The following is a 56,364-nucleotide window of genomic DNA, read 5'->3' on the forward strand; positions in this document are numbered from 1 at the left end:
CGCGCAGACGCGACGCGCGCGCCGCGAACACGGTGCCGCGCTCGGGCATGCGAAGTCGGGGAATTGCGGTGTGATCGATCGATTCGATCTCACCGGCTTCGAGAATACGTTGGACCACGTGTCCACCTCTGAAACGAAAGAGCCGCCGCCTCATCAGAAGGCGGCGGCCCGGCTTTGAAGCCTTGAACGGAATGTCCGGCGCGTGCGCCGGAGCACGCCTTATTTGCCGATGCTCATTTGCCGATGCTCATTTGCCGATGCTCATTTGCCGATGATTTCCTTGAACCAGCGCGGATGATGCTTGCGCGCCCAGCCGTAGGTCACGGTGCCGCGCGTCATCGCGCCGATCGAGCCTTTCACCCAGAGCGCCGCATAAATATGCACGACGATCCCGACCATCAGCACGAACGCCGTGAACGCATGAACGACCGCCGCCAGACGAATGATCTCGATTGGAAAATAGAACGAGAAATACTTCCGCCAGATCACGATTCCGCTTGCCAGCAAGAGGATCAAACAGGCGACCATCGTAAAGAATAGCAGCTTCTGTCCGGCGTTGTACTTGCCGATCTCGGGCAGCTTGTCTTCGCGATTGGCAAGCACATCGTCGATCTGTTTCATCCACTGGATGTCGCTCTTATCCAGATAATTGTGGTGCCAGAAACGCAGCGCCAGAATCAGGAACGAGAGAAACATCACGCAGCCGATGAACGGATGCAGGATGCGTGTCCACTGCCCGCCGCCGAGCACGAAGTACAGGAACGACATCGCCGGATGAAACATGGCGAGCCCGGACAACGCGAGCAGCACGAAGCTGATCGCGGTGATCCAGTGGTTGCTACGCTCGTTCGGGGTGTAGCGCTCGATCAGCGCATTGCCCTTCACGTCGCGGCGCAGGCCGGCTTCGTTGCCGGCCTCGTTACCTTCGTTAGCGTGCTTCATCGGAACGCTCCTTCGCGCGACGCGCTTCACTGGCCTCGTGTTGGGCTTCGAGTTCCTCTTCCTCCGTCACCTCGTTCGGACCGACACGCGTGTAATGGAAGAAGCCCGCGACCGCCGCCACCGCGATACCGGCAAGCGCCAGCGGCTTGGCGAGACCCTTCCACAGCGCGACCATCGGACTGATACGCGGATTCTTGGGCAGGCCGTGATAGAGCGTCGGCTTGTCGGCGTGATGCAGAACGTACATGACGTGCGTGCCGCCGACACCCGCCGGATCGTACAGACCGGCGTTCTCGAAACCGCGTTCCTTCAGGTCTTCGATCCGGTCCGACGCCTGCTGCTTCATGTCCTCTTTCGTGCCGAACATAATGGCGCCGGTCGGGCAGGTCTTGACGCAGGCCGGTTCCTGTCCGACCGCGACGCGATCCGAGCAGAGCGTGCACTTGTACGCGCGATTGTCCTGCTTCGAGATGCGCGGCACGTTGAACGGGCAACCCGTCACGCAGTAGCCGCAGCCGATGCAGTTTTCCTCGTGAAAATCGACGATGCCGTTCGTGTACTGCACGATCGCGCCCGGCGACGGACATGCCTTCAGACAGCCCGGGTCCTCGCAATGCATGCAGCCGTCCTTGCGGATCAGCCACTCCAGGTCGCCTTCGGTGTTCTCGTATTCCGAGAAGCGCATGACCGTCCAAGAATGCTCGGACAGGTCGCGCGGATTGTCGTACACGCCGGTGGTGTGGCCGACCTCGTCGCGCAGGTCGTTCCACTCCATGCAGGCCGTCTGGCAAGCCTTGCAGCCGATGCACTTCGAGACGTCGATCAGCTTCGCGACGGTTCCCGTCACAGGTTCGCGAACCTGCGGCGGCGGCGTGGTGGTCGCCGAAACGCGTTTGATATCCAGTGATTGCAGTGCCATCTCTTATCCCCTATGCCTTCTCGACCTTGACCAGGAACGACTTGAATTCCGGTGTCTGCGAATTCCCGTCGCCCACGGAAGGCGTCAGCGTATTGACGAGATAGCCGGGCTGCGTGAGCCCCTTGAAACCCCAATGCAATGGAAGTCCCACCGTCTGAACCTTCTTCCCTTCGATCATCAGCGGTTTGATCCGCTTCGTGACCACCGCCACCGCGACGATATGTCCGCGATTGGACGACACTTTGATCCGGTCGCCCGCCACCACGCCCACTTCCTTCGCCAGATCTTCGCCGATCTCCACGAACTGCTGCGGCTGCACGATCGCGTTCAAGCGCGCGTGCTTGGTCCAGTAGTGGAAATGCTCGGTGAGACGATACGTGGTTGCCGTATGCGGGAAATTCTCGTGCGTGCCGAAAGCCGCCCGGTCGTCCGGGAACACGCGTGCCGCCGGATTGCTGATGGCCTGCTTGTTGTTCGGATGCATCGGGTTATAGCCGAGCGGATTCTCGAACGGCTCGTAATGCTCGGGGAACGGGCCTTCCGCCATGCTGTCGCGGGCGAAGAAACGCGCCACGCCTTCCGGATTCATGATGAACGGATTCATGCCGTTTTCCGGTGGCTCGTCCACCTTGAAGTCGGGAATATCCGCACCTGTCCATGCCTTTCCGTTCCACGCGATCAGCTTGCGGGTCGGATCGAATGGCTTCCCGGCGACATCGCACGATGCACGGTTGTACAGAATGCGGCGGTTCGCCGGCCACGCCCACGCCCAGTTCAGCGTCTGGCCGATTCCGGTCGGGTCCGAGTTGTCGCGGCGGCCCATCTGGTTGCCGGCCTGCGTCCACGATCCACAGAAAATCCAGCAGCCCGATGCCGTCGATCCATCGTCGCGAAGTTGCGCGAAGCTCGCCAGTTGCTCGCCCTTCTTCGCGAGCACCTTGGTTTTGTCGGTCGGATCGGTGACATCGGCGAGCGCACGGCCGTTGAACTCCATCGCGAGTTCTTCGGGCGTCGGGCTTTCCGGGTCCGCATACGGCCAGCTCATCTTGACGATCGGGTCCGGGTAGACGCCGCCCTTTTCCTTGTACGCCTGACGAATGCGCAGCCAGAGCCCCGACATGATTTCGAGGTCGCTCTTCGCTTCCCCAGGCGGCTGCGCGCCTTGCCAGTGCCATTGCAGTACGCGGCTCGAACTCACGAGCGAGCCGCGCTCTTCCGCGAAACACGTGGTGGGCAGGCGGAACACTTCGGTCTGGATCTTCGAGGGATCGACGTCGTTGAACTCGCCGTGGTTCTTCCAGAACTCCGACGTTTCGGTCGCAAGCGGATCCATGATGACGAGCCACTTCAGCTTCGACAGCCCGAGGCCGATCTTCGACTTGTTCGGCGCGGCCGCGAGCGGGTTGAAACCCTGCGCGATGTAGCCGTTCATCTTGCCCTGCGCCATCAGCTCGAACACCTGGAGCATGTCGTAGGACTTGTCGAGTTTCGGCAGGAAATCAAAGCCGAAGTTGTTCTCGGCGGTGACGTTGTCGCCCCACCACGACTTCATGAAGCTCACATGGAACGCGCGATAGTTCTTCCAGTAGCTCAACTGGTTCGGCCGCAGCGGTTGCGTCGCGCGCTTCGTGATGTACGCCTCGTAGTCCTGCTCGGCCTGCATCGGCAATGTCATGTAGCCAGGCAGCAGGTTCGACATCAGCCCGAGGTCGGTGAGACCCTGGATGTTCGAGTGCCCGCGCAGCGCGTTCATGCCGCCGCCGGCGATACCGATATTGCCCAGCAGCAACTGCACCATCGCGCCGGTGCGGATGATCTGCGCGCCAACGGAATGGTGCGTCCAGCCGAGCGCGTACAGCACCGTGCCGGCGCGGCCGGGAACGGCGGTGGACGCGAGCATCTCGCACACCTTCAGGAATTTATCCTTCGGCGTGCCGCAGATTTTCTCGACCTGCTCGGGCGTATAGCGCGAGTAGTGCTGCTTCATCAGGTTGTAGACGCAGCGCGGATGCTGCAGCGTCGGGTCGACCTTGGCGAAACCGTCGTCGCCGCGTTCGTAATCCCACGACGATTTGTCGTAGCTGTGCTTCTCCGCGTTGTAGCCTGCATAAAGCCCGTCATTGAACGCGAAGTCTTCGCGGACGATGAACGAGAAGTCCGTGTAGTTACGCACGTACTCGTGCTGCACCTTGTCGTGGGTCAACAGATAGTTGATCACCCCGCCGAGGAACACGATGTCGGAGCCGGTCCGAATAGGCGCGTAATAGTCGGCCACGGAGGCCGTGCGCGTGAAACGCGGGTCCACGACGATCAGCCGCGCCTTGCGGTGCGCCTTCGCCTCGGTCACCCACTTGAATCCGCACGGGTGTGCTTCTGCGGCATTGCCGCCCATCACCAGAATAACGTCCGCGTTCTTGATGTCGACCCAATGGTTCGTCATCGCTCCACGGCCAAACGTCGGGGCAAGACCTGCCACCGTCGGGCCGTGTCAGACACGTGCTTGGTTATCGAATGCGAGCATGCCAAGACTACGGACAGTCTTGTGCGTCAAATAGCCGACTTCGTTGCTGCCCGCGGACGCCGCGAGCATGCCCGTGGTCAGCCAGCGGTTGACCTTCTTGCCGTCTTCCGTCGTCTCGACGAAATTGGCGTCGCGGTCTTCCTTCATCAGCTTGGCGATACGGTCGAGCGCGTCTTCCCACGAGATGCGCTTCCACTCGTCCGATCCGGCCGCGCGGTATTCCGGAAACTTCAGGCGGCTCGGGCTGTGGATGAAGTCGATCAGCGATGCACCCTTCGGGCACAACGTGCCGCGATTGACCGGATGATCGGGGTCGCCTTCGATATGGATGATGCTCGACTTCGCGTTCTTGGCGTTGTCGCCGAGACCGTACATCAGGATCCCGCAGCCTACCGAGCAGTAGGGGCAGGTATTGCGTGTTTCTGTAGTGCGCGACAGTTTGTACTGACGGACTTCAGCGAGCGCGGGGGCCGGCGAGAAGCCCATCAGGGCCAGACTCGATCCGGCGAGCGAACTCGCGGAGACCTTCAGGAACTGTCGCCGGGACATCTGCAACATGGGTCGCCTCGGCTGTAATGACATTGTGGGGTAACGCAATTATAAGGTTTTCGCCTGATTTTGCCCGGCGGCGGGCTTCTTCGGCGTACCGGTGGTTATCGGCGGCAAGGGGAGAATTCTTAAATATTTACATCATTCGTCACTTCCGGTGTGGGTCTGCCGTCAGTGGAACGGATCGTGCTCAATGACAGCAGGCTTTCATATCCCGCCCAATCACCAAGACGCAGAGGTCCGCGATGAGCACCCTTTCCACGCAAAAAATCCAGTCGGCAGTCAAGAAGGACGCCTCTTGGGTGGTCGGTGCGCTTAAGCAGTTCGGCCAGGACCGCTGCGCCGCGATGGCCGCGAGCATCGCCTTCTACTCGGCGTTTTCGCTCGCGCCAACGCTGGTCATGGTGATCGCGGTCGCCGGCTGGTTCTTCGGCGCGGAGGCCGCGCGCGGCCAGTTGTTCCATCAGGTCAACGGCATGCTCGGCGATCAGGCCGCGGCAAGCGTCCAGAGCATCGTGGAGAACGCGCACCGCAGCGGCGGCACGGGCATCGCGGCGATCATCTCGTTCGTTTTGCTCGCAGTCGGTGCATCGGCGACGTTTTCATCGCTGAATACGGCGTTGAATCTGGTCTGGCCGCTCACCGGCGATCAAAAATCCAGCGTCATGGCCATCGTCAGGGTCCGGCTGATCTCGTTCGGACTGGTGCTCGGCGTGGCGTTCCTGCTGATCGTCTCGCTCGTGCTCGACACGGCCATCCAGGCTGTCGGAACGTGGCTGTGGGGCAACTCGCCCTTCGTGGTGATCGGCGATCTGGTGCAACTGGGGGCCGGTCTGGTGATTCTCTCCGTGGCATTCGGCGCCTTGCTCAAATTTCTCCCCGACGCCACCGTGCAGTGGCGCGACGCGCTGGTCGGCGGGCTGGTCGCAGCCATTCTGTTTTCAGCGGGCAAGAAATTATTCGCGTTCTATCTGACGCACGCGGGCACGGCGAATTCGTTCGGCGCGGCCGGATCGCTTGCAGTGTTATTGATGTGGCTCTATTTCTCCGCCGCCGTTCTCCTGCTCGGCGCGGAATTTTCGGCGGCGCGCGCCCGGCTCCACGATCCGCGCGGCGCGTGGGGCGTGCAGAACGGCGGCAACGTGCCGCCGGGAAGCCGGGCGAAGATCGGCTCGATGCTCGCGTCGTCGACACTCGATTCCGTCGCGGCCAAAGCGCAGCGCACCGCCGATTCACCCGCGCTCTCCAAGCCGCGCGGGCCTTATGTGCCGCCGGGCGCGCGATCGTCGATCGGCGCGCGGGCCGAGCGCACGCAGCAATTGACCCAGAAGGCGCGCAAGAAGGTTTGGGCGCTGAACACGGCGCTTGCGCTGTCGGCGCGGGTCGCGCGGGCTGAGACGACGGCGACGCGGGCGACGGCGGTAGCGATGATCGGCGCGGGCCGCAAGGCATCGCAGGCCAACGAGATGGTGCACGAGCATCCGTGGCGCGCCGTGATGCTCGCGGCGGGCGCTGGACTCGCGCTCGCGCTGCTGCGCGGCCGCGATGCGCCTCGTGCCGCCAACGTTCAGCCCGCGAAGAACGAAACGGACGTCTGACCGGCGGCCACTCGGTCGGCAAAACAACACGCGCGGTGCCGATTGCATCTAAATTTGGAGGTAATCGGCAAGACAGGCATAGCTTTCGTTTCGCTTCACCAAGCATTTATGAGACGGCGCGGAACTTTTTTTGACCTGCTATGTCAGCCGGTTTGTTGCTATGAAACGACGCCAAACCCTTTACAGACGGGGCTTCATCGAAACTGTCTTTTTTTCGAGACACATTATTTTTTTCATTTCAGTAGTTCTGAGGCGCTGCGTTATTCTCTGCGCCGGCAACAACGATTTTAATCATTCGCGTGGAGAATTCGATGAAACGACTCGCACTGACGTCCCTCTCGCTGGCCTTGTTGGGCGCAGCTGGTGCAGCACAAGCACAATCCAGCGTGACCCTCTACGGCGTGATCGACGCCGGTTTCGGTTATGTCAGCAACGCTAACGCCGCTGGCGAACACCTCGTCGGCATGATCAACGGCAACCTGTCCGGCGACCGTTGGGGCCTGAAGGGTCAAGAAGACCTGGGCGGCGGTCTGAAGGCAATCTTCCAGTTGGAAAACGGCTTTGACGTCGGCACTGGCGCACTCGGCCAGGGCGGTCGCGAATTCGGCCGTCAGGCATTCGTCGGTTTGACCGGCGACGCTTGGGGTACGGTCACGGTCGGTCGTCAATACGACCCGCTGGTTGACATGGTCCAGGGCATCACGGGCGACAACTACTTCGGCTCGATCTTCGCGACGCCGGGCGACATCGACAACTACGACAACAGCCTCCGTGTTTCGAACGCTGTGAAGTACGTTTCGCCGAACTACGCTGGCTTCCAGTTCGAAGGCCTGTACGCGTTCAGCGGCCTGGCGGGCGCAACGGGTCAGGGTCAGACGTGGTCGGGTGCGGCAACGTACAACAACGGCCCGTTGGCTCTTGCTGCTGGTTACTTCTACGCGAACAACCCGACGAACGGCCGTCCGGTCGTGAACGCGACGACGGGCGATGTCGGCGGCTGGAACAGCACGACGTCGGACACGCTGTTCAACAGCCCGGTGAACCGCGGCTACCAATCGGCTCACGCGATCGGTATCGCTCGCGCGGCAGGTCAGTACGCATTCGGCCCGGTCACGGTCGGCGCGTCGTACAGCAACGCACAGTACAAGCATGACGGCAACACGTCGGTTGGCGGCGAGCACTTCAACGTCGGCACTGGCTTCGTGAACTTCCAGGCTACCCCGGCTCTGCTGGTTGGCGCTGGCTACACGTACATGAAGGCAGCAGGCGACACGTCGGCAACGTACCACCAAGCCAGCTTGGGCGCCGACTACTCGCTGTCGAAGCGCACGGACCTGTACGCACTTGCTGGTTACCAGCACGCAAGCGGCGACCAGCGTAACGCAGACGGTTCGGTGTCGAGCGCGCAAGCTTCGATCGGCTCGTACGGCTATGACAGCGGCAGCAGCCACCAGGAAATCGTGATCGTCGGTATCCGTCACAAGTTCTAAAGTCCGCTACGGCGCGCGGTTTAAAGCGCGCTGTTGCAGACGGGTGAAAAAAACCCGCCATCGGCTCAGCCGATGGCGGGTTTTTTATTTCGTACCGCTCAAATTCTGCGCTCAATGCTGCGTGCCGTTGCCCTCGTCGTTCTGCGCAAGCGTCTGCGCGGGCGCTTCGTCCGGTTCCGGGGCGATCGCGGCGGGCATGTCGCAGACATCGTTGCGCGGCACGGTCGGAACGAACTCGCGCTGACGCAGCGGGACATCGGCGGGATCGGTCCAGCCCGGGTTCGGAATCTCGCTGAAAATCTGACGCAGACGCTCGCCCCAGGTGCGATGGATCATCTGGTAGTACGCGTTGTCGTTGTCGATCGACGCGAAACGCGTGACGCGCAGCGAATCCTTCTCGTAGACGAGGAGGTCGAGCGGCAGTCCCACCGACAAATTCGAGCGCAGCGTCGAATCCATCGAGATCAGCGCGCACTTCGCGACTTCATCGAGCGGCGTGGCGGGTGTGATGACGCGATCGATGATCGGCTTGCCGTACTTCGATTCGCCGATCTGAAAATAAGGGCTCACGCGCGTCGATTCGACGAAGTTGCCCGCCGAATAGATCATGAACATGCGCGGCCCCTGCCCGCGGATCTGACCGCCGAGGATGAAGCTGCAGTTGAAGTCCACGCTGAATTCGGCGAGCGATTGCGCATCGCGGCGATGCACTTCACGCACCGCCTCGCCGACGATTCGCGCGGCTTCGGCCATGTTCGGGGCGTTGTAGAGCGAGGGCTTGTCGCTCTCGGCGGGTGCGGCCAGCAGTTGCATCACAGCCTGCGTCAGCGCGAGGTTGCCGGCGGCGAGCATCACGATGACGCGGTCGCCCGGCTCCTCGAAAACCGCCATCTTGCGCGCGGCGCTGACATGGTCCACACCGGCGTTGGTGCGCGTGTCGGACAGGAAAACCAGTCCTTCGTCCACACACATTCCCACGCAATAAGTCATTCTTCGATTCCAGAAAAAAAAGGCCAAGTCACCATTGTAGCGGCGCGGATCAGCGCGGATTTAAGTGCCGAATCGCGCGCGCCACATCTCACCCCTTCTTTTACGGCAATTTTTTGTCGCGGCTTGAGCAATGCGATGCGCATCCTCGGGCAAAAGACGCGTCATTGCTCGACTTGTGCGTTTACCGAAACTTCCACGCTCAGAATTTCTTCCTTTCCGCCCACTCGCGACCCGCGCACGGGCGCGGCCGCTTCGTAGTCGCGCCCAACTGCCAGCCGGCAGTATTTGCCGCTCGCGAACGCCGTGTGCGTGACATCCACCGATACCCAGCCGTGGTTTATCCAGACATCGACCCACGCGTGGCTCGCCGCGTGCGGGACGTCGCCCGGATCGACGTAGCCGCTCACGTAGCGCGCCGGAATACCGCGCGTGCGGCAGCAGGCGAGCAGCAAATGCGCGTGGTCCTGACAGACGCCATTGCCGAACGCGAGCGCCTCGGCGGCCGTGCTCGTCACCTCGGTCACGCCGGGCAGATAGTTCACGCGCGACTCGATATGCTCCGCCAGCGCGATCAGCGAGGCCGGCGAATCGAGCACCGGCACGCTGTGGGCGAGTTCGCGCACAGCGGGATCGGCTTCGGTCAGGGTCGTGGCGCACGTGTAGTGTTCGAGCGGAATGCGGCCGGCGTCGGCGTCCAGGCGGCCATCTGCAAGCTCAGTCGTTTCGATCTGGCCCGAGACGGACAGATGAATCGTGTCGTGCGGTTTTGTCAGCACCAGCGTGTGCAGCGTGTTGCCGTACGCGTCGCGCGTGACGTCGAGCTTGCCCGGCGTGGCGACATGCCAGCGCCGCACGAGTTGCGTCTCGCCGTTCGAGGGCGTGAGGCGCAGCTGCTGGATCGTGTACTGCACCGGCGACGCGTAGCGGTAAGTCGTGTCGTGGCGGATGGTCAGCAGCATGATGCGTCCTTGTCGGTTTTGCCACGGTTCTTGCCACGGTTTTGCCACGGTTCTTGCCACGGTTTTTGCCACAATCGGCGTCAGGAGGTCGGCAACATCAGATAGGTTTGCATGACGCGTCCGCCGAGTTCGTCGACGCGCTTCAGGAATTGCGTCAGATACGCGTGCACGCCGGTTTCGAGAATTTGCCGGATATCCGCGTACAGCACGTCCGCGCGCAGTTTCCCGGCGAACCGCTCGCACTCGTTCGACCCGCTCGTGCGCAGTTGCACCAGCGTCTCGCAGACGCCGTCCAGCGACGCGAGCAGCGAACGCGGCATCTGCGCGTTCAGAATCAGCAACTCGACGACGCGCGACGGCGTCACCACATCGCGATACACCTTGCGGTAGATTTCGAGCGCGGAAACCGAACTCAGGATCGAGGTCCAATAGTAGAAATCTTCGAGCTGGCGCGCGGCTTCGCGCGAATTCGGCTCCGCGTCGGCGAAACGAACGTCGAGAATGCGCGCCGTGTTGTCCGCGCGCTCCAGATACGTGCCGAGTTGCATGAAGTAGAACGCGTCGTCCTTGAGCGCCGTGCCGACCATCACGCCGCGGCACAGATTCGAGCGGTATTTGACCCATTCGAACAGCGTGTCCGGGCTGGATTCGAGTTCGCCCTTCGCCAGCCGCTCGTTGAAATCGAGCCAAGTGTAGTTGATCGTCTCCCAGCCTTCGGTCGTCAATGTGCCGCGCACGGCGCGCGCGTTTTCGCGGGTCGCCTGCAGGCACGCGATGATGCTCGACGAGTTGTCTGCGTCGGCGACCAGAAAATGCATCACGTCCTCATGCGATTCCGAGCCGGGATGCCGCTCGGCGAAACTCGCCTCCAGTTCCGAGATACGCAGGACAGAACGCTGCGCGCGGGCCGACTGCTCGGGCGTCTGCGGCAGCAGCAGGCCTTTCAGGTTGATGTCCAGCATGCGCGCGGTGTTTTCAGCGCGCTCCATGTAGCGGGCCATCCAGAACAGATGATCGGCGGTACGACTCAGCATGATGGCGTTCCGTTTCCGTTTGAAAGCGCGCGGGCGTCGCGTCCGGCGCGCCCGGGTTGCATGACCCGCGATCGACCCGCTAATCGACCATCCAGGTGTCCTTGGTGCCGCCGCCCTGCGACGAATTCACCACCAGCGAGCCTTCTTTCAGCGCGACGCGCGTGAGTCCGCCCGCCGCCATCGTGACTTCGCGGCCGGACAGCACGAACGGCCGCAAATCGATATGGCGCGGCGCGATGCCTGCTTCCACGAAAGTCGGACACGCGGACAGCGCGAGCGTCGGCTGGGCGATGTAGCCGTGCGGCCGCGCGATCAGCCGCTCGCGGAACGACTCGATTTCCTCATGCGTGGACGCCGGGCCGACCAGCATCCCGTAGCCGCCCGCGCCATGCACTTCCTTCACCACGAGTTCCGACAGATTCGCGAGCGTGTAGGCGAGGTCGTCGGCACGGCGGCACTGGAAGGTCGGCACGTTGTTCAGGATCGGCTTTTCGCCGAGATAAAACTCGATCATGTCCGGCACGAACGGATAGATCGATTTGTCGTCGGCGATACCGGTGCCCATCGCGTTCGCCAGCGCCACGCGGCCGGCGCGGTAGGAGGTGAGCAGACCCGGCACGCCGAGCGCCGAATCGGCACGAAACGCGAGCGGATCGAGAAAGTCGTCGTCGAGACGCCGGTAGATCACGTCCACGCGCTTCGGCCCCTGCGTCGTGCGCATGAACACGTAGTTTTCATCGACGAACAAATCCTTGCCCTCCACCAGTTCGACGCCCATCTGCTGCGCGAGGAACGAGTGCTCGAAGTACGCGGAGTTGTACATGCCGGGCGTGAGCACGACCACCACCGGGTCGTCCACGCCTTCCGGCGCGATCGAGCGCAGCGTTTCGAGCAGCAGATCGGGATAGTGCGCGACGGGCGCGACGCGGTTCTGCACGAACAGATCGGGGAAGAGCCGCATCATCATCTTGCGGTTTTCCAGCATGTACGAGACGCCCGACGGCACGCGCAGATTGTCTTCGAGCACGTAGAACTCGCCTTCGTCGCCGGCGCGCACGACATCCACGCCCGCGACGTGCGCGTAGACGTCGAGCGGCACGCGCACGCCCTGCATTTCCGGCCGGTATTGCGCGTTCGTGTAGACCTGTTCGGCGGGAATGCGGCCCGCGCGCACGATATCGTGGTCGTGATAAATGTCGTGGATGAACAGGTTGAGCGCCCGCACGCGCTGCCGCAGACCGGCTTCGAGCTTGCGCCATTCATCGCCGGGGATGATGCGCGGAATCATGTCGAAGGGAATCAGCCGCTCGGTGCCGGAAAGGTCGCCGTTCACGGCAAACGTAATGCCGACGCGGCGGAACAGGAGGTCGGCCTCGGCCCGTTTGCGCGCGATGGTTTCCTCGCTCTGCGCCGAGAGCCAGCGGGAAAAGCGTGCGTAATGCGGCCGCACGGATTCGGCGTGACGCATTTCATCGTAGATCTGCATCGTGTGCGTCCTTTTTGAGCGCGGCACGGTGCCGCTCGCGCAATGGCTGTTCGACGCGTTCGTTTTCGATCAGTCTTTACGATAAAGCAAAGGATGTGCCATTTTTCGTCATGCGGTAAGCAGCGCCAAACGAGGACGAGGCGCTCCTCAGCGCCTCAACGAAGTGCATCGTGCGAGCGCGAAGGCCGCGCGATGTCGCCGCCTGGAGATGTGCCGCGCCAGTTTGGTGCGCTGACCCATTCTGGCGACGACCTTTGCGCCGCAACGGGTCCGAATACCGTCTGATAGTACGCCCGCGCGGTGTATATCGGGAGCGCCGAATGGAAGCGCAAGGCGGCTTTGCATCGGATTCAGCGCGTCGATTTTCATGCCGCGCTGGTTCCCGCAGCAATGCACCGCGCCAGCGACACCGCGCCTGGCCGACAACCGGAGCCTCAAGCCAGCCCCCCATTCGCGCGCAGAATCTGCCCATTGACCCACCCCGCGTCCGCGCCAACCAGCATCGCAACCACGCGCGCGATATCGTCCGGTTGCCCGAGCCGTTGCAACGGCGGCATGTTGGCGAAGGTCTTGATCTGTTCCTCGGTCTTGCCGTCGAGAAAGAGCGAAGTCGCGACCGGACCCGGCGCCACTGCGTTCACCGTGATGCCGCGCCCGCGCAATTCCTTCGCGAAAACGTGCGTGAACGCTTCGACGGACGCTTTCGTCGCGTTGTAGATCGCGTAGCCCGGCATGTTCAGCGCGAGCGTCGTGCTGGAGAAATTGACGATCCGCCCGCCGTCGTTCATCCGCGTCGCCGCTTCGCGCAGCGTGTTGAAGGTACCGCGCACGTTGATGCCGAAGGTCTGATCGTAGAGTGCGTCGCTCGTGTCCGCGAGCGGCAGCGTCTTCAAAACGCCCGCGTTGTTCACGAGCACATCGACGCGGCCGAGTTGCGTTTCGGTTGCATCGAATAGCGCGCGCACGTCGTCGGCGTTCGCGACGTCGGCCTTCACCGCGATGGCCGCCGCGCCGCCCGCCTTGAGTTGCGCGACAAGCGCGTCCGCTTCCTTCGAACTCGACGCGTAGTTGACGACGACCGCGAATCCATCGGCGGCGAGCCGTTGCGCGATCGCCGCGCCGATTCCGCGCGACGCACCCGTGACGATGGCGACTTTGGCGTTGTTCATGTTTCATGTCCTCGAAAGTTAGCTGATGACATGAATCATCGATCATTCCAAACCGAAGATCATTACCCTAGAATCGCCATCATCGTTCCATTCACTTTAACAATCTCACCGGACGGCGCGTATGGACCGGTTTCAGGAAATGCAGGTATTCGTGCGAATCGCGGAACGGCGCAGTTTCACGCAAGCCGCCGACGACCTTCAAATGCCGCGCGCCACCGTCACGAATCTGCTCAAACGCATGGAGATAAGGCTCGGCGCGCGGCTGGTCGAGCGCACGACGCGCAGCGTCCGGCTCACGCACGACGGCGAGGCGTATTACCGCCGCTGCGTGCGGCTGATCGCGGATATGGAGGAAGCGGAGGGATCGTTTCGCCACGCCGCGCCGAAAGGACTGCTGCGCGTGAATCTGCAAGGCACGCTCGCGCGGCATTTCGTGGTGCCCGCGCTGCCGGATTTTCTGCGGCGGTTTCCGGAGATCGAAGTGCATATCGGCGAAGACGACCGGCTCGTCGATCTCGTGCGCGAAGGCGTCGATTGCGTGCTGCGAGCCGGCACGCTGCAGGATTCGTCGATGATCGGGCGGCGCGTCGCGCTGATGGAACAGGTGACGGTGGCGAGTCCCGCGTATCTCGCGGCGCATGGCGAGCCGCGCGATCTCGAAACGCTTAGCAAGCATCGCGCGGTGAACTACGTGTCGAGCGGCAGCGGGCGCGCGTTGCCGCTCGACTTCATGGTGGATGGCGTGGAAACCGCGCTATATCTCGGCGGCGACATCTCCGTGACCGGCGCGGAGTTGTACACGGGCGCGGCGGTCGCGGGCCTGGGAATCGTGCAGGTGCCGCGTTATCGCGTGCGTGAAGAAATCGCCGATGGCCGTCTGCAAGTCCTGTTGCCCGACTTTCCCCCGCCGCCGATGCCGGTTTCGGTGCTGTATCCGCAGAACCGGCAGTTGTCGTCGCGGGTGCGGGTGTTCGCGCAGTGGCTGCGCGAGATTTTCGCGGCGGCGCCTCTATAAGGCTTAGCAGGCTTTCATGCCGCCGCGGTGAACCTCAAGTCCGAATCCGCTCCATGTTCGGCATCCAGACGCGCAGCAGCGAGTACAGGCGGTCGAGATCGATAGGCTTCGCCAGATAATCGGTACAGCCCGCTTTCAGGCACTGCTCCTGATCGTCCTTCATCGCCTTCGCCGTGATCGCGATAATCGGCAGCTTCGTAAAACGCGCATCCGTGCGGATCCGGCGCGTCGCCTCCAGCCCGTCCATGCCGGGCATCATCACGTCCATCAGCACGAGGTCGATATCGTCCACGTCGTCGAGTTTCGCGATCGCCTCGAAACCGTTGCGCGCGATTTCCACCACGACGCCCTTGTGTTCCAGCGCGCTGCTGAGCGAAAAGATATTGCGGATGTCGTCGTCCACGAGCAGGATGCGCCGCCCTTCGAACGCGCGGTCGCGGCTGCGCGCGGTATCGAGCATGCGCTGACGTTCGCTCGACAAATCCGACTCCACCTTGTGCAGGAACAGCGTCACTTCATCGAGCAGACGTTCCGGCGAACGCGCGCCCTTGATGATGATCGAGCGCGAATACTTCAGCAGTTCGCTTTCCTCGTCGTGCGTGAGATTGCGCCCGGTATACACGATCACCGGCGGAAACGAGCACATGTTCTCGCCCGACATGCGCTTGAGCAACTCGCCGCCCTGCATGTCGGGCAGCTTCAGGTCGATGATCATGCAGTCGAAAATGGTCGTGCGCAGATGGCCGAGCGCTTCTTCGCCGAACTCCACGGCGGTGATTTCGATATCGTCGTCGCCGATCAGGTGCACGATGCTCTCGCGCTGACGCGCGTCGTCTTCCACGAGCAGCACGCGCTTCACCTTCTGCGTGAACTTGTCCTCCAGCTTGTGGAAGACGCGGCGAAGCTCGTCGTGCGTCGTCGGCTTGACCGCGTAACCGATTGCGCCGAGATGCAGCGCCGTCTCGCTCCGTTCGTCCGCCGACACCACATGCACCGGAATGTGCCGCGTTTCGCGGCCTTCCTTCAACTGCTGAAGCACGATCAGGCCCGAGCGGTCCGGCAGGCGAATGTCGAGCAGGATCGCGTCCGGCAGATGGCGTGCCGCGAGCAGCAGCCCTTCCGACGCCGTCTGCGCGACGAGACAGCGGTACTGCATCTCGTGTGCGAGGTCATAGAGAATGCGCGCGAAGTCCGGCTCGTCCTCGATCACGAGCACCGTGCGGCGCGGCGCACCCGATTCGACGCGTTCGTTGCGGTCGTCGTCGAATGCGGGCATTTCCGGCAATCCTGACGACTCGGGCGACGCGACCGGCGGCGGCAAGCCGACGCGCGCGACACCGGCGGGCAGCGGCTGCGAAGCGAGCGGCTCTGCGTCGGCGGGCAGCGCGTTATCCGGATGATGCGGCATCGTCAGCGTGAACGTGCTGCCCTGTCCCGGCATGCTGTTCACTTCGAGCGTGCCGCCGAGCAGGCGGGCGAGATCGCGCGAGATCGACAGGCCGAGGCCCGTGCCGCCGTAGCGCCGGCTGGTCGTGCCATCGGCCTGATGGAATGCCTCGAAGATCGCCTCTTGCTGTTCCGGCGCAATGCCGATGCCCGAATCGCTCACCGCGAAACGCACGCCGCCGCCCGGCGCGTGGCCAAGCCGCAGCGCGACCGTGCCTTGATCGGTGAACTTGATTGCGTTCGAAAGCAGGTTCTTGAGAATCTGTTCGAGACGGCGCCAGTCGGTGTGGATCGCGGGCGTCGCGTCCGCCGCGATGGTCACATCGAAGCCGAGCGCCTTCTGCTGCGCGAGCTGCTCGAACGTGCGCTTGAGCGACTCGACGAGCCGATGCAGCGGAACGTCTTCGTGGACGAGTTCGAGCTTGCCTGCCTCGACCTTCGAGATGTCGAGAATATCGTTGATCAGATTCAGCAGGTCGTTGCCGGCCGAATAAATGGTCTGCGCGTATTTGATCTGCTCGGTGCTGAGGTTGCCCGTCGAATTCTCCGACAACAGCTTGGCGAGAATCAGCGAACTGTTCAGTGGCGTGCGCAATTCGTGCGACATGTTCGCGAGGAACTCGGACTTGTAGCGGCTCGCGCGCTGGAGATCGGCGGCGCGCTGTTCGAGTTCGCCACGCGCTTCCATCAGCGCGTCGTTACGCTGATCGAGCGTCGCGGCCTGATGCGTCAACTGCTCGTTGATCGTTTCGAGTTCGGCTTTCTGGCTGCCGAGCGACAGTTGCGATTCCTCGAGCGCCGCCGTCTGCTCTTCGAGTTCCTCGTTCGCGGTGCGCAGTTCTTCCTGCTGCACCTGCATTTCCTCGTTCAGTTGCTGCGTTTCCGCGAGCATGTCCTGCAGGCGTTCGCGATACAGCGCCGCCTCGACCGATGCGCCGAGATTGCCCGCGATCAGCGTAAGAAATTCGAGGTCGCGCGGCGCAACCTCGCGCATCAAGCCAACTTCGATCACGCCGTTCACCACGCCTTCATTCTCGATCGGCGCCATTACCACGTTGCGTGGCGAACCGTCGCCGAGACCCGACGCCACTTTCAGATAATTAGCGGGAACGTCGCTCAACTGGATCACGCGGCGCGACGCCGCGGTCTGGCCCACGAGCGTTTCCGCGCCCTGAAACGACTGCTGCGCCATTTCGCTTTCACGGCTAAAACCGTAGGACGCCACGCGCCGCAGCGTGCCGCTTTCGTCGCGAACGTAGAGCGCCGCCACCGGCACGTCGATATAGCCGGCGATGAAATCGAGCATCGCGTGGCCGAGCACCGGTAACGCGAGTTGTCCCGTTGCGCGCTCGGCGAGCCGGGTCTGGCCGGTGCGCAGCCACGCCTGGCCGTGCAGGATCTCGGTTTGTTGCGCCTGCGTTTCGAGCGCGTCGTCGTAGGTCTTCGAGAGATTCGTCAGTTCGCGACGACCGAGAAACGCAAGCAGCGCGCTGAGTGACAGGCTGAGCGTCAGGAAAATCGCGACCGCCGCCGTGGTCAGCGTGCGGGCGAAGTCGGCACGCTGCTGGCGTAAGCGCAATTCGATGTCCATGAAAGCGTCGAAAACCCGGCGCGTTTCGTCGAATTCGAGCTTGCCCTGCCCGCTTTTGATAATCGACTCGTAGTCGCCCTGCGCGCGTTTGAGGTTGATCGTCGTGTCTGCGAACCGGTCCCATTGACGCTGCAACGCCCGAATCTGCTCAAGGCGTTCCACTTGCGGCGGGTTGTCGCTGACCAGCTTCATCAGCGAAGTAATCTGGCCGTCGAAGCGCGCGCGTCCCAATTGATACGGCGCGAGAAAGTCCTCGTCGCCGGTGATCAGAAAACCGCGCATGCCCGTTTCACGATCGACGGCCAGTTTCGCGAGATCGTTCGCGTCGCCGATCACCCGCTCCGAATGCTCGACCCAGCTCATCGCGCTCAGCAGATACAGAATCAACGCGACGAAAACGGCGGCGGTCGCCAGTCCGACGCCGAGCGGCAGCGCGACATTGCGGCGAAGGATGCGGCGGAAACTGCTTTGATCGACGGCGGATGGCGCGGGCATTGTTCTCTCTCTCTCTTGTTTGAATGCATGCGGTGGCGAGCGGCTTTTAAAGAGCAACGCGGTCCGCCTGCGGCCCGTCGTGCGGGCGAGGAATGATACAACTTCGCCACAAAAAACGCCGCAGCGATTGCCTGATTTCAAGGCACGGTGTGGGCGCGACGCGTCAAAACGCGCTCCGCCGCGCCGATAAAAAAAAGCCAGTCCCTCGATGGAACTGGCTTTTTTCCGGCGGCGTACCGGTGAAACCGACGCGCCGCGCGTCAATGCAGGACGTACCTTGCGACTTAAGCTGCCGCGTCTTTCAGCTTCTTCAGCGGACGCGCCTTGATACGCACGCTAGCCGGCTTGGCCGGGAACCAGCGCTCTTCGCCCGAGAACGGGTCCTTGCCGAAGCGGCGCTTCTTCGCCGGGACGGTTTGAGCCGAAATCTTCAACAGGCCCGACAGCGTGAATTCGCCCGCGCCCTTCTTGTGGACGGCGCCGAGGATCGTGTCTTCGAGTGCCGACAACACGGCCTTCACAGCTTTCAGGTCGACCGTTGCGCGATCCGACAGATGGGCCGCGAGCGACGCCTTCGTGAACGTGTCCTTGATCGGCGACAGCACGCCCGCTGCCTTCGCTGCGACCTTCTTCGCGGCGGCAGGTTGCTTCGCGGCTACTTTCTTCGCGACGACCTTCTTTGCTGCGACCTTCTTCGCGGGTGCGACGGCAGCCTTGGTGGCTACTTTCGTGGCGGTCTTGGGAGCAGCTTTCGGTGCGGCCTTCGATGCGGCTTTCGGTGCAGCTTTCTTAGCGGCGGTTTTTGCGGAAGTCGGCATGTTTCTCCTACCTGTTGTGGTCAGTTTTTTTTGAATACCCGCGCAAATGCTCGTGTATCAACGCCGGATTCTACAAGCGCCACAACGCTTCGTGCGAGTCTTTTGCATTTTTATACCGCTTTTACAGGGGTTTTCTGGATGCCGATGTGCAAAACACCTGTCTCGAAGGCACATTTGGATAAAAGCGCATCTCAACCACGCGCTGCATGAGCGATGTGCGCGATGAGCGGATAGTGATCCGACGCGACACGCGCGAGCGCGCTGCGATGCGCTTCGACCTTCACGAGACGCTCGCCCGGATGCACCCAGATACGGTCGAGCGCGAAGAGCGGATAACGCGTCGGAAAGGTGCGCGGCGAACGCGCGCGATAGAAATGATCGACGAGACGGCGCAGCGTGCGGCCATAGACGAACCACTCGTTCAGATCGCCGAGCAGGATCACCGGCATGGCGGGTGTATCGAAACGGCGCAGCACCTGATCGACTTGCGCGCGGCGTTCGCTCGACGCAAGACCCAGATGGGTCGCGACCACGCGCCAGACTTCGCCGCCGCAATCGATGTCGGCATCCAGCGCGCCGCGCGGCTCGCGGCTTCGGAACGACAGGTCGAGCGTGCGTACCGCGCGCACCGGAAAGCGCGTCAGCACGGCGTTGCCGTAACGGCGTTCGGCGGTATCGAGCGTCGGCCCTTCGACCGCGTTCAAGCCTGTCATTCGCTGCAAGGTTTCGAGCACGTTCGGCGCGCCGCTGCCGCCGAGCGGCACTTCCTGAAGCGCAAAAATATCGGCGTCGATTTCCGCGAGCACGTTCGCGATCCGTTCCGGCGCGAGCTTGCCGTCCGTTCCCACTGCGCCGTGTACGTTGTAGGTCGCGATCTTCAGCGGCTCGCTCGTCCGCTCGTTCATCCGCTCGTTCATCCGCTCACCTCGTCGGTCGGGCGCGAACTCGGGGCGGATTCGTGCCGCGATCCGGCGACTTCGTTCGTCTCTCGATAACTCGCGGCGCGCACGGCTTCATCGCGTGCCTGCGCTTTTTCTTCCTCGGTGGCGGTACCTTCGGCGTTCGCGTCGCCGCGTCCGAGAAAGCGCTGCAGCAACAGCGAAACGCACACCAGCGCCACGCCGATGCCGATCAGAATCGCGAACGATCCCGCCGTCGGATGCCGCAGCGACGCCACCAGCTGATGCGCGAACGCGACGGTCAGCAAGATGCCCGGCCCCATGCCGATCAGCGTGCCGAGCATGAAGTCGCGCATCCGGATATGCGAGGCGCCCGCGACGAGATTGACGATGGTGAACGGCGCGACCGGCAAGATCCGCAGGATCACGACCGCGACGATCCCGCGCTTCGCCACTCGCTCCGATAGCTTGTTGACGCGCGCGCCCGCCATGCGGCGCACGACATCGCGGCCGAGCCAATTGCCGAGCAGATACGTCACCGCCGCCGCCGCCATCGTGCCGGCGAGCGCGTAGACGCTGCCCCAGCCGCCGCCGAACGCGAGGCCCGTGGTCGCGATCAGAAGCGTGATCGGGATCGAGATGAGCGCTGCCGCGACGTAACACAGCACGATCCAGAGCGGCGCGAACGGCAACGCTTCGATGCGGCGCGTGGCGTGCGTGAGCGCCGCGAGATTGAGATAGTCGCCGAGCGGCGTCCAGTGCCAGGCCGCCGCGAAACCGACGATCAGAAACGCGAGCACGCCCAAAAGCGCGAATCGTCCGATCAGCGGTTTCGCCTTTTCCGCCGGCACGAAACGCCCGACGAGTTCATCCGGTGCGACCGGCGTTTCCGGGTCGATGAGGGCTTCCGCCGGAATCAGGCGGTCGAGATCGGGCGACACGGCGGGCTGCAGGTCGATCAGCGTCCGATGCGCCGCCGCATCTTTTTGCAACGCGGCGATAGCGTGGTTCATGCCGCCGCGATCGCTCGCGTCGGCGACCGTCGCGGGATCACAGCCGAGATGTTCGCCGAGCAGCGTGTTGCGCATGCGCCTCAGCGCCTCGCGAATACGAGCGTCGCCAGCCGCTTGAATGGCGATATTGCATTCGGTGTCGAGCACCATCGACCGGTTGTTGAGATTCGCCGATCCGACCAGCAGCAGTTCGTCATCGACGATCATCAGCTTGCTGTGGACGTTCACGCAGCCATCGGCGAGACCCGGCACGCTCGGCGACATGATGCGGTAGCGCCCGTGCCGGTCCGCCGCCGACAGCAGCGCGTGCAGCCGCGCGCGCAGCACGCCCATCGTCACTTCCTGCAGCCAGCCGCTCTGGTTTTGCGGCACGACGATCGCCACATCCGGGCCGTCCGGTTTCGCAAGCGTCTCGCGAAGCGCCGAACCGATCGAACCGGCGGTCAGATACTGGTTCTCGATATAGATGCTGCGCTTCGCGCGCGCAATCGCATCCAGGTATTGCGCGCGGATTTGCTGCACTGCGGGGCGGCCATCGAACGCGGGTTCGGTGAGTGAAATCGCGATATCGACATTCTCGATATCGACCGCGCGCGAAGGCGGCCACGGATCGCGCTCCGTAACGGCGCGGTGCGAGCGAATCGCGAAACGCCGGCCGCACGCGCGCTGCCAGCGCTCGCGCGCAAGCAGGCCGATTTCGCGCGCGGCATCGCCGTCGAACAGAGTATGGACGTCGTGAAAAGGCTGGTACGGCGTGTCGTTCGCATCGCGGCGCAGTGGATTTTTCGCGGCGTGCTCGGGCGTGTCCCAGCGCGAGCGCGTGAGATCGAGTCCACCGACGAACGCGATTTTGTCGTCGATCACCACGATTTTTTGATGATGCGACCCGCCGAGCGGATGCTTGTCGTCCATCTGAAACGCGATCCGCCGATGCGTGCGCCAGCCCATCTTGTACACCGGCAGCCATTCGCGCTCGAACGCGTACAGCATCGCGAAATCCCACGCGAGAATATAAATGCGCAACCGTGGGCGCGACGCCGCGACTTCGTGCAGGAAGTCGCCGAGCGCCTCGGCATATCCGTCGTCGTTGCCTTCCGGCGTCAGCTTCATGCGGCTGTCGATATCCCAGCCGAGAATGAACACCGTGCGTTCCGCGCGCGTGATCGCATCGCGCAGCACGCGAAAATAATCCGAACCGTCGATCAAGAGACTGAACCGTTTCGCGTGCCGGACGCTCGCGCAATTGCGGCCGGGATCGAAGAATGATTCGGGCGACGGCGCGCTTGGCTCGGTGTCGCCAGGAAGATCGGACGGAGTGTTTTGCATCGCGATACTTTTGCAAGCTGCGTGCCCGCTTGATGCAAAGCAGCACGCGACTGAAACTGCCCGCAGACGCCGCGCGAGAACCGTACCGGAGATCATTTTTCAATGTGTATCGGTACTGTACAGAGCACAGTTTGTAGACTGGCTAACCGTAGCGGCGCGCTATTTCCGCCTCCCGCCGGTCAACAGGATTGTCGCCATGCCACCCGAACTTCTGAGCGCGCTGCCCGCCGCCATCCTCTTCGCACTCGTGACCAGCATCACGCCGGGTCCGAACAACACCATGCTGCTGGCCTCGGGCGTGAATTTCGGCTTGCGCCGCACGGTGCCGCATATCATCGGCATCAGCACGGGCGTCGCCGCGATGATGTTCCTGGTCGGGCTCGGACTCGCGCAGGCTTTCGCGCGCTTTGCGTGGCTTTACACCGCGCTGGAGACGGCGAGCGTCGTCTATTTGCTGTATCTGGCGTGGAAAATCGGCACGTCGTCCACCGTGCAGGTTCGCGAAGGCGAGCGCCGCCCGATGCGCTTCTACGAAGCCGCCGCGTTCCAGTGGATCAATCCCAAAGCGTGGATGATGGTGCTCACCGCCGCGACCACGCTGCATCTGCATGCGAGCCTTTCTCTGAATGCGGCGATCCTCGCGGGCATTTTTATCGTCGTCGGCTTGCCGTGCGTCACGATCTGGGCCGCGTTCGGCGTTTCGTTGCGGCGCTTTCTCGGCGATCCGCGCGCGCTGCGCATTTTCAACATCACGATGGCGACGCTACTCGTCCTCTCGTTGTATCCGATCGTGGAACGCGCGCTCTCGTAAATCCGGAAACTGAAATCGGCGAGGCGCTGGCATTCGTAGACTCTTTCCGCCTGCGGTCAGCGGGTGCATACTCGGCCTACACGCCGACGCGCAAAAAATGCAGTGCCGCTTGCAAGTTTGAGCGCAAATTCGGTACTGCATTGTTGCAACGGGTCTCCCTCTCCACCTCACTTTACCGCCCCACGCGGCTCAGCACGGCGTGTACGTAGCTTGCTTGCCTCTTGAATTCGCGCCGCACCCGGCGCGGCTTTGAAATTTCCCAAGGAGTACGCCATGTCTGGAGCTAACCGCCCGTCCGGTCCCGCAACGAGGAAGTCCCTGGATCTCGCCGATCAAATTGAACGTGACGAGCTGGAGAACAACCTGCCGGATGCGCTGAACCACGCCGAAGACGACGATCTCGACGACGAACCCGACGCCGGCGACGCACCGCGTTAGCGCCTTCTTTCACATCCCGCGCGCCGCATGGCGCATGAGCAAAAGCCGCATCGTCCACGTGACTTGCGGCTTTTTTGTTGTGCTTCGCGACAGTCGGGCACGAGCGTTGCTTCAACCGCTGGGCCGACTGATACAGCGGCTCTGGCGCTCAACCCGCTATGACGCAACGGCGCAGCCAACCCGCGAATAAACCGACAATCGACCCTGTGGAGGGCTTCATGCTTCGTTACGCAGTCATTTTCTTCATCATCGCACTCATCGCCGCGTTTTTCGGCTTTGGCGGCATTGCAACGGGTGCGGCGGAAATCGCCAAGATCCTGTTCTTCATCTTCATCGTGATCTTTCTGGCGACGTTGCTGCTGGGCGTGTTCAGGCGATGACGCTTCAGGTGGCGCGCGGCTTCGGCTGACGCCAGGATGAAAAAAAGCGCGAGGCATCGGCCTCGCGCTTTTTTTATGCGCGGCCCTAACGTGGCGCTATTGCGTCGCTTTCCGCACGAACGACCACAACGCGTCGTCGCCGGAGTATGGAACGTTGAAGCGGAACCACGCGCTTTCGGCATCGCCCGGTCGAAAATACGAACCCGGCGCGAGCCAGATACCGTCCGCGAGCGCGCGCGTAGTGAGTTCCGCCGCGGTCGACGCGTCGACCGCGAGCCGCGCAAAGACGAACAACCCCGCGCGCGGCCGATGAAACAGTTCGATCCCGAGCGCGTCCATGCGTGCTTCGACCAGCGCGTGCGCGTCTTTCAGCTTCTCCACGACGTATTCGACATGACGCGCATAGCGTCCTTCGGTGAGCACTTTCTCGACGATGCGCTCGGTCGTCGCCGACGACGTCAAACCCACCGCCATTTTCGTGCGCGCCAGTTCGCGCAGCACGTCGCGCTCGGCCACCACATAACCGCAGCGCAGCGCGGGCGTGATCGTCTTCGCGAAACCGCCGACATACACCACGCGGCTCAACCCTTCCATCGCGGCCAGCAGCGGCGCACCGGCGGGGGCGAGTTCGCGGGTCACGTCGTCCTCGATCACCCACATGCCGTGACGCTCGGCGATCTGTAAAAGCCGGAACGCCGACGCCATGCCGAAGGTCGCGCCGGTCGGATTCTGCAGCGTCGTGTTGAGAAAAATCGCTTTCGGCCGATGCTCCGCCGCGAGCCGCTCGAACGCTTCGTTATCGATACCGGCGACGGTGCGCGGCACGCCGAGCACGTTCAGCCCAGCGAGTTTCAAAATTTGGAGGAGATTGCAGTACCCCGGATCTTCGACCACCACCGCGTCGCCCGGACGCAGCAGCGTTCTCACGATCAAATCGAGCGCCTGCGTCGCGCCCGCAGTGAGGAGCACGTTGGCGGCGGGATCGACGGGCAGGCCGTGACGGTCGAGCGTCTCCGCGATCCGCTCGCGAAGCGGCGCGAAACCATACGGATGCCCGTAGTCGGCCATGCGCGCGGCGGGCACGCGGCTCACCGCGCGCAATGCGTGATGCAGGCCGCTCTCGTTGATCCACTCGTTCGGCAGCCAGCCGCAGCCGGCTTTGATCGGCACGGAATGATCGGCGAAAACGTCGGAAAGAAGCCAGTTGGCGGTGAGGCTCGGCGGCTGCCACGCCACCGTTCGCGCGCGCGAACCGTGCTGGCGTGGCGCAACACGGTAGCCCGAGCCGCGCCGCGCGATCACCAGCCCGAGCGAAACGAGCCGGCTGTACGCTTCGGTGACGGTGAACGTGCTCAGACGCTCGGTTTCGGCGAGCCGCCGCACGGACGGCAAAAGCGCGCCCGCGCGCAGCGTCTCGCCTTCAATCGCGGTGGAGAAGGCGCGCACGATTTGTTCGACGAGCGTCGGCGCGAGCGCGCGGTCGCGTTCCAGTTCGAGTTCGATCACACAACACCCCCACCAATACAGATACCGCCATTCTGCCAGCACAGTTGACCGCACAGAAGCAGAACTGTCTATGCCGCGGGATTTTATCGAGGGCTAGAGTAGGCGTTCTATCAGAGGAGACCACCATGACTTCGCGCCCCGTCATCGACGACCTTTCGTCGTTCTGGATGCCGTTCACCGCCAACCGCCAGTTCAAGGCCGCGCCGCGCCTGCTCGAAAGCGCGAAAGGCATGTACTACCGCTCGACCGACGGCCGCGACGTGCTCGACGGCTGCGCCGGCCTCTGGTGCGTGAACGCGGGTCACGGCCGCGCCGAAATCGTCGAAGCGGTGCAGAAGCAACTCGCCACACTCGACTTCGCGCCGACATTCCAGATGGGCCACCCGCTCGCGTTCGAAGCGGCGTCGAAAGTTGCCGCGATCATGCCGGAAGGCTTGGACCGCATTTTCTTCACGAACTCAGGGTCGGAGTCCGTCGATACCGCGCTGAAAATTGCGCTCGCCTATCACCGCGCGCGCGGCGAAGGCCAGCGCACGCGTTTGATCGGCCGCGAGCGGGGCTATCACGGCGTGGGCTTCGGCGGCATTTCGGTCGGCGGAATCGGGCCGAATCGCAAGACGTTTTCCGGCGCGCTGCTGCCTTCCGTCGATCATCTGCCGCACACGCACAATCTCGACCACAACGCGTTTTCCAAGGGCCAGCCCGCGTGGGGCGAACATCTTGCCGACGAACTCGAACGGATCGTCGCGCTGCACGATGCATCGACCATCGCGGCGGTGATCGTGGAGCCGGTGGCGGGATCGACGGGCGTGCTAATTCCGCCGACGGGTTACCTCAAGAAGCTGCGCGAGATCTGCACGAAGCACGGCATTCTGCTGATTTTCGATGAAGTCATTACCGGTTTCGGGCGTCTCGGCAAGGCGACGGCGGCGGAGTATTTCGGCGTGACGCCGGATCTGCTGACGATGGCGAAGGCCATCAACAACGCCGCGATTCCGATGGGCGCGGTCGCCGCGCATCGCAAGATTCACGACGCGATCATGCAGGCCGGCGCGGAAAACGCGATCGAGCTGTTCCACGGCTACACGTATTCCGCGCATCCGGCCGCGACCGCCGCGTGCATCGCTACGCTCGACCTCTACGCGCGCGATCGGTTGTTCGACCGCGCGGCGTCGAAGGCACCGAAGTTCGAAGCGGCCGTTCATGCGTTGCGCGGCGCGCCCTTCGTCAAGGACGTGCGCAATCTGGGACTGGTCGCGGGCGTCGAACTGGAATCGCGCGAAGGCGCGCCGGGCGCGCGCGCTTACGAAGCATTCGTGAAATGCTTCGAAGCGGGCGTGCTGGTGCGCTACACGGGCGACATTCTGGCGTTCTCGCCGCCGCTTATCGTCGAAGACGAGCAGATCGACACGATCTTCAGCACCGTTCGTCGCGTGCTGGAAACGATCAGGTAATCAGAGTCACGCTCACCAAAAGCGGGCCGCGGCCCGCTTTCTTTCGCCCACTCACTCAACGCGATGCATGATGCGCCGCAGCCTTCCGGCGCGTCGCCCAGCCCTTCTTCGCGGCGGCCGAACGGTCCGCAGCCGAGCGACGGCTCGCGCTCGCGTGCGTCTGACGCGAAAGCGCCTTCGGCGACGCCGCCTTCGTGCTTTCACGCTTCAACACGCGCGTGCTGGTCGCCGAACGCTTCGCCTTCGATTCCGTGCTCGCCGTCTTCTTCGTCTTGTGCTGGCCAGCGGCACTATCCTTCGCGGCCTTCTTGCGCGTATCGGCGGAGGCCTCGCTCTTCTTCGGCGCCTTCACCTTCACGCCGGACCGGCGCGCTTCGGAAAGGCCGATCGCAATAGCTTGCTTGGCGGACTTCGCGCCGTGCTTGCCTTCACGAATATGATCGATCTGCTCCTTCACGAACGATCCAGCCTGCGTGCTCGCTGATTTTCCTGCGCGCTTGGCAGACTTCGCGCGCTCGACGGTTTGCTTTTCGGGCATGTCACTCTCCTTGAAAAGTGAAGTGGACTTGCGCCGATAAATGCAGCAACCGTCATGCCCACGCTTTCTCAGCCGCCCTTCCGCTCATTGCGCTCGACAGTCGGAAACTCGATTTCCTGCGTGCTCTCGTGCAGGTTGTCGCGCGCCTCTCTCGCCAGCTTTTCGTAGGCGGCGCGAAACTTGGCGAGATCCTTCTCGCCGAGTTCCTCCAGATCGAGCAGCGCGTTGTGCGCGTGATCCACGGCGCGGATCAGTTCGTCGAGCTTGATCTGCATCGCGGCGGTATCGCGGTTCTGCGTGTTCTGAATCAGGAAGACCATCAGGAACGTGACGATCGTCGTGGACGTGTTGATGACGAGTTGCCAGGTGTCGCTGTAGTGAAAGAGCGGCCCCGTCGCCGCCCACACGACCACGAGCAGCACGGCCACCATGAAGGTCGAGGCGCGTCCGGCGAACTGCGCGAGCGCACTGGAGAACTTGAGAAACCACGAACTCGTCATATCGATGCTCCTTTATAGTGGGGGACGCTCCCCTAGCTTATCGAATATGACGCACGCGAAGCATACGGTTTGTCCCCTCGACTTCTCAGGGCCTTCGGAGACGGTCGCGCGGCAGTTGATCGGCGCGATGTTGACCGTGGATGGCGTGGGCGGCCGGATTGTCGAGACCGAAGCCTACGACCGCGAGGACCCGGCCTCGCACACTTTTTCAGGACCGACGCCGCGCAACGCCGTGATGTTCGGTCCGCCCGCGCACGCGTATGTCTACCGTTCGTACGGCATTCACTGGTGTCTGAATTTCGTGTGCCGCGAATCCGGGCACGGCGCGGGTGTGCTGATCCGGGCGATCGAACCGGTGATCGGACTCGCCGCGATGCGCGAACGGCGCGGCCTCGAACCGGTCAAGCTGCTGTGCTCGGGACCGGGACGTCTCGCGCAGGCGCTCAGCGTAACGCACAAGCACAACGGCATGTCGCTGTTTGCGCCGCCGTTTTTAGTTACGCCGCCCGACGAGCCGGTCGAGATCGTGACCGGCCCGCGGATCGGCATTTCAAAGGCGATGGACGTGCCCTGGCGTTTTGGCCTCGCCGGCTCGAAGTTCGTGAGCAAGCCGTTTCCGAGCACTTGAAACGTTCGGCACGGGTTCAGTCGGCCGGGCGCAGCTTCTTGACCTCGGCATCGGACGGCTGCACGCTCGCGCCGTCGATGTAGCGATACGACGTCATGACGCCGTGTCCATCCTTCAGCGCGGTCACGCCGACAAACGCGCCCATCGTGGACTGATTGTCCTGCGCGCGGAACGTGATCGGGCCGAACGGCGTGTCCACCGGCAAGCCCTTGAACGCGGCGGCGAGCTTGTCGGCATCGGTGGAACCGGCCTTTTTCAAGCCGGCCGCGAGCGACTTCATGGCCGTATAACCGACCACCGATCCCAGCCGCGGATAGTCGTGATATTTCGCCTGATACGCCGCGACGAATTTCCTGTTGTCGGCGGTGTCGATCGAATACCACGGATAACCCGTCACGATCCAGCCTGCCGGCGCTTCGGCGCCGAGCGGATCGAGGTAATCCGGCTCGCCGGTCAAGAGCGACACGACCGCGCGGTCCTTGAAGAGACCGCGCGTGTTGCCTTCGCGCACGAACTTGCCGAGATCCGCGCTGAACAGCACGTTGAAAATCGCGTCCGGTTTGGCATCGGCGAGCGCTTGCGTGACCGCGCCCGCATCGACATTGCCGAGCGGCGTGGCCTGCTCCGTCACGAACTCGACGTCCGGCTGCGCGGCCTTCAACAAGCGCTTGAACGTCGCGACCGCCGATTGCCCGTACTCATAGTTCGGATAGACGAGCGCCCAGCGCTTTTTCTTGAGCTTGGCGGCTTCCGGCACGAGCATCGCGACCTGCATATAAGTGGAAGGCCGCAGACGGTACGTATATTTGTTGCCGTCCTGCCAGACGATCTTGTCGGTGAGCGGCTCGGCGGCCAGGAAGAACATGCGACGCTGCTTCGCGAAATCCGTCAGCGCGAGACCCGTATTCGACAGATAACCGCCGAACAGCAGCTTCACTTGCTCGCGCGTCACCAGTTCTTGCGCCACGCGGATCGTGTCGCCGGGATTGCCGTTATCGTCGCGCGAGACCACTTCGAGCGTGTTGCCGTTCACGCCGCCCGCGCCGTTGATTTCGTCGAGCGCGAGATTCCAGCCATTCCGATACGGCCCGAGAAACGCGGGCTGCGCCTTGTAGCTGTTGATCTCGCCGATCTTGATGGTCTCGGCGGCGGCGCTGAATGCGGCAAGCGTCGCGGCGGACGCGACCGTCAGGCACAGGAGCGTTCGCGCTCGAAATTTCATGGGGTTTCTCCGGTCGATCATGGTTTTTTAAATGGTCAGAGACTCAAGTAATCGCGCCGCGCCGTTTCATCGCGCGCGAGTTCGTCGATACGGCCGCTATAGCGGATTTGCCCTTTCTCCAGCACATAAACGCGGTCACTGACGAGTTCCGCGAAATGCAAATTCTGCTCGGATAACAGAATGGACAGACCCTCGCGCTTCAGTTGCAGAATCATGTCCGCCATCTGCTCGACGATCACCGGCGCCACGCCTTCCGACGGTTCATCGAGCAGCACGAGATACGGATTACCCATGAGCGTGCGCGAGACGGTGAGCATCTGCTGTTCGCCGCCGCTCATCCGGCTGCCCGCGCGACGCGGCATTTCGCCGAGATTCGGGAAGAGACGAAAGAGTTTTTCCGGCGTCCAGTGAGGCGCGCCTTCTCGACGCGGCTGACGGCCTGCATCGAGATTCTCCATCACCGAAAGATCGCCGAAAATCCGCCGGTCTTCCGGCGCGTAGCCAAGCCCTGCCCGCGCGATCCGGTACGGCGGCAACCCGTCGATCTCGTTGCCGCGAAACGTAACGCTGCCGCGTGTGCCGGAAAGAAGGCCCATGACGGCTTTCATCGTCGTGGATTTTCCCGCGCCATTGCGTCCCATCAACGCGACGACTTCGCCGCGCGCAACCTCGAAGTTCATGTCGAAGAGCACTTGCGCGCGGCCGTAGAACGCGTTCAGATTCGAGACTTTCAGCATCGGCTCGTTCATCGCGGGACGCCTGCGTGTGCGCCGAATGACCTGCCCGTGCCGAAATACACTTCGCGCACACGGGCATCTTCGCGGATGGTCTGCGCGTCGCCGCGCGCGATCAGCTTGCCGCGCGCGAGCACGATAAGTTCGTCGGCGTAGGCGAACACGACGTCCATGCTGTGCTCGGTGAACAGCACGCCGATTTCGCGCTCGCCTGCGAGGCGCTTCGTCAGCGTCATCAGCGCGTGGCGTTCGGCGGGCGCCATGCCGGCGGTGGGTTCGTCCATCAGCAGCAAACGCGGCCTGTTTGCGAGCGCGACAGCCAGTTCGACGCGCTTCACGTCGCCATACGCAAGCACGCCGCACGCGCGGCGCGCGTGCGCGGCCATGCCGACCTGATCGAGCAACGCCCGCGCTTCGTCCGCGTAGCACGACGCGGCGCGCGCGCTCACGTTGAACAAGCGCCGCTCGCGCGAGAGCAGCGCCATCTGCACATTTTCCGCCACGGTCATCGAATTGAAGGTGGCGGCGATCTGGAACGTGCGGCCGACGCCGAGCCGCCAGATATCGCGCGGACGCTTGCCCGCGATCTCGCGTCCGTCGAGCATGATCGATCCCGCCGACGGTTTGAGCTGCCCGTTGAGCATGTTGAAGCACGTCGATTTGCCCGCGCCGTTCGGCCCGATCATCGCGAGAAGGCGGCCGGGTTCGAGATCGAACGAGACTTGATCGACGGCGGCGAGGCCATCGAACGACTTCGACAAACCGGCGACACGCAAGAGCGTCATGCGTCCTCCGCCGCGGCTCGTCCGCTCAACCGTTCGCCGATAAACCCCGCAATGCCCTGCGGAAACGCGATCACGAGCACAAGGATCGTGACGCCGAGGAGCGCCTCCCAGTAATCCGTCTGCCGCGCGACCGTGTCCGCAAGCCACGTAAAAACCGCCGCGCCGACGACCGGACCGGCGAGCGTCTGCAAGCCGCCCAGCAGCACCATCACGAGGCCGTCGACCGAGCGGCCCACGCTGATGACCTCCGGCGAGATCGTGCCCTTGGAGAACGCATAGAGCGACCCGGCCAGCCCGCAGAATAGCGACGCGAGCACGAACGAAGCCCACTGCACGCGCTGCACGTCGATCCCGATCGCCTCGGCGCGCAACGCTGAATCGCGCGAGGCGCGCATCGCGTAACCGAGCGGCGAAAAGAGCGCGTGCCGCAGCAGCCAGACGCCGCAGACGGCGAACGCGAGCGTCACGTAGTAATACGCGATCGGCGAGCCGAGCCACGCCGACGGCCACAAGCCGAGAATGCCGTTGCTACCGCCCGTCACCGCGTCCCACTGAAACACCACCGACCACACGATTTGCGCGAACGCGAGCGTCAGCATCGCGAGATAGACGCCGGAAAGCCGCACGCAAAACCAGCCGAACACGAGCGCGCCGAGCACCGCGAGCGACGGGCCGAGCACGAGCGCGGCTTCCATCGGCCAAGAGAACAGCTTGAGGAAAAGTGCCGCGCCGTACGCGCCCAGTCCGAAATACGCAGCGTGGCCGAACGAGTGCATGCCGCCCGGTCCCATGATGAAATGCAAGCTCGCGGCGAACAGTACGGCGATCAGAATTTCGACGAGCAGCACCGGCAAGTAGGGAAACGCGTTCGCCGCGAGCGGCGCGGCCACGAGTGCGAGCAGCACGAGCCCCGCCGCGAGTTTCAGGCGTTTGCCTGCTGGCGCGAGTGGCGTATCGGCGGCGGAAAACACGCGCACGATGCCTGGCACGCGTCCTAACAAGCCCCATGGCCGCAACACGAGCACGATCGCCATCACGACGAACTCCGCAACCAGCGTGAACTTGCTCAGCGAAAAATCGACGCCGCCCACGCTGACATGACCGATCCCGATGCATAGCGCCTTGATCTCCGCGATCAGCAACGCCGCGACGAACGCGCCCGGAATCGACCCCATGCCGCCGACCACCACGACGACGAACGCGTTGCCGATGGTGTCGAGATCGAGCGAAAGACTCGCGGGCATCCGCGCGGCCTGCATCGCGCCGCCCAGCCCGGCGAGCAGCGCGCCGACAAAAAACACGCCCGTGAACAGCCACGCCTGATTGACGCCGAGCGCGCCGAGCATCTCGCGATCGGCGGTGGCCGCGCGCACGAGCGTGCCCCAGCGCGTTTTCGTCAGCGCGTACCAGAGCGCCGCGAGCACGAGTGGCGCGAGCGCGATCAACACGAAATCGTAGGTGGGAACGGGATGGCCGAGCAATTCGATCGCCCCGCCGAGATGCGGCGCGCGCGGCCCGAACAGGTCTTCCGGTCCCCAGATCGCGAGCGCGGCATCGCGAAAAATCAGGACGAGCGCGAACGTCGCGAGCAGATGGAACAACTCGGGCGCCTTGTAAATGCGCCGCAGGACGACGAACTCCACGAGCGCGCCCAGCACGCCGACGACGACCGCCGCCGCGAGCACGCACAACGCAAAACCGCCGAGCGTCGCGCCGAATCGCGCAGTGAGCGTGCAGGCGACGTAGACGCCCAGCATGTAGAACGAGCCGTGCGCGAAATTCACGATACGCGTCACGCCAAAGATCAACGACAAGCCGCTCGCCACGAGAAAAAGCGACGAGGCCTCGGCTAAGCCGTTGACGAGTTGGACCAGCAGGTTGATGAGCATCGGGAAGCTGTGCGGGCGCGGAGCGGTGATTATCGGGGATTTCTTTTATTGGCGTGCTTATTGGCGTAATTATTGGCGTGCTTTTTGCACGCGCTTGTTCGCTCAGATGCCGTTTTCGACCATCGCGAGGAGCCGTTCGCTCAGGCGCTCGGCGTCGTCGTCGCCGAGATGCTGCAACGGGCCTTCGATCATCAGCATCGCCAAGCCGTGTACCGCCGACCATGCCAGATACTCCGCGCCGCGCCGCCGCGCAGCGGGCAGAACGTCCGCGGCGACCATCTGGTCGAGCGCCGCGCTCAGCAACTGGAAAGGGTTCAGGCCGCTATGTCCGGCGCGTTCCGGGTCCTCCGTCGCCCAGGCCGATTCGGGCGCGGCGAACGCGGTGAGGAAGAGTCCGGTTTCCGCCCGCGCGAATCGCAGATAACCCGCGCCGACCGCGCGCAAATTCGCGCGCGCCGTGTCGGCGCGGCGGCGCTTTTTCGGCACGGCGGCAAGTTCGCGCTCCATCGCAATCGCGACCGCCGATAACGCCGCCGAGCGCACCGCCGAAAGCAGCGCCTGACGATTCTCGAAGTGCCGGTAAGCGGCATTCGGCACCACGCCCGCGCGGCGCGTCGCCTCGCGCAGCACGACCGCGTCTGGGCCGCCCGCGCGCGCAAGTTCGATGCCCGCATCGATCAGCGTTCGATGCAGATCGCCATGACGGTACGTGCTGCGCGGCTTTGGTGCTTTCATTATTCTTTTCGAGTTATCCCATGTGGACACTGTCCATTATCTCTGTTATTTTTTGTGGACGGTGTACACATTTTAAAAAGAACCTTAAATCAAGGGTTATTCTTTAAGCACTCGCCTAAAGAGGAAGGAGACGACCATGACCGAAGCCAATCAATCAGCCGACGAAGCCCGCATTCGCGAACTCATTCGCGAGTGGCACGCCGCCGTGCTCGCGAAGGATGCCGAGGCGCTGATCCAGCACTACGCGCCGGACGTGGTCGTGTTCGACGTCGTGCCGCCCGCATCCTCTACCGGCGCGGCGCGTTATCGGCAAAGCTGGCAGAGCTGGTTCGACTCCATGAAGTCGCCTATCGTGTTCGAGATGAACGACGTCGCGGTCATGGTGAGCGGCGATCTCGCCGTGGCGCACAGCGTGAACCGCGTCGGCACGAGCGAACAGGTCAACGTCGTGCGCGCCACCGTTTGTTTCCGGCGAATCGAAGGCGACTGGCAAGTCGTACACGAACATGCGTCGGTGCCGCTCGCCATCGACATGGATCCCGACAACCATTCCTGATTCATCCAACCATCAAGGAACAGTCATGAAAATTCAACCGTATTTAACGTTCGACGGCCGCTGCGAAGAAGCGCTCGGGTTTTATCGCGAGGCACTCGGTGCTGAAGTGGACGTGCTGATGCGTTACAGCGAAGCGCCGCCCGGACCGGACGGTTGCGGACCGCGGCCCGGCATCGAGCAGAAGATCATGCACTCGCAGTTTCATATCGGCGGTAATACGCTGCTCGCGTCCGACGGTCATTGCAACGGCAACCCCGTGTTTCAGGGCATTTCGCTCACGTTGAACGTGGATACGACATCCGAAGCCGAGAAATTGTTTGCTGCGTTGTCGGCGGAAGGCGCGGTTCAGATGCCGCTCGACAAGACGTTCTTCTCGCCCGCGTTCGGCATGTTGACGGACAAGTTCGGTGTGGCGTGGATCATCGTGACCGAGCCGGCGTAAGAAAAACGTGGCATCACGGGCGGTCCCACGGTGGCACGCCGCTGAACGCGTCCACCAGAAAGTCGATCATCACGCGCACGCGCGAACTCAGGTGCCGGCGGCTCGGATATAACGCGAGAATGTCGATGTCGTTCATGTGAAAGTCGGGCAGGATCGGCACGAGACGGCCGGTGCGCAAGTCGTCGCCAATCAGGAACGACGGCTGCCAGATCACGCCGCGCCCGGCCAGCGCGGCGGCACGCGCAGTGTCGCCGTTGTTCGAATGCATCGCGCAATTCACGCGCACGGAGTGCGGGCGGCCGTCGGCATCGAACAAATGCCATTCGTCGCCCGACGCCGAATACGTATAACCAATGCACGCGTGTTCGCTCAATTCGGCGGGCGTTTGCGGCGCGCCGTGCGCGGCGAGATAGTCCGGCGACGCGCACACGATATTGCGCGAACTCGCGAGCTTGCGCGCCGCGTGTCCGGTCGAGCCGGTGCGCGAAATGCGAATCGCGAGATCGTAGCCTTCATCGACGATATCCACCACGCGGTCGATCAGCGCCACATCCAGTTGCACATCCGGATGCTGCCGCATGAACTCGGGCCACAGCGGCGCGAGATGCAGCACGCCAAAACTCAGCGGCGCGTTGATGCGCAAGCGGCCGCGCGGCTCGACCGTCGATGACGAAACCAGACTCTCGGTTTCCGCGAGATCGTCCAGCAAGGTCTTGCAGCGCTCGTACAGCGCCTCGCCGCCGTTCGTGAGCGACAACCGGCGCGACGTGCGGTTCAGAAGCCGCGTGCCGAGATGCGCCTCCAGTTCGCTGATATAGCGCGTGACGTTCGCGGGCGACGTATCGAGCGCGTCCGCAGCGCGCGTGAAGCTTCCGCGCTTCACCACGGCGACAAAAACCTCATAGGCCCGCAGTCGATCCATCGCCCGTCTCCATCGTTCATAAAAGCTGAACGATCAGACCATGTTTGCTGCCTTCGCGCAAGCCGGCGCCAAGCCTATATTCGCTTCAACGGCACGGACATCGGGTTCGGTAGCCGAAACCTTGAAAGCGGAGTCAAACATGAACCGGTTAAACGGAAAGGTCGCCATCGTCACGGGCGCGAGCGCGGGAATTGGCCGCGCGACGGCAAAATTGTTCGCAGCGGAAGGCGCGAAACTCGTGCTGGCCGCGCGCCGTGCGAGCGAACTCGAAACGCTGGTCGCGGAAATTCGCGAAGCGGATGGCGAAGCGGTGTTTCTAGCAGGCGACGTACAGTCGGAGGATTACGCGAAGGCGCTCGTCGCGCTGGCCGTGTCGCAATACGGCGGCCTCGATATCGCCTACAACAACGCGGGCACGCTCGGCGAAATGGGCCCGAGCACGGAGGTCTCGGAAGCCGGCTTCACCGCCGCGCTCGCGACCAACCTCACCAGCGCGTTCCTCGGCGCGAAGCACCAGATTCCCGCGATGCTCACGCGTGGCGGCGGATCGATCATCTTCACATCGACGTTCGTCGGCTATTCGTTCGCGTTCCCCGGCACGGCGGCTTATGCGGCGAGCAAGGCGGGCTTGATCGGCCTCACGCAAGCGCTTGCCGCCGAGTATGGCGCACAGGGCGTGCGCGTCAACGCCGTGCTGCCGGGCGCTGTCGATACACCCATGTACCGCGACATGAACAACACCGCTGAATCGCAATCGTTCATCACGAATCTGCACGCGCTGAAACGCGTCGCGACGCCGGAAGAACTCGCGCGCTCGGTGCTGTATCTTGCCTCGGACGATTCGTCGTTCGTCACGGGCACCGCTTCGCTCGTCGATGGTGGCGCGTCCATCACCCGCACTTAAACCACTTTCAAAGGAGATTGGTCATGTCACGACTCAACGGAAAACGCACGCTGATTACCGGCGGCACGAGCGGTATCGGCCTTGAAACGGCTCGTCAATTCGTCGCGGAAGGCGCGCGCGTGATCGTCACCGGCAGCACGGCGGAAAGTGTGCAGAAAGCGCAGGCGGAACTCGGTCCCGACGTGCTCGTCCTGCGCGCCGACGCGGGCGATATAGCGTCGCAGCACGAACTCGCGGCGACGGTCCGCGAAACGTTCGGTCAACTCGACGCCGTGTTCATCAACGCGGGTCTGGCCGACTTCCGGCCCATCGAGCAATTCGACGAAGCCGCGTTCGACCGCTCCATCGCGATCAATCTCAAAGGCCCGTATTTTCTGTTGCAGGCGCTGTTGCCGATCCTCGCCAACCCCGCGTCGATCGTCCTCAACACGTCGATCAACGCGCGGATCGGCATGCCGAATTCGAGCGTCTACGCCGCCACTAAAGCGGGCCTGATTTCGCTTGCGCGCACCTGGTCGGGCGAATTGATCGGGCGTGGCGTGCGCGTGAATGCTGTCAGCCCCGGCCCCGTTTCGACGCCGCTTTACGGCAAGCTCGGGTTGTCGGAGGAAGACTTGCGCAACACGGCCGAAGCGATTCGCAGCCAGATCCCGGCTGGACGTTTCGGCGAGCCGGTCGAGATTGCGAAGGCGGTGGTGTTCCTCGCGTCGGACGAATCGACGTTCACGGTGGGCAGCGAACTCGTGATCGACGGCGGGATGAGCAATTTATAAGCGGCAAATAGGCGGCGGCGTTCACCGGAGATCTTCGGAGAACACCGTCGCCCAGTCGTCCTTCATGTCGACGACCGTCCAGCCTTTCGCGGCGGCGGCGTCGAGCGCGTGGTCCAGACGGCCAATCAGCGCGGCGCGGTCATACGCGTACTCGCGCGCGGCGTCGGTGTGATGAATCAGCGCGGCGAAGCGCGGCCCCGCGCCGCCCGTCGTCCATTCGAGCATTTGCAGGTCGCCGTCCGAATTGCCGAAAGCCATCAGCGGACGGCGTCCAATCACCTGTTCGATAGCGATCGGCTTGCCCGGCCCTTCGTCGATATCGTGCATCTGCGCGAGCCGCGTGAGCGTCGGCGTGCCGTCGATCACGTCGTAGCGATACTGCGGGCTGCTGCCGATCACCTGCTCGGGCGGAATGCCGTAGACGCGCTCCGAATACTCGCGGATAAATTCCGTGCCGCCGCCCGAGACGATGTACGGCGTGAAGCCGTTGGCGCGCAGATACTGCAGCAATTCGAGCATCGGCTGATAGACGAGTTCCGTGTACGGGCGGCGAAAACGCGGGTCCTGCGCGTGCTCCAGCCAATCGTGGATCTGCGTGCGGAACTGCTGCGTGGTCACGCCCGCGGTCAGCGCGGCGAGCAAATTGGCGGCGCCCGTCTCCCCGGTCGCGACGTAGCCCTTCAGATCGCCCGCGAGCGCCGCGCGAAACGGTTCCTGCGTCTTCCATCCGGGATGCGCGGGCGCCATGGCCTGAAGTTGTTCGAACGAATAGACGAGCTGCACGTAGGCGGGCTGCTCGATCCACAGCGTGCCGTCGTTATCGAAAACGGCGATCCGCTCGGCAGCCGATACGAACTCCGGCGAACCCGGTTTCGTCACGCGCTCGACGAACGCGACGATCGCCCGCTTTGCCGCCGAATCGCGCCACGACACGAGCACCGCCGATGAATCCGCCGACGGACGTTCGGCCCCGGCCGGCGCGATGCGCGACGGCGCGTGCGCGCACGCGCTCAGGCCGAATACCGCCGTGAGCACGAACATCGCGATAACGCCGCTCGGACGCATGACTTTTCCTCATACAGATGGGGCCGCGCAACTCCCGTGACTCACGCGCACGCGCGGTCCCGATACTGCTCCTGTTGCGCGGCATGCGACACATGCGCGTACACGCGTTCGCGCTCGGCCGCGGCGAGTGTGCGCTTGCGCTTGATGCTTGCGCCATTGAAACGCGGATCGCCCATGACGGCTACATATTCGCTCAGCCGGTGGCGCTGGAAACGCTGGAAGAAATCCGGGCCCGGCAAGCCATTGTCGCAGGCAAGCAGCACGCCGTAATCGACATGAGTGAGATCGCCGAGCGTTCGCACAGCCTGTTCGAGCACACGATAACGCTCGGCAAGCGGTGTCGAACGCTCGAACATCGCGTGAAAACGCTGGTACGGAAACAATGCGCGGTGCGTGGCGGCACGTTCGAGCGCACGCACGAGCCGTTCGGTGGGGTTCGAAATCATCACGAGGCCTCCTGATTTGACACCTGCGCGCACGCGGACAAGGCGGCCGCGGCGCGCGCCGTTTCACTCGAAAGTCGCGCTAAGCGACAACAGAACAGCGTTGCCCTTCGGGCGGTTATGCGCTGCAAACTCGTTCACCCAGCGCAGCCCCGCCGACACCGGCGTGCCGCCGAACTTGCCCGGCCACGTCACCATCGGACCCATGCCGACGGAATAACCGTTCGCGCCGCCGATTTTGTCGGCGAGGCCGCCGATGCCGTCGCCGATCTGCTGGATCCAGCCGCCGATCACGCCGACGCCCCAGCCGCTTTTGAAACGCTTGAGCGCCAGAATGCCGAGGACGCTTAACGGCGCGTTGTGATAGTCGGTCTTGTTGTTCGTGGTGTAGAAGTTGATGCCGTAATTCACCGACAACTCGATGTCGTCGGACGGGACGAGATGCGTATCGGAGAGGGTCGGCGTGAAGGTCCAGGTGTTCTGGCCCGCGTTCGCGAAGCGGCTCGTGCTGTATGCGCCGGTCCGCGCGTACATTTGCACGCTGAGCGAGACGTGGCCGGTCTGCGTCAGGTGATAACCCGCGACCACTGGCACGAAGAACAGACTGGCGAACTGCGTGGCGTGATCGGAGGGAAGCTTATCCGGCGTGATCGAGAAAACACATCGGGATTTCTCAATGTCCGGCCGATAAAGCGTCTTATGCCCGAAACCCGTCGATAACGCATGGATGAATAATTGATTCATATAAGTGCGCGCCCCGGTCCGTGTCACGACTGCGTCATTTTCAGCGTGTGCGTCCATATCTTTCGGCAAATACACCCTATAAAGCGCACTGCAAGCGACGACTAACGATTCGGACATTTTCATTCCGTTCCCCGTCGCTTTTCCTTGTGCACCCGCCGCATGATTCCCCGTCTGGGCGATGAACTCCTTAATGTCGCGGTTAAGCAGTTGCCTCATAAATTAATATCCGCGCTGCAGGCCGGAATACCGGTTCAGAACCGATGCGTGCTTATTAACCAATCAGTGAACGCATATTTTCAGCGCAAGCGAAATCACTCGCGCACCTGCTGGAACGCGCAAAATGCAGATATCGCATAAGGCACGCAATCGCGGAATTACAGGGTCGAACTCGTCCCTCGCCCTAGCGGCGACAAGGAAACCGCGACGGAGCGTATCGCCCGCGCGTGAAACTCGTTTGAAGACAGAACTGAACCGCCGGCGGATTCGCCGAATCGACCAAGCGAAGTAGAACCGGATAGAACTGTATGAAGCCAAGCCGGACGACCGGCTTTTCGAGTTGTCTCGAACCGCGCTTCTCTGATGTGTTTACAGATGCTAGCAAACGTTTTATCGCCCTGCCAAGAACATTTTGTAACGCGAATGAAAATGAAACGTTTTGTACTGCTGTTTCAGGGAGTCAACTTATCCGGCGGATTTCGACGTATGAGGATTCGAATTGCATAGGAAGTTTTTTATCGAATTACAAGAAGAATAATTATTACAGCCTTCACTCAAGGCCGGTCAAAACGTTTATTGGTGGACACATGCGGGTTTTGAGACCGGCCAGTCGATGTAGAACCCAAGTGACGGAGTCTCCCCAATAACGCCGTCCGCAAGCCGGTTAAACCGCAATGCGCCGCCTTCAAGACAAGAATTTGCTTCGCCGGCGATTGAACGCCCGCCCGCCACCGTGCTGGAAACCGCCGCATGCGTCCGGCATTCTCCAGCTCCATCCGGGCGTTACACGCACTTTGCAACGAAACGTGGCACAGGCTACGCCGTGCATCCATGCGAACACTACGACGAGTGCGCAGATGCTTTCTCAGCCGGACAATCTACCCAGCGTCGTGCGCAGAATGACCGCCGGTCAGATGCTCATCGACGGAGCAACGGTCGATGAAGTGGCCGATCGTCTTCATCTCTCCACGCAGACGGTGAAGCGTTATCAGGCTATCGTCGAGGCGGGCGGTCTGGACGCGCTCAGGCAGCTCGGCGTCGGCGGACGGTCGCCCACGCTCGACCAGAACGCGCTGGCCGCGATCGCCGCCGCGTTGCAGGAATCGGCGCGGCTGCACGGCTTCGAGAGCGACGTGTGGACGAACGCGCGGCTTCGGGCGCTGATCGAAAGCCGCTACGGCGTGCGCTTTTCGCGCGTGTATATCTGGCAGATCGCGACGAATCTCGGTCTCGGCCACCTGCTGTCCAAATCGCGACGCTAGCGGCGAAGGAGACCCGGATGTCCGAACGCAGACTGATCGCGCTGGCTGCATCGACCGCGCTCGCGCTCTTCTGCCACGCCGCCGTGGCCCAGGTGGAGGCGTCAGGCGCGACCCGGCGCGCGCTCGCCGCGACGTCCGTGACGGAGTCGGGCGCGCGGGTCGTCGGTATCGATCCCGCGTCGAACAGCATTACGCTCAAGCGCGATTCGGGCGTGGTGGAAGACGTGACCGTGAGCCGGGAAGTGGGCGACGTGAGCCGGCTGCGGATCGGCGATGTGCTGAAGATCCGCTACGAGACCGCGCTGCTCGTGCGCGTCGACAAGCTGGCGAAAGGCAGGGTTGCCGAGCGCGTGGAAACCGAGACCGCGATTCCCGCGTCGGGCGGCGTCGCCGCGTTCGCAAGGCGTACGCGCGTGCTTGCGACCGTTACGCGCATCGATCCGAAAACGCGCACCGTCACGCTGCGCGACCCGACGCGCACCGAGCAGTTCCGGGCGTCGCCGGAGCTTGCGCTGCAGGGGCTCAAGGTGGGCGATACGGTGCGCGCCGAGTTCGTATCGGCGACGGCCGTGCTGATCCTGCGCGACGGCAAGCCGCTCAAGTAAAGGGAAAATCCCGAGCCGGATTGGCACGCTCGAAGCCCGCGCCGTCCTCGTCGAACTGGAAAAACGTGGAACAATGGGTGCTTCGACACGCACCAGGAGTCCCCAATGAACGCCCCCGGCAAGTCACCCGTTCCCGTTTCGGACATCCACGCGCATCCCGCCGATCGTCCGTCGCGCGAAGACGCCGAAGCCGCCGTGCGTGTGCTTTTGCGCTGGGCCGGCGACGATCCATCGCGCGAAGGTCTGCTCGACACGCCGGCGCGCGTGGTCCGCTCGTACGAGGAATTTTTCGCGGGATACGCACAGGATCCGCGCGAGATTCTGGCGCGCACGTTTTCGGAGGTCGAGGGTTACGACGAGATGATCGTGCTCAAGGACATCCGCTTCGAGAGTTACTGCGAGCACCATATGGTGCCGATCATCGGGCGCGCGCACGTCGCGTATCTGCCGAACACGCGCGTGGTGGGGATCTCGAAGCTCGCGCGGCTCGTGGATGCGTTCGGCAAGCGCCTGCAGATTCAGGAAAAGATGACTGCGCAGATCGCCGATACGTTGAATGAGGTGCTGCAGCCGCTCGGCGTCGGCGTGATTCTGGAGGCAGCGCACCAGTGCATGTCGACGCGCGGCGTACACAAGGCGGGATCGTCGATGGTCACTTCGCGGATGCTTGGCGCGTTTCGCTCGGATCCTTCGACGCGGCGAGAGTTTTTATCGATCGTCGGGCATCAGAGTGGGATGAGTGTTTCTAATACGTGAGGTGGGGTTCGCTGGCGCTCGGGGTTGGGTTTTTGCTGGCGCTCGGGGTTGGGTTTTTGCTGGCGCTTGGGGTTGGGTTCTGCTGGCGATGTGTGCTTTTGTTTGCCTGCGCTTTCTGGGAACCTGCTTTCGTGTAGGTCTATTAGCACGCCGCTATGCGCGGCAGCAGTCACTTTCTTTGCTGCTGTGTACGGACCGGAGACATAGTTGACACATGTACGAGGACATCGTTGACACCTGATGTTCAGGGTTTTGCTGCTTTCAGGTCAAGTTTTGCAATGCGTTGATGGGCAAACCAGAACTCAATTACGCCGTCTTCGTCGTGCTTTGGACGTGCGGCCACGTACAGCCCTTTGAGCGCAGTCGACAGACGCAGCGCCTCGCCTCTGAAACGCACCAGGCCATTTGAATTGACCCGCAGCACTTCATCGGCAGGCCCGTATTGCGGTTCTGGCAGATGCTCGGGCATCGCTCGCGGGCTGGGTTGGTAGCGGCTCACCGGCGTCGCCAGGTCCAGCGCCTCATGCGGGCGTTGCGTGTTGTACACCTGTCGCCAGCGTTCCAACTCCTGCTGCACGTGGGCGTGGGTCGTGAACACGTGCCGCGCCAGCACTTCAGCTTTCAGCGACCGATGGAATCGCTCATCCTTGCCATTCGTCTGAGGATGATACGGTCGGCTGTAGCTCACGTGAATACCCAGTCTGATCAGCCACACCGCGAGCTCGGTCAACTGGCCCGGCGCGCTCGGGGAACCCCACGGCGCACCGTTATCGGTATTGATGCGTGACGGTAGCCCATAGCAGCGAAACGCCCGCTCGAGCTCGGTCTGCACGACTTCCGTGGTTGTCCGGCCGCAGGCGGCGAGCACGATGTTAAAGCGCGAGTGATCGTCGAGCACCGTCAGCGGCGCACAGCGGCCACCCTCCAGGGTCGGGAAATCGCCCTTGAAATCCATCTGCCACAGCGCATTCGGATGCTCGTGCTCGAAGCGCTGCCAGGGCCGCTGCGGTCTGTCCTCAGGCGCGTGGAGCAGGTCGTGACGGCGCAGGATCTCGGTGATCGTGGAGGGTGCGGGCACATTGGCGTGGCCGAGATCTTGCAGACGACGCTCGATCTTGCGTCCGCCCCAGCCGTACTCGCGGCGCAGGTCGAGCACGACGGCGACGATCTCATCGGATGAGCGCGCGGGACTGTCGTGCGGACGACGCGAGCGATCGACGAGACCTTCAAGGCCTTGCGTCGAGTGGCGGGCAAGCCACTTGTAGCCGGTCTGGCGGCTGACGTTGAAACGTCGGCACAACTCGCTGAACGGCACGCTCCGTTGGGTGGCGAGTTGAACGAATTCCTGTCGGAGACTCATGGTGTCTTTTACGTTCCAGGGCATGGGAGGATTTCGGGCGTTCGATTACCCGAAAGTGTCAACCATGTCTCCGTACACCTGTCAGCTATGTCTCCGGTCTGTACACAGCAGCAAAGAAAGTGACTGCTGCCGCGCATAGCGGCGTGCTAATGGACCTACACGAAAGCAAGTTCCCAGAAAGCGCCGGAGCATCAGACGGTTTACCCCGACCACCCTCAAGCCGCCCCACGGCGACGAATCCCGTGCTGTTTTCTTTGGTTACTTTCTTTGCAGCTAGCCAAAGAAAGTAACTGCTGCCGCGCATATCGGCGTGCTAAAAGACCCACACGAAATCAAGTTCCCAGCAAGCGCAGGCAAACAAAAGCAACGAGCGCCAGCAAAACCAAAACCGCCGCCGCCGCCGTCAATCATCTTCCTGCAAAACTTCCTCCCGCGGATACACGCGCACAAGCACAATCCGCGGCCCGTTCATCTTCTTAACGACAATATCAAACCCCTCAAACTCCACCCGCTGCCCCTCACTCGGCAAATCGCCGAGCGCATTGATAACGAGTCCACCAACCGACTCCGCACGCCCTTCATCGATATCGATCCCGAGCGCCCGTTCCAGCGACACCACCGGCAAGCTGCCCTTGCCCATCAACGTGCCGTCGTCCATCCGCGACCAGTCCGCGTCGCCCTGTCGGAATTCGTCGTGAATCTGGCCGACCAGCGCGCCGAGCAGATTATCGAGCGTGAGAAAGCCGATCGGCTTCGCCCCCTTCCGCCCGACCAGCGCGAAATGCGGCGCGCCCTTGCGGAATCGGCGGAACAACTCTAGCGCCGACAGATTCGGCGCAACGTACTGCACCGGCCGCACATATTTCTGCAACGATTCGACCTTCGCGTCCGACTTGGTGAAACTCGACGCAAAACTGCTCCCCGCGTTCTCACGCGCGAGCAACAAGTCCTTCAAGTGAATCATGCCGATCACGCGCTCGCCCGACGCATCCGCGAACAACGGATAACGGCTGAACCGGTGACGCGAAATCACGTTCATGTTTTCGCGCAGCGGACAGTCGTTGCGCAGCGCCACCATTTCGTGCGCGGGCCGCATCAGATCGGACACGGTCATGCGGCTGAAATCGAGCGAATGCGCGATGGTGTTCCACTCGTCGGCGTTATACGACGACGCGCCCGACAGGCGGCGTCCGCGCAAAATCAGCTTGAGTTCGTCGGTGGAATAGTGGGCGTCGTGACCGTGTTCGCCCGAGAGGCCGAACAGTTTCAGCACCTGATTCGCGCTCGCGTTCAGCACCCAGATGAACGGGTACATCAGCCAGTAGAAACCGTAGAGCGGCATGGCGAGCCACAAGCCGACCTGCTCGGCGCGACGGATCGCCCACGACTTCGGCGCGAGTTCGCCCACCACGATATGCAGGAAGGAAATAACGGAGAACGCGAAAAAGAGCGAGATCGACTCGATCAGCTTCTCCGACTCCACGCCGATCAGCGCGAAGAGCGGATGCAGCAGCGCTGCGAACGCCGGCTCGCCGATCCATCCGAGCCCGAGCGACGCGAGCGTAATACCGAGCTGGCACGCCGAAAGATAGGCGTCCAGTTGCCCGTGTACCTTCGCGAGCAGGCGGCCGGGCAGACCGTTGGTCCGCGCGATCGCCTGCACGCGAGTCGCGCGGAGTTTAACGAGCCCGAACTCGGCGGCGACAAAAAACCCGTTCAACGCGACGAGCAACAAGGCGCCAACAAGCGCGACAACCTGAGTCAAGGCATTTCTCTCTCAAATGGAATACGCCAGTATAGAGGCGAGTCGCGATTTGAAAGATAAACCGGGGATTTTCAGGGTTCCTTTTTAAGCGCCCCCGAGCGGGACGCTCAGCGTGAGCCGCACGGCCGTTGCATCGACGATATCGTCCTGCTCGAACGTGCCGCCGTGCGCTTCCGCCACCCGCTTGCAGAGCGCGAAGATCCACGAAATGCGGCCCGCCTCGCGCGGATGCAACGTCTGCTTGCGTGCAAATGCTTCGAGCACGTGCGGCGTTTTGGTGTCGTTGAGCGCATCCGTCGATGCCGTGAACGCGACGCGCGCCTTCCACGTCTGGCCCTCGATCGCGCTCGTCAATGCGACCGCCGCGCCGCTCGGGCTCGCCTCCGCCGCGAACGCGAGCATCAGCCAGAGCGCCTGCGTGAGCCGCTCGGCGTCGGCGGAAATCTGTTCTTCCGCGAGCGGCGAATCGATCTCGATCGTGACGCCGCGCGCCGTCGCGAGGCTCGCGCGCGCTTCCTCCGCGCTACGTTCGGTCAGCGCGCGCAACGCCACCGGCGCGCGATCGAGCGCGATGGCGCGCGTTTCGGCGCGGGTCGTATCGATGGATGTCTCGATCAGCTTGACCTGCTGCTCCACGCCCGAGCGGATGCCCGCGAGCGCGCGCTGGGCGGCCGGATCGGCGGCGTCGATCTTGCGCTCCAGCACGTAACCCCAGCTATGAATGGCGTTCAGCGGCCCGCGCAGATCGTGCGAAACCACCGACAGCACCTGATCGCGCATGAAAAGCGCGACCTGGGCGCGCAGGAACGCGGTGCGCGAGTCGCTATCCGCGGGAGCGGATGCTCCACTCGTGCTTGTCGAAGGTGAAACGAGCAGGCTTACCGTTTCATCGCGATTTGGCAATGCGAGGATTGCGAACGCGCGGGCGACGCCGTCGTGATCGAACGAAACCTGCGCGCGATGCACGCCGTTCGCGGCGCGCGCGGCATCGGCGGCTTCGGTCAACACGGCGACCAGCGGCTTGGGCAATGCCGAATCCGCGAGCGGACGGTCCGCCAACGATTGCGCGTCGATATCGAAAATATGGGCGAATACCGTATCGGCCGACAAACAACGCAGCGCGCTGTCGAGAAGCAGTACGCCGTCGGCGCCGGCGGACCTGTCGTCAAGCATGGGCCGCCCCGAATCCACGGAACCTGAAAAAGTCGTTGTCACGATTGAAATCCTTGCGAGGTCGATGTTGCCAGGACTTTTAGAGATGAAAGCGCATTATAGGTGAGCGACCGCGCCCAATGGCGTCGGCGCGTGCGCGGCAAGCGCGCCGATTTTCAAGATGCTCACGCACGATGCAGCAAGTGCCGTGCGCGCCCCGCCCGCGCAAGAGGCCCTACAATAGCGGTTTCAAACCCCGGCCTGCAAGGCCGGTTCATCAGGAGTGTTTATGTCGATCGTGACGACCGATTCGGGTCTCAAATATGAAGACCTCACCGTGGGCGATGGCACGGAAGCCGTTGCGGGCAAAACGGTGAGCGTGCATTACACCGGCTGGCTGACCGACGGTCAGAAATTCGATTCGAGCAAGGATCGCAACGACCCGTTCGCGTTCGTGCTGGGCGGCGGCATGGTCATCAAGGGCTGGGACGAAGGCGTGCAGGGCATGAAAGTGGGCGGCACGCGCCGTCTGACGATCCCGCCGCAACTCGGCTACGGCGTGCGCGGCGCGGGCGGCGTGATTCCGCCGAACGCGACGCTCGTGTTCGAAGTGGAACTGCTCGACGTTTGATTCGCCCATGACGCTCGCCAGCGGCGGACCCACCGTGTCATTGCGCCGCTACGGCGCGGTGGAAGCGTCGGACGTCCACGATTTCCATCAGATCGTGCTCGGACTCGACGGCGCGATGGACATGACGGTGGATGGCCGCGCGCGCCGGATCGATGCGAGCGGCGCGTGGATCGTTCCGGCGGGCGCGCGTCACGATTATTCGGCTGCCGGTGAAAACCGGCAGTTGGTGATCGACTTGCCGCTCGCGTCCGTCGCGTTGCCGGAGCGTTTTTTCGACCGGGCGCGCGCGGTGGAAATCGATCCGCAGGTCGCGCAACTCGTGCAGGACGTGGCCATGCGCGCTCAGTCCGGCGCGTCCGGCCGTTTCGCGTGGCAAGCCGCGACGCATCTATGCGGCGCACTGCTCGCGGGTACAACCGGCGAACCCGCGCGCGGCCTCGATTTCGCGCGTATCGACCGCTGGCTGCGCGCCCATCTCGCCGAGCCGCTGCGCGTCGCCGATCTCGCCGCGCATTGCGGTTTTGGGATGCGGCGCTTCCACGCGCTGTTTATCGAGGCGTTCGGCGAGACGCCGCATCGTTATGTGCAGCGTCTGCGGCTCGACGCCGCGTTGACGCTGCTCGCCGACACGCGCCGTTCGCTTACCGACATCGCGCTCGACGTCGGTTTCGCCGATCAAAGCGCCTTCACGCACGCGTTTTCGCGACGTTTCCGGATCGCGCCGGGCAAATGGCGCGGCGCGCCGGAAAGCTAAAACGCCGCGTCTATCAAACGATCTGGCTCAAACCGCGCTCCAGATCCGCGCGAACATCTTCCGGATTCTCCAGCCCGACCGCCACGCGGATCAACCCTTCGCGAATTCCCGCCGCCTCGCGCACTTCAACGCTGAGACGCCCGTGAGTAGTCGTGGCCGGATGCGTGATGGTCGTGCGCGTATCGCCGAGATTGCCGGTGATCGACACCACCTTCGTCGAATCGATCACGCGCCACGCATTCGCGCGCGCCGCTTCCTGCGTATCGCCCTTGAGCTCGAACGAGACGATCGCGCCGCCCGCCTTCTGCTGTTTCTGCGCGATCGCGTATTGCGGATGCGATTCCAGTCCCGGGTAAAACACGCGCGCGACCGCCGGATGCTGCTCCAGCCAGCGCGCGAGTTCGAGCGCGTTCGACGACTGCTTTTCCACCCGCAGCGACAGTGTTTCCATGCCCTTCAGCAGCACCCAGGCATTGAACGCGGAAAGCGTCGGCCCGGCGCTGCGCACGAATGGAAAAACCTTTTCCATGATGAACTGCTTCGAGCCGACCAGCGCGCCACCGAGCACGCGGCCCTGACCGTCGAGAAACTTCGTCGCCGAGTGCATCACGACGTCCGCGCCGAGTTTGAGCGGCTGTTGCAGCGCCGGACTGCAAAAACAGTTGTCCACGACAAACAGCGCGCCCACTTCCTTCGCAATCTTGCCGATCGCCTCGATATCGGCGATTTCGGTTAGCGGATTCGACGGCGTTTCAAGGAAGAACATCTTCGTTTCCGGACGCACGGCGGCGCGCCACGCGTCGAGATCGGTCGGATCGACGAACGTGGTGGTGATGCCGAACTTCGGGAAAATCTGCGAAAACATGCCGACCGTCGATCCAAACAGGCTCTTCGAACTCACCAGATGGTCGCCCTGCTGCAGCGCGCACATCACGACCGCCATGATCGCGGCCATGCCGGACGCGGTTGCCATGCACGCCTCGCCGCCTTCCAGCGCGGCAAGCCGGTTCTGGAACATCGTGACCGTGGGGTTCGTGAAGCGCGAGTACGTGTACGCCTCTTCCGAATTCTTGAAGCGCTCGGCCGCTTCGGCGGCGCTCGAAAAGCAGAAACTCGACGTGAGGAATAGCGCTTCCGAATGCTCGTTGAAGTCGCTGCGCAGCGTTCCCGCGCGCACGGCGAGCGTGTCGAAATTGAGATGATCGTCCATGTTCGTGTTGTCCGTTTCGGTGTGTTTGGCCGGTGGTTCCTTGCGTCGCGCCGGCAGTTTCGCGCGCGCCAGACGCAAAAAAGCCCGCTGTGCGTCGCGCGAGCGACTCAAAAGCGGGCTGATGCGGAAATAGCCGGAAGCGGTCCGGTGTTGCCACCGTTTCGCTTTAGCTGTTTGGAGTCGCGCCAGTCTGGCCCAACCCCGCGTCCGCAAGCTGATTTCAAATCGACGCAAGCCACGATGCTACCACGGCCCGCGTCTTTTCAGGATAACGCGCGAACTCACTCCACCGAGAGTTGCAGATGCAACTGCGAGCGCGCCGGTCCGCCTTCCTGCGCTTCGCTGGCGGCGTCGCGGTCGGATTGCGATTGCGGCGCGAGCCGCGCGGTTTCGATGCGGTCGAGATATTCGGTCGTGATGTCGCCGGTGATGTAGTTGCCGTCGAAGCACGACGCCTCGAATTCGCCCAGCGCCGGATTGATGTCGCGAATGGCCTGCTTCAGATCGGCCACGTCCTGGTAGACGAGGTGATCCGCGCCGATCATGCGCGCCACTTCGTCGTCGCTGCGGCCGTGCGCGACGAGTTCGCCGCGCGTCGGCATGTCGATGCCGTACACGTTGGGGAACTTCACCGGCGGCGCGGCCGAAGCGAAAATAACCTTCGCCGCGCCGGCATCGCGCGCCATCTGCACGATTTCATGCGAAGTCGTGCCGCGCACGATCGAATCGTCGACGATCAGCACGTTCTTGCCCTTGAACTCGATGGCCATGGCGTTCAGTTTCTGGCGCACCGATTTCTTGCGCACAGCCTGGCCCGGCATGATGAACGTGCGGCCAACGTAACGATTCTTGAAGAAACCTTCGCGATATTCGACGCCGAGTTTCGCCGCCACCTGCATCGCGGCAGGGCGCGACGAATCGGGAATCGGCATGACCACGTCGATCGGCACGTCCGGCAGCACGCGCTTGATCTTTTCGGCGAGGTAATCGCCCATGCGCAGGCGCGCGTTGTAGACCGGCACGCCGTCGAGGCACGAATCCGGCCGCGCGAGGTACACGAGTTCGAAAATGCACGGATTCAGCGACGGGTTTTCGGCGCATTGCTTGCTGTGCAGATTGCCGTCGTTATCGATGAAAATAGCTTCGCCCGGCTCCACGTCACGCACGAACTCGAAGCCGATGCCTTCCACCGCCACCGATTCCGACGCCACCATCCATTCCACGCCGGTCGCCGTTTCCATCTTGCCGAGCACGAGCGGACGGATGCCGAACGGATCGCGGAACGCCACCAGTCCGTAGCCCGCGATCAGCGAAACGATCGCATACGACCCTTTCACCCGCCGATGCACGCCGGATACCGCCTTGAAGAGCGCGGCCGGATCGACTTGCAGGCCGGAGCTTGCCAGTTGCAGTTCGTGCGCGAACACGTTCAGCAGGACTTCGGTGTCGGATGCGGTGTTGATGTGCCGGCGGTCGATCCGGAACATCTCGTCCTTCAACTGCAGCCAGTTCGTCAGGTTGCCGTTGTGGGCGAGGATGATGCCGAACGGCGCGTTCACGTAGAACGGCTGGGCTTCTTCCTCGCTCGACGCGGAACCGGCTGTCGGATAGCGCACCTGACCGATCCCCACGTTGCCCGGCAAACTGCGCATGTTGCGCGTGCGGAACACGTCGCGCACCATGCCGTTCGCTTTGTGCATGTGGAAATTGTTGCCGTTCGCGGTCGCGATACCCGCCGCATCCTGACCGCGATGCTGCAGAAGCAGCAGGCTGTCATAGATCAGCTGATTGACGGGGCTTTGGGAAACTACACCTACGATGCCGCACATGGCATGTCCTTCAAAGAGTCGAAACGGGTCCAAAAGGCGGTGCTGGCGCGATGATGCGGAAAATCACGAGTACGGGCCGCATCGGCGATACGCCGAGCCGTCGCGGATTCCTCGTGTAGCCAGCCTGTTCGTTCAGTGTGCGGCGCCGGGATCGGATCCGGGTGTCGTGTCGCGCGGGACATCCGACGAAGTGCGCACATACGCGGCGAGCGTATCGGGAAGCAGCGGTTTCAGTTCGCGCACGCCCTGTTCGACCGTCGGCCGGAACAGCGCTTTGCGCCAAAAATCCTTTTGCGGCAGTTCGGTCAAGCCTGCAAGGGCGACCAGTATCACTACCAATATAGCGCCTCTCACGAGACCGAACAGCAATCCGAGCGAGCGGTCCACGCCGCGCAGGCCGGTGACCTCGCTGATTCGCGTCAGGAGCGCGCCGAGAACACTCGACACCAGCAACACCGCCGCGACGATCAGCATGAACGCAATCAGCCACTGCGTCAGCGCACCGCCCGGCCAGGTCGCCGGAATATACGGCACGACCACGCCCACGAAGCGCCCGGCGACGAAAAACGCTGCGATCCAGCCGATCAGCCCGAACACCTCGGACAGCAAGCCTCGCCACATTCCGCGCAAGGCGGACAGGCCGATCACGGCCATCACCGCATAGTCGAACGCAGTAAACATTCGCGCCTAGTTCTTGCTGCTGCCGCCGAGGCCGGCCTGGCGCACCTTGGCAAGCGCGGCGGTCGCGGCCGCACGGTCGGCGAACGGTCCGGCGCGCAACAACGAACGCGTCGATCCGTCGGCCTGCTTGCGATGTTCGACATATGCGGGCACGCCCGCGGACTTCAACTTGCCGACCCAGTTCTGCGCGGCGGTTTCGTCGTCGAAAGCGCCGATTTGCAGCACGAAGCGGCTTCCCGGCGGCGATGAAGGCGTGTTCGCCGTGCTCGCGCTCGAGTTCGCGCTGCCGTCTTCGTCGGATTCGGCTGCCGAGGGCGCGGGCGGTGTGGCGGGCTTCGCGGCTGGCTTCGTCGGAGCCGCCTGAACAGGCGCTTTCGCTTCGGGCTTGGCCGTGGCCGTGGCGTTCGCGCCGGAATTCTGTGCTGTGTTGACAGCCGGCTTGGCGACGCCGGCGCTCGCGCTGCTCGCGGATGACGCAGCCGTCGTGGGCGTTGCCGTTGCGTTCGCGGGCGGGCCGTCGGGTGCGACGCCCGCTTGCGTGTCGGCGTCGGACGGAGGCGTCTCTGAACGCGCCGGCTTCGGCGCCACGACCGGACGGCTCGGGATGTCGATGGAAATGTCGTCGGTGACGGGCTTCGGGCGCGAATCCAGCACCATCGGCAAGACGATCACCGCCGCCAGCACCAGCGCGATTGCGCCGACCAGACGGCGGCGCGCGCGCTGCTTCTCGGGCAAAGTCGGGTCGAGCATCATCGCGTCGGCGTCAGGGCGCTCGCTGCGGCGCGTGCGGCGTTCGGTGCGGACGGTTTGGCGCGCGCCTCGCGAAGAGTCGGAATATGCGTCGCGACCGGATGGTGCGTCGTCTTTCTTGCCGAACGAGAAAAGTCCCATGTATGGCTTGGTGCGAGAGGCTTTGACGGCGAGGCGTCTCAGTGATGCTGCGATTTACGGAAGGCGATCACGCCCGCCACCGTATAGAAACTGCCGAAGATCAAAATTCTATCATTTTCGGACGCTCGGCTTAACGCATCTTGAAAAGCGTCGGCGGGCGTCGCGAATTGCTTAACGCTGCTGTCCGGGCCGTCGTTGACGCCCGCTTCGCGTAACGCTTCGGCGAGCACGGCCGGTTGCGCGGCACGCGCTGTCGGCAAATCGGTCACGTTCCAGTGGTCGATTTCACCCTTGAGATGCCCGACGATGCCTTCCACGTCTTTATCGGCCATCGCGCCGAAAACCGCATACGTGTATGGAAAAAAGCCCATATTGCTCAGATTCTGTGCAAGAACAGCGGCGGCGTGAGGATTGTGCGCGACGTCGAGAATGATCTGCGGCTTGCCCGGCAGCACCTGAAAACGACCGGGAAGTTCGACGTTTGCGAGGCCAAGTCGAATATCCTGCGCCGACACCGGAATGCGCTCGCGCAACGCTTCGAGCGCGGCCAGCGCGGCCGAGGTGTTGATCAACTGGTTCGCGCCGCGCAGCGCCGGATAGGCCAGCGCGGAACGCCGTTGCGCGCGGCCGATATAGCTCCATTGCTGACGCTCGTTGCCCGCCTGCGCCTCATAGCGAAAATCGCGGCCGACCAGCCAAAGATCCGCGCCGATCTCGCCCGCGTAGTCGATCAGCGTCTGCGGCGGCGACGGATCGCCGATGATCGCCGGTTTTCCCGCGCGGAAGATGCCCGCTTTTTCACGGCCGATCTTCTCGCGCGTATCGCCGAGGTAAGCCGTGTGGTCGATATCGATGCTCGTGACGATCGCGCAATCGGTATCGACAATATTCACCGCGTCCAGACGCCCGCCCAAACCGACCTCCAGAATCACCGCGTCGAGTCCGCGCGAGGCGAACAAACGCATGATCGCGAGCGTCGTGAACTCGAAATAGGTCAGTGAAACCGGCTCGCCGGATCGCGTGCGCGCTTCTTCCACCGCCTCAAAATGTTCGAGCAACTCGGCATCGGTCGCCTCGACGCCGTTCAGCCGCGCGCGCTCATTGAACGCCAGCATGTGCGGCGACGTGTGACAGCCGACCCGATACCCGGCGCGCACGAGAATCGTCTCAAGAATCGCGCAAGTCGAACCTTTGCCGTTCGTGCCGCCGACGGTGATCACGGGGCAGTCGAAATGCAGGCCGAGCGCGTCTTTAACGCGGCCGATGCGGGTCAAACCCATGTCGATACCGACCGGATGCGCGGTTTCGAGGTGCGCGAGCCATGTATCGAGGGTGGAAAAAGTGGTCATTTTGCGAGCTACCGGAAAGCAAAACGCCGCGCGGAACCTGGCGGGTTCGCGCGCGGCGCGGGAAAAATCGAAGCGTCAGGCGACCGAATCGGCAGGCTGGCGGGTCAGGAGCGCCATCAACTGGGCAATTTCCTCACGCATCTTGCGCCGATCCACGATCATGTCGATCGCGCCCTTCTGCATCAGGAATTCGGCGCGCTGGAAACCTTCCGGCAACTTTTCGCGCACCGTCTGCTCGATCACGCGCGGCCCGGCAAAGCCGATCAACGCCTTCGGCTCGGCGATCACGACATCGCCCAAAAACGCGAAACTAGCGGAAACGCCGCCCATTGTCGGATCGGTGAGGACGGAAATGAACGGCAGCTTGGCTTCGGCCAGCTTGGTCAGCATGGCCGTGGTTTTTGCCATTTGCATCAGCGAAAGCAGACTTTCCTGCATCCGCGCGCCGCCCGACGCCGTGAAGCAGATGAACGGCACGTTCTGCTCGATCGCGTTGCGCGCGCCGCGCACGAAACGCTCGCCGACGACCGAGCCCATCGAGCCGCCCATGAACGAGAATTCGAAGCATGCGACCACTACCGGCAGCGTATGGATCGCGCCGCCCATGACGACCATCGCGTCGGTTTCGTCGGTGTCTTCCATCGCCTCTTTCAGGCGATCCGGATATTTGCGGCTGTCCTTGAACTTCAGGGCATCGACCGGCAGAACTTCCTGGCCGATCTCGTAGCGGCCTTCGGGATCGAGCAGGCTGTCGAGCCGTTCGCGCGCGCCGATACGCATGTGATGGCTGCACTTCGGGCACACGTGCAGGTTCGCCTCGACGTCGTTGCGATACAGCACGGCCTCACACGCCGGACACTTGATCCACAGGCCTTCGGGAATGCCCTTGCGGCTTTTCGGATCGGTTTGCTTGATCTTCGGCGGCAGTAGTTTGTCGAGCCAGCTCATCTTGTTCCTTCCTGTCGTTCTGGGACACGCGCGGCGCGAACGCCGCGCTTCTCACGGTTATTTTGCAGAATCCAACGCGGTACGAATCTCTGCGATAAAGCGCGTCAGCGCGTCAGCGGCCTGATCCGGCGCGGCTTCTTCGAGCAGTTGCACGAGCCGGCTGCCGATCACGACCGCGTCCGAAACTTCGGCCACGGCGCGCGCCGTTTGGGCGTCACGGATGCCGAAACCCACGCCGACCGGCAGCTTCACATGCGACTTGATGGCCGGGATTTTACTCGCGATGCTGTCTACGTCCAGATTAGCCGAACCGGTTACGCCTTTCAGCGACACGTAATACACGTAGCCGCTTGCCACCTTGCCGACCGCCGCGATGCGCTCATTGGTCGAAGTCGGCGCGAGCAGGAAGATCGGATCGATGCCCGCGTCCTGCATGATCCGCCCGAATTCCACCGACTCCTCGGGCGGGTAATCCACAACCAGAACGCCGTCGACACCCGCCGCTTTCGCGGCATCGGCGAAAGCGCTTGCGCCCATTCGCTCGATCGGATTGGCGTAGCCCATCAGGACAACCGGCGTTGTGCCACCGGTTTCGCGGAAACGCTTCACGTCGGCGAGAACGCTGCGCAGCGTGACGCCGCGCGCGAGCGCACGTTCCGACGAACGCTGGATGACCGGACCGTCGGCCATGGGATCGGAAAACGGCACGCCCAACTCGATCACGTCCGCGCCGCCGCGCGCGAGCGCATGCATGAACTCGACGGTCTGCTCCGGATTCGGGTCGCCCGCCGTGATGAACGGGATCAAACCCTTCTTGCCCTGCTGGGCCAATGCTTCGAAAGTCTGCTTGATTCGCGACATGAAAGTTTCTCTTTGCGCGCAATTACGCGCTTTTAGCATTCTTTAGCGTTAAATTGCGGTAGCTTGGCTATTCTGTTGCTTCGGTGGCTGCGTCGGTGCTGAGGATTTCCGCCGGGGCGGTTATGTCCGCCGTGTGGGGCGCAAGCCGCACCGGCTTAGCCTCGCTCACGCGCTTTTCCGCGATGGCGCAGTAGTCGGGATTGATTTCATGACCGATAAACTGCCGCCCCTGGCGCGCGCACGCGACAGCCGTCGTGCCGCTGCCCATGAACGGATCGAGCACGCGGCCGCCCGGCGGACAACTCGCAAGCACCATCCGCTCGACGATTTCCAGCGGCTTTTGCGTCGGATGATCGACCCGTTCG

At 63.0% G+C, this 56,364-nt stretch carries 53 protein-coding genes (2 of these 53 running past the window's edge); 17 read left to right on the top strand and 36 right to left on the bottom strand.

What is annotated here, in order from left to right; all coding sequences use genetic code 11:
* The 4 genes from fdhE to fdnG all read right to left on the bottom strand — a co-directional run.
* A protein-coding gene (fdhE, locus tag AC3D25_RS29505; protein ID WP_488892013.1) for a formate dehydrogenase accessory protein FdhE crosses the window boundary here: on the bottom strand, positions 1–118 show its start. 857 nt of this gene lie to the left of the window's left edge; only the first 118 of its 975 coding nucleotides appear in the window; it begins with the start codon at positions 116–118; its stop codon lies beyond the left edge, outside the window.
* A 143-nt stretch (positions 119–261) separates the two neighbouring features.
* Entirely contained in the window at positions 262–942 is a 681-nt protein-coding gene (locus AC3D25_RS29510) for a formate dehydrogenase subunit gamma (protein WP_488892014.1), read from the bottom strand.
* Positions 929–1,861, bottom strand: coding sequence for a formate dehydrogenase subunit beta (gene fdxH / locus AC3D25_RS29515; RefSeq protein ID WP_488892015.1), 933 nt, complete (start codon positions 1,859–1,861; stop codon positions 929–931). The genes AC3D25_RS29510 and fdxH overlap by 14 nt, the downstream gene beginning before the upstream one ends.
* A 10-nt stretch (positions 1,862–1,871) precedes the next feature.
* Complete coding sequence (gene fdnG, locus AC3D25_RS29520) at positions 1,872–4,940, bottom strand: formate dehydrogenase-N subunit alpha (RefSeq protein WP_488892016.1); 3,069 nt, start codon at positions 4,938–4,940, stop codon at positions 1,872–1,874.
* Positions 4,941–5,176: 236 nt separating this feature from the next.
* Here fdnG and AC3D25_RS29525 point away from each other — a divergent pair, with 236 nt between their 5' ends.
* Both AC3D25_RS29525 and AC3D25_RS29530 read left to right on the top strand, forming a co-directional pair.
* Complete coding sequence (locus AC3D25_RS29525) at positions 5,177–6,529, top strand: YihY/virulence factor BrkB family protein (protein ID WP_488892017.1); 1,353 nt, start codon at positions 5,177–5,179, stop codon at positions 6,527–6,529.
* A gap of 311 nt (positions 6,530–6,840) precedes the next feature.
* Complete coding sequence (locus AC3D25_RS29530; protein WP_488892018.1) at positions 6,841–8,019, top strand: porin; 1,179 nt, start codon at positions 6,841–6,843, stop codon at positions 8,017–8,019.
* A gap of 111 nt (positions 8,020–8,130) precedes the next feature.
* Here AC3D25_RS29530 and AC3D25_RS29535 read toward each other — a convergent pair whose 3' ends face one another.
* The 5 genes from AC3D25_RS29535 to AC3D25_RS29555 all read right to left on the bottom strand — a co-directional run bounded on the left by AC3D25_RS29535 (position 8,131) and on the right by AC3D25_RS29555 (position 13,657).
* Positions 8,131–9,009, bottom strand: a complete 879-nt coding sequence (locus AC3D25_RS29535) for a proteasome-type protease (RefSeq protein ID WP_488892019.1) — start codon at positions 9,007–9,009, stop codon at positions 8,131–8,133.
* Positions 9,010–9,170: 161 nt separating this feature from the next.
* The gene (locus AC3D25_RS29540; protein ID WP_488892020.1) at positions 9,171–9,968 is read right to left on the bottom strand and encodes a transglutaminase family protein; all 798 of its coding nucleotides are present in this window, start codon (positions 9,966–9,968) and stop codon (positions 9,171–9,173) included.
* A gap of 80 nt (positions 9,969–10,048) precedes the next feature.
* Positions 10,049–11,002, bottom strand: a complete 954-nt coding sequence (locus AC3D25_RS29545; protein WP_488892021.1) for an alpha-E domain-containing protein — start codon at positions 11,000–11,002, stop codon at positions 10,049–10,051.
* A gap of 79 nt (positions 11,003–11,081) precedes the next feature.
* Complete coding sequence (locus AC3D25_RS29550; RefSeq protein ID WP_488892022.1) at positions 11,082–12,488, bottom strand: circularly permuted type 2 ATP-grasp protein; 1,407 nt, start codon at positions 12,486–12,488, stop codon at positions 11,082–11,084.
* A gap of 434 nt (positions 12,489–12,922) precedes the next feature.
* The gene (locus tag AC3D25_RS29555; RefSeq protein ID WP_488892023.1) at positions 12,923–13,657 is read right to left on the bottom strand and encodes an SDR family oxidoreductase; all 735 of its coding nucleotides are present in this window, start codon (positions 13,655–13,657) and stop codon (positions 12,923–12,925) included.
* 121 nt (positions 13,658–13,778) lie between these two features.
* Here AC3D25_RS29555 and AC3D25_RS29560 point away from each other — a divergent pair, with 121 nt between their 5' ends.
* Entirely contained in the window at positions 13,779–14,672 is an 894-nt protein-coding gene (locus tag AC3D25_RS29560; RefSeq protein WP_488892024.1) for a LysR family transcriptional regulator, read from the top strand.
* A gap of 34 nt (positions 14,673–14,706) precedes the next feature.
* Here AC3D25_RS29560 and AC3D25_RS29565 read toward each other — a convergent pair whose 3' ends face one another.
* The 4 genes from AC3D25_RS29565 to AC3D25_RS29580 form a co-directional block, all read right to left on the bottom strand.
* Positions 14,707–18,204, bottom strand: a complete 3,498-nt coding sequence (locus AC3D25_RS29565; protein ID WP_488892025.1) for a response regulator — start codon at positions 18,202–18,204, stop codon at positions 14,707–14,709.
* A 284-nt stretch (positions 18,205–18,488) separates the two neighbouring features.
* Positions 18,489–19,022 (bottom strand): HU family DNA-binding protein, encoded by a 534-nt coding sequence (locus AC3D25_RS29570; protein ID WP_488892026.1) that lies wholly within the window; start codon positions 19,020–19,022, stop codon positions 18,489–18,491.
* Positions 19,023–19,213: 191 nt separating this feature from the next.
* Entirely contained in the window at positions 19,214–19,939 is a 726-nt protein-coding gene (locus AC3D25_RS29575) for an endonuclease/exonuclease/phosphatase family protein (protein WP_488892027.1), read from the bottom strand.
* On the bottom strand, positions 19,936–22,260 hold the full coding sequence (locus AC3D25_RS29580) for a VTT domain-containing protein (RefSeq protein ID WP_488892028.1): 2,325 nt from the start codon (positions 22,258–22,260) through the stop codon (positions 19,936–19,938). The genes AC3D25_RS29575 and AC3D25_RS29580 overlap by 4 nt, the downstream gene beginning before the upstream one ends.
* Before the next feature lie 196 nt (positions 22,261–22,456).
* Here AC3D25_RS29580 and AC3D25_RS29585 point away from each other — a divergent pair, with 196 nt between their 5' ends.
* The 3 genes from AC3D25_RS29585 (at position 22,457) to AC3D25_RS29595 (ending at position 23,889) form a co-directional block, all read left to right on the top strand.
* Positions 22,457–23,071 carry a LysE family translocator gene (locus AC3D25_RS29585; RefSeq protein ID WP_488892029.1) on the top strand — a complete coding sequence of 205 codons (615 nt, stop codon included), beginning with the start codon at positions 22,457–22,459 and terminating at the stop codon, positions 23,069–23,071.
* Between the two features lie 273 nt (positions 23,072–23,344).
* Entirely contained in the window at positions 23,345–23,509 is a 165-nt protein-coding gene (locus tag AC3D25_RS29590) for a hypothetical protein (RefSeq protein ID WP_488892030.1), read from the top strand.
* 218 nt (positions 23,510–23,727) lie between these two features.
* The gene (locus tag AC3D25_RS29595) at positions 23,728–23,889 is read left to right on the top strand and encodes a DUF1328 domain-containing protein (protein ID WP_035967564.1); all 162 of its coding nucleotides are present in this window, start codon (positions 23,728–23,730) and stop codon (positions 23,887–23,889) included.
* Positions 23,890–23,985: 96 nt separating this feature from the next.
* Here AC3D25_RS29595 and AC3D25_RS29600 read toward each other — a convergent pair whose 3' ends face one another.
* Entirely contained in the window at positions 23,986–25,395 is a 1,410-nt protein-coding gene (locus AC3D25_RS29600) for an aminotransferase-like domain-containing protein (RefSeq protein ID WP_488892031.1), read from the bottom strand.
* A gap of 125 nt (positions 25,396–25,520) precedes the next feature.
* On the opposite strand from AC3D25_RS29600, the gene aptA reads away from it, so the two are divergent.
* The gene (gene aptA / locus AC3D25_RS29605; RefSeq protein WP_488892032.1) at positions 25,521–26,849 is read left to right on the top strand and encodes an omega-aminotransferase AptA; all 1,329 of its coding nucleotides are present in this window, start codon (positions 25,521–25,523) and stop codon (positions 26,847–26,849) included.
* 55 nt (positions 26,850–26,904) lie between these two features.
* Here the strand turns inward: aptA and AC3D25_RS29610 are convergent, their stop codons facing one another.
* Positions 26,905–27,387: a DUF6496 domain-containing protein gene (locus AC3D25_RS29610; protein WP_488892033.1), complete on the bottom strand. Its 483-nt coding sequence runs from the start codon at positions 27,385–27,387 to the stop codon at positions 26,905–26,907.
* Between the two features lie 68 nt (positions 27,388–27,455).
* Positions 27,456–27,887: a low affinity iron permease family protein gene (locus AC3D25_RS29615; protein WP_488892034.1), complete on the bottom strand. Its 432-nt coding sequence runs from the start codon at positions 27,885–27,887 to the stop codon at positions 27,456–27,458.
* Positions 27,888–27,933: 46 nt separating this feature from the next.
* Between AC3D25_RS29615 and AC3D25_RS29620 the strand changes: the two genes are divergently transcribed.
* Positions 27,934–28,515, top strand: coding sequence for a DNA-3-methyladenine glycosylase (locus AC3D25_RS29620; RefSeq protein ID WP_488892035.1), 582 nt, complete (start codon positions 27,934–27,936; stop codon positions 28,513–28,515).
* 16 nt (positions 28,516–28,531) lie between these two features.
* Here the strand turns inward: AC3D25_RS29620 and AC3D25_RS29625 are convergent, their stop codons facing one another.
* The 5 genes from AC3D25_RS29625 to AC3D25_RS29645 form a co-directional block, all read right to left on the bottom strand.
* Positions 28,532–29,737, bottom strand: coding sequence for an ABC transporter substrate-binding protein (locus tag AC3D25_RS29625; RefSeq protein ID WP_488892036.1), 1,206 nt, complete (start codon positions 29,735–29,737; stop codon positions 28,532–28,534).
* Between the two features lie 35 nt (positions 29,738–29,772).
* A complete protein-coding gene (locus AC3D25_RS29630; RefSeq protein WP_488892037.1) occupies positions 29,773–30,486 on the bottom strand; it encodes an ABC transporter ATP-binding protein in 714 nt (237 codons plus the stop codon).
* The gene (locus AC3D25_RS29635) at positions 30,483–31,256 is read right to left on the bottom strand and encodes an ABC transporter ATP-binding protein (RefSeq protein WP_488892038.1); all 774 of its coding nucleotides are present in this window, start codon (positions 31,254–31,256) and stop codon (positions 30,483–30,485) included. The genes AC3D25_RS29630 and AC3D25_RS29635 overlap by 4 nt, the downstream gene beginning before the upstream one ends.
* Positions 31,253–33,145: an ABC transporter permease gene (locus AC3D25_RS29640; RefSeq protein ID WP_488892039.1), complete on the bottom strand. Its 1,893-nt coding sequence runs from the start codon at positions 33,143–33,145 to the stop codon at positions 31,253–31,255. Before AC3D25_RS29640 ends, AC3D25_RS29635 begins: the two co-directional genes overlap by 4 nt.
* 102 nt (positions 33,146–33,247) lie before the next feature.
* The gene (locus AC3D25_RS29645; RefSeq protein ID WP_488892040.1) at positions 33,248–33,880 is read right to left on the bottom strand and encodes a TetR/AcrR family transcriptional regulator; all 633 of its coding nucleotides are present in this window, start codon (positions 33,878–33,880) and stop codon (positions 33,248–33,250) included.
* A 136-nt stretch (positions 33,881–34,016) separates the two neighbouring features.
* Here AC3D25_RS29645 and AC3D25_RS29650 point away from each other — a divergent pair, with 136 nt between their 5' ends.
* Together AC3D25_RS29650 and AC3D25_RS29655 are read left to right on the top strand one after the other, a co-directional pair.
* Positions 34,017–34,436: a YybH family protein gene (locus AC3D25_RS29650; RefSeq protein WP_488892041.1), complete on the top strand. Its 420-nt coding sequence runs from the start codon at positions 34,017–34,019 to the stop codon at positions 34,434–34,436.
* A 25-nt stretch (positions 34,437–34,461) separates the two neighbouring features.
* Positions 34,462–34,878 (top strand): VOC family protein, encoded by a 417-nt coding sequence (locus AC3D25_RS29655; RefSeq protein ID WP_488892042.1) that lies wholly within the window; start codon positions 34,462–34,464, stop codon positions 34,876–34,878.
* 13 nt (positions 34,879–34,891) lie between these two features.
* Here AC3D25_RS29655 and AC3D25_RS29660 read toward each other — a convergent pair whose 3' ends face one another.
* The gene (locus AC3D25_RS29660; protein WP_488892043.1) at positions 34,892–35,800 is read right to left on the bottom strand and encodes a LysR family transcriptional regulator; all 909 of its coding nucleotides are present in this window, start codon (positions 35,798–35,800) and stop codon (positions 34,892–34,894) included.
* 139 nt (positions 35,801–35,939) lie between these two features.
* Here AC3D25_RS29660 and AC3D25_RS29665 point away from each other — a divergent pair, with 139 nt between their 5' ends.
* Entirely contained in the window at positions 35,940–36,704 is a 765-nt protein-coding gene (locus AC3D25_RS29665) for an SDR family oxidoreductase (protein WP_488892044.1), read from the top strand.
* 23 nt (positions 36,705–36,727) lie between these two features.
* Positions 36,728–37,477 (top strand): SDR family oxidoreductase, encoded by a 750-nt coding sequence (locus tag AC3D25_RS29670; protein WP_488892045.1) that lies wholly within the window; start codon positions 36,728–36,730, stop codon positions 37,475–37,477.
* A 21-nt stretch (positions 37,478–37,498) separates the two neighbouring features.
* Here the strand turns inward: AC3D25_RS29670 and AC3D25_RS29675 are convergent, their stop codons facing one another.
* The 3 genes from AC3D25_RS29675 to AC3D25_RS29685 form a co-directional block, all read right to left on the bottom strand.
* The gene (locus AC3D25_RS29675; protein WP_488892046.1) at positions 37,499–38,542 is read right to left on the bottom strand and encodes an HAD family hydrolase; all 1,044 of its coding nucleotides are present in this window, start codon (positions 38,540–38,542) and stop codon (positions 37,499–37,501) included.
* A 41-nt stretch (positions 38,543–38,583) separates the two neighbouring features.
* On the bottom strand, positions 38,584–38,988 hold the full coding sequence (locus tag AC3D25_RS29680; RefSeq protein WP_488892047.1) for a hypothetical protein: 405 nt from the start codon (positions 38,986–38,988) through the stop codon (positions 38,584–38,586).
* A 63-nt stretch (positions 38,989–39,051) separates the two neighbouring features.
* Positions 39,052–39,729 carry a SphA family protein gene (locus tag AC3D25_RS29685; RefSeq protein WP_488892048.1) on the bottom strand — a complete coding sequence of 226 codons (678 nt, stop codon included), beginning with the start codon at positions 39,727–39,729 and terminating at the stop codon, positions 39,052–39,054.
* Positions 39,730–40,802: 1,073 nt separating this feature from the next.
* Here AC3D25_RS29685 and AC3D25_RS29690 point away from each other — a divergent pair.
* From AC3D25_RS29690 to folE, 3 genes are all read left to right on the top strand, one after another.
* Positions 40,803–41,207 carry a helix-turn-helix domain-containing protein gene (locus AC3D25_RS29690; RefSeq protein WP_488892049.1) on the top strand — a complete coding sequence of 135 codons (405 nt, stop codon included), beginning with the start codon at positions 40,803–40,805 and terminating at the stop codon, positions 41,205–41,207.
* Between the two features lie 17 nt (positions 41,208–41,224).
* Complete coding sequence (locus AC3D25_RS29695; RefSeq protein ID WP_488892050.1) at positions 41,225–41,812, top strand: copper-binding protein; 588 nt, start codon at positions 41,225–41,227, stop codon at positions 41,810–41,812.
* Between the two features lie 105 nt (positions 41,813–41,917).
* A complete protein-coding gene (gene folE, locus AC3D25_RS29700; protein WP_488892051.1) occupies positions 41,918–42,568 on the top strand; it encodes a GTP cyclohydrolase I FolE in 651 nt (216 codons plus the stop codon).
* Positions 42,569–42,812: 244 nt separating this feature from the next.
* Here folE and AC3D25_RS29705 read toward each other — a convergent pair whose 3' ends face one another.
* From AC3D25_RS29705 to AC3D25_RS29715, 3 genes are all read right to left on the bottom strand, one after another.
* On the bottom strand, positions 42,813–43,952 hold the full coding sequence (locus AC3D25_RS29705; protein WP_488888469.1) for an IS481 family transposase: 1,140 nt from the start codon (positions 43,950–43,952) through the stop codon (positions 42,813–42,815).
* A gap of 379 nt (positions 43,953–44,331) precedes the next feature.
* Positions 44,332–45,693 (bottom strand): hemolysin family protein, encoded by a 1,362-nt coding sequence (locus tag AC3D25_RS29710; RefSeq protein WP_488892052.1) that lies wholly within the window; start codon positions 45,691–45,693, stop codon positions 44,332–44,334.
* A gap of 84 nt (positions 45,694–45,777) precedes the next feature.
* Positions 45,778–46,866 carry a sensor histidine kinase gene (locus tag AC3D25_RS29715; protein ID WP_488892053.1) on the bottom strand — a complete coding sequence of 363 codons (1,089 nt, stop codon included), beginning with the start codon at positions 46,864–46,866 and terminating at the stop codon, positions 45,778–45,780.
* Between the two features lie 268 nt (positions 46,867–47,134).
* Here AC3D25_RS29715 and AC3D25_RS29720 point away from each other — a divergent pair, with 268 nt between their 5' ends.
* Entirely contained in the window at positions 47,135–47,476 is a 342-nt protein-coding gene (locus AC3D25_RS29720) for an FKBP-type peptidyl-prolyl cis-trans isomerase (protein WP_488892054.1), read from the top strand.
* 7 nt (positions 47,477–47,483) lie between these two features.
* A complete protein-coding gene (locus AC3D25_RS29725) occupies positions 47,484–48,230 on the top strand; it encodes a helix-turn-helix domain-containing protein (protein ID WP_488892055.1) in 747 nt (248 codons plus the stop codon).
* A gap of 13 nt (positions 48,231–48,243) precedes the next feature.
* Here AC3D25_RS29725 and AC3D25_RS29730 read toward each other — a convergent pair whose 3' ends face one another.
* The 8 genes from AC3D25_RS29730 to AC3D25_RS29765 form a co-directional block, all read right to left on the bottom strand.
* Positions 48,244–49,440 (bottom strand): O-succinylhomoserine sulfhydrylase, encoded by a 1,197-nt coding sequence (locus tag AC3D25_RS29730; protein ID WP_488892056.1) that lies wholly within the window; start codon positions 49,438–49,440, stop codon positions 48,244–48,246.
* Positions 49,441–49,721: 281 nt separating this feature from the next.
* Positions 49,722–51,269: an amidophosphoribosyltransferase gene (gene purF / locus AC3D25_RS29735; protein ID WP_488892057.1), complete on the bottom strand. Its 1,548-nt coding sequence runs from the start codon at positions 51,267–51,269 to the stop codon at positions 49,722–49,724.
* Between the two features lie 132 nt (positions 51,270–51,401).
* Positions 51,402–51,950 (bottom strand): CvpA family protein, encoded by a 549-nt coding sequence (locus AC3D25_RS29740; RefSeq protein ID WP_488892058.1) that lies wholly within the window; start codon positions 51,948–51,950, stop codon positions 51,402–51,404.
* Between the two features lie 6 nt (positions 51,951–51,956).
* Positions 51,957–52,841: an SPOR domain-containing protein gene (locus AC3D25_RS29745; protein WP_488892059.1), complete on the bottom strand. Its 885-nt coding sequence runs from the start codon at positions 52,839–52,841 to the stop codon at positions 51,957–51,959.
* A 38-nt stretch (positions 52,842–52,879) separates the two neighbouring features.
* Entirely contained in the window at positions 52,880–54,190 is a 1,311-nt protein-coding gene (gene folC / locus AC3D25_RS29750; RefSeq protein WP_488892060.1) for a bifunctional tetrahydrofolate synthase/dihydrofolate synthase, read from the bottom strand.
* Positions 54,191–54,265: 75 nt separating this feature from the next.
* On the bottom strand, positions 54,266–55,138 hold the full coding sequence (accD, locus tag AC3D25_RS29755) for an acetyl-CoA carboxylase, carboxyltransferase subunit beta (RefSeq protein WP_488892061.1): 873 nt from the start codon (positions 55,136–55,138) through the stop codon (positions 54,266–54,268).
* Positions 55,139–55,195: 57 nt separating this feature from the next.
* Positions 55,196–55,999 (bottom strand): tryptophan synthase subunit alpha, encoded by an 804-nt coding sequence (trpA, locus tag AC3D25_RS29760; protein WP_488892062.1) that lies wholly within the window; start codon positions 55,997–55,999, stop codon positions 55,196–55,198.
* A gap of 67 nt (positions 56,000–56,066) precedes the next feature.
* On the bottom strand, positions 56,067–56,364 hold the end of the coding sequence (locus AC3D25_RS29765) for a DNA-methyltransferase (RefSeq protein ID WP_488892063.1). 587 nt of this gene lie beyond the right edge of the window; 298 of the gene's 885 nt are visible here — the last part of the coding sequence; its start codon lies off the right edge, out of view; its stop codon occupies positions 56,067–56,069.

This window comes from Caballeronia sp. SL1002 (assembly GCF_057814995.1).

Bases quoted from the DNA above. Each gene is read 5' to 3' on its own strand.
- AC3D25_RS29565 (WP_488892025.1), bottom strand. From the start codon at position 18,204: ATGCCCGCGCCATCCGCCGTCGATCAAAGCAGTTTCCGCCGCATCCTT.
- trpA (WP_488892062.1), bottom strand. From the start codon at position 55,999: ATGTCGCGAATCAAGCAGACTTTCGAAGCATTGGCCCAGCAGGGCAAG.
- fdxH (WP_488892015.1), bottom strand. From the start codon at position 1,861: ATGGCACTGCAATCACTGGATATCAAACGCGTTTCGGCGACCACCACG.
- AC3D25_RS29665 (WP_488892044.1), top strand. From the start codon at position 35,940: ATGAACCGGTTAAACGGAAAGGTCGCCATCGTCACGGGCGCGAGCGCG.
- AC3D25_RS29715 (WP_488892053.1), bottom strand. From the start codon at position 46,866: ATGCTTGACGACAGGTCCGCCGGCGCCGACGGCGTACTGCTTCTCGAC.
- AC3D25_RS29580 (WP_488892028.1), bottom strand. From the start codon at position 22,260: ATGCAAAACACTCCGTCCGATCTTCCTGGCGACACCGAGCCAAGCGCG.
- AC3D25_RS29690 (WP_488892049.1), top strand. From the start codon at position 40,803: ATGCTTTCTCAGCCGGACAATCTACCCAGCGTCGTGCGCAGAATGACC.
- AC3D25_RS29635 (WP_488892038.1), bottom strand. From the start codon at position 31,256: ATGACGCTCTTGCGTGTCGCCGGTTTGTCGAAGTCGTTCGATGGCCTC.
- folC (WP_488892060.1), bottom strand. From the start codon at position 54,190: ATGACCACTTTTTCCACCCTCGATACATGGCTCGCGCACCTCGAAACC.
- AC3D25_RS29640 (WP_488892039.1), bottom strand. From the start codon at position 33,145: ATGCTCATCAACCTGCTGGTCCAACTCGTCAACGGCTTAGCCGAGGCC.
- AC3D25_RS29545 (WP_488892021.1), bottom strand. From the start codon at position 11,002: ATGCTGAGTCGTACCGCCGATCATCTGTTCTGGATGGCCCGCTACATG.
- AC3D25_RS29610 (WP_488892033.1), bottom strand. From the start codon at position 27,387: ATGCCCGAAAAGCAAACCGTCGAGCGCGCGAAGTCTGCCAAGCGCGCA.
- AC3D25_RS29705 (WP_488888469.1), bottom strand. From the start codon at position 43,952: ATGCCCTGGAACGTAAAAGACACCATGAGTCTCCGACAGGAATTCGTT.
- AC3D25_RS29570 (WP_488892026.1), bottom strand. From the start codon at position 19,022: ATGCCGACTTCCGCAAAAACCGCCGCTAAGAAAGCTGCACCGAAAGCC.
- AC3D25_RS29725 (WP_488892055.1), top strand. From the start codon at position 47,484: ATGACGCTCGCCAGCGGCGGACCCACCGTGTCATTGCGCCGCTACGGC.
- AC3D25_RS29730 (WP_488892056.1), bottom strand. From the start codon at position 49,440: ATGGACGATCATCTCAATTTCGACACGCTCGCCGTGCGCGCGGGAACG.
- AC3D25_RS29595 (WP_035967564.1), top strand. From the start codon at position 23,728: ATGCTTCGTTACGCAGTCATTTTCTTCATCATCGCACTCATCGCCGCG.
- AC3D25_RS29550 (WP_488892022.1), bottom strand. From the start codon at position 12,488: ATGCAGATCTACGATGAAATGCGTCACGCCGAATCCGTGCGGCCGCAT.
- AC3D25_RS29575 (WP_488892027.1), bottom strand. From the start codon at position 19,939: ATGAACGAGCGGATGAACGAGCGGACGAGCGAGCCGCTGAAGATCGCG.
- accD (WP_488892061.1), bottom strand. From the start codon at position 55,138: ATGAGCTGGCTCGACAAACTACTGCCGCCGAAGATCAAGCAAACCGAT.
- AC3D25_RS29650 (WP_488892041.1), top strand. From the start codon at position 34,017: ATGACCGAAGCCAATCAATCAGCCGACGAAGCCCGCATTCGCGAACTC.
- AC3D25_RS29540 (WP_488892020.1), bottom strand. From the start codon at position 9,968: ATGCTGCTGACCATCCGCCACGACACGACTTACCGCTACGCGTCGCCG.
- AC3D25_RS29675 (WP_488892046.1), bottom strand. From the start codon at position 38,542: ATGCGTCCGAGCGGCGTTATCGCGATGTTCGTGCTCACGGCGGTATTC.
- AC3D25_RS29530 (WP_488892018.1), top strand. From the start codon at position 6,841: ATGAAACGACTCGCACTGACGTCCCTCTCGCTGGCCTTGTTGGGCGCA.
- AC3D25_RS29740 (WP_488892058.1), bottom strand. From the start codon at position 51,950: ATGTTTACTGCGTTCGACTATGCGGTGATGGCCGTGATCGGCCTGTCC.
- AC3D25_RS29745 (WP_488892059.1), bottom strand. From the start codon at position 52,841: ATGGGACTTTTCTCGTTCGGCAAGAAAGACGACGCACCATCCGGTCGC.
- AC3D25_RS29585 (WP_488892029.1), top strand. From the start codon at position 22,457: ATGCCACCCGAACTTCTGAGCGCGCTGCCCGCCGCCATCCTCTTCGCA.
- AC3D25_RS29535 (WP_488892019.1), bottom strand. From the start codon at position 9,009: ATGACTTATTGCGTGGGAATGTGTGTGGACGAAGGACTGGTTTTCCTG.
- AC3D25_RS29670 (WP_488892045.1), top strand. From the start codon at position 36,728: ATGTCACGACTCAACGGAAAACGCACGCTGATTACCGGCGGCACGAGC.
- AC3D25_RS29590 (WP_488892030.1), top strand. From the start codon at position 23,345: ATGTCTGGAGCTAACCGCCCGTCCGGTCCCGCAACGAGGAAGTCCCTG.
- AC3D25_RS29510 (WP_488892014.1), bottom strand. From the start codon at position 942: ATGAAGCACGCTAACGAAGGTAACGAGGCCGGCAACGAAGCCGGCCTG.
- AC3D25_RS29625 (WP_488892036.1), bottom strand. From the start codon at position 29,737: ATGAAATTTCGAGCGCGAACGCTCCTGTGCCTGACGGTCGCGTCCGCC.
- AC3D25_RS29615 (WP_488892034.1), bottom strand. From the start codon at position 27,887: ATGACGAGTTCGTGGTTTCTCAAGTTCTCCAGTGCGCTCGCGCAGTTC.
- folE (WP_488892051.1), top strand. From the start codon at position 41,918: ATGAACGCCCCCGGCAAGTCACCCGTTCCCGTTTCGGACATCCACGCG.
- AC3D25_RS29620 (WP_488892035.1), top strand. From the start codon at position 27,934: ATGACGCACGCGAAGCATACGGTTTGTCCCCTCGACTTCTCAGGGCCT.
- AC3D25_RS29685 (WP_488892048.1), bottom strand. From the start codon at position 39,729: ATGAATCAATTATTCATCCATGCGTTATCGACGGGTTTCGGGCATAAG.
- AC3D25_RS29560 (WP_488892024.1), top strand. From the start codon at position 13,779: ATGGACCGGTTTCAGGAAATGCAGGTATTCGTGCGAATCGCGGAACGG.
- AC3D25_RS29555 (WP_488892023.1), bottom strand. From the start codon at position 13,657: ATGAACAACGCCAAAGTCGCCATCGTCACGGGTGCGTCGCGCGGAATC.
- AC3D25_RS29655 (WP_488892042.1), top strand. From the start codon at position 34,462: ATGAAAATTCAACCGTATTTAACGTTCGACGGCCGCTGCGAAGAAGCG.
- AC3D25_RS29680 (WP_488892047.1), bottom strand. From the start codon at position 38,988: ATGATTTCGAACCCCACCGAACGGCTCGTGCGTGCGCTCGAACGTGCC.
- AC3D25_RS29695 (WP_488892050.1), top strand. From the start codon at position 41,225: ATGTCCGAACGCAGACTGATCGCGCTGGCTGCATCGACCGCGCTCGCG.
- AC3D25_RS29660 (WP_488892043.1), bottom strand. From the start codon at position 35,800: ATGGATCGACTGCGGGCCTATGAGGTTTTTGTCGCCGTGGTGAAGCGC.
- AC3D25_RS29630 (WP_488892037.1), bottom strand. From the start codon at position 30,486: ATGAACGAGCCGATGCTGAAAGTCTCGAATCTGAACGCGTTCTACGGC.
- AC3D25_RS29645 (WP_488892040.1), bottom strand. From the start codon at position 33,880: ATGAAAGCACCAAAGCCGCGCAGCACGTACCGTCATGGCGATCTGCAT.
- aptA (WP_488892032.1), top strand. From the start codon at position 25,521: ATGACTTCGCGCCCCGTCATCGACGACCTTTCGTCGTTCTGGATGCCG.
- purF (WP_488892057.1), bottom strand. From the start codon at position 51,269: ATGTGCGGCATCGTAGGTGTAGTTTCCCAAAGCCCCGTCAATCAGCTG.
- AC3D25_RS29525 (WP_488892017.1), top strand. From the start codon at position 5,177: ATGAGCACCCTTTCCACGCAAAAAATCCAGTCGGCAGTCAAGAAGGAC.
- AC3D25_RS29720 (WP_488892054.1), top strand. From the start codon at position 47,135: ATGTCGATCGTGACGACCGATTCGGGTCTCAAATATGAAGACCTCACC.